Source organism: Flavobacterium flavipigmentatum (assembly GCF_020911905.1).
GTDB lineage: Bacteria > Bacteroidota > Bacteroidia > Flavobacteriales > Flavobacteriaceae > Flavobacterium > Flavobacterium flavipigmentatum.
In genome coordinates this window covers 2,595,217-2,652,887 of record NZ_CP087133.1, presented here as the reverse complement: position 1 = coordinate 2,652,887, position 57,671 = coordinate 2,595,217, and the positions used below count along the sequence as shown (strand labels likewise).

Here is a 57,671-nt window from a genome sequence, read left to right as displayed (position 1 = left end):
AGTTGGACTGAAAATCACTTCCATTTGTTGGATATTAAAACAGCGAACGAAATAATCATAAACACAGAAGGAATAAAGATCAAATTGTTTGAAAGAAATTCAAAGGACTATGAAAAACTCTCAAACTATTTGAATGATAATTTCCATACAAAATACGAAAACCGACTTTAACTACTACTACAGATTTAGACAAGTAGAATCGTAGTGAGTTGGTCAAGCATTTAGAATCATCAGACATAACTAAGGATATACAAAACGAAATTTAACCTAAAAAATATATTCCAGTCACCGCTGTCTCGCATAGCACAAAACGATTTACTTACCCATTATTAATTAATACAAAAGCAATGATAACAAGCAAATCTACAATTCTAATTAATGCAAGTAAAGATAAAGTCTGGGATGCTCTCACCAAACCAGAAATTGTAAAACAATGGCAGTACGGAAGTGATTTGATTACCGACTGGGAAGTTGGTAGTGAAATTAGATTCAGGAATGAGTGGGATAATAAAGTTTTTGAGCAGTGGGGAAAAATAATAGCAATTGTACCTCATAAGCTAATCAAATATAGCTTATTTTTCCCGAGACCTGACTTAGAAGACAAAGAAGAAAATTATTTCATCATGAGTTATATACTATCTGATGATGATGATAGGATTAAACTAGAAATTGTAAAAGAAGACAATCGTACCGGAGCCGTAATCGAGAAAGACAGTGGTGAAGAAAATCCTGTCTTAAAGGCATTAAAAGAAATTATTGAAAAATAAATATGAGCTAGAGCTAATAATATAATCCATTGCCAACCTTTCTAGCAAAACAAAAATATATTGAATAAAAACCTATATTTATTGTTTATCAATAAATAATTATTATATTCGTGATGTAATTTAAATTCAAATAATTATGTCAAAAACAAATAACATCGTATTTAAAGGATTAAGCATTGTAGCTTGGATGATTTTTGTTGGCTTATGCATTGAGGCCGGTGGGCTAATCGTCAATTTTATTTTTAGTCTCTATAAGCCTGAATTTGTCGCAAATCTTTATCAGAAACTTGATTTAAGTGAAATGTACGAACGTAATAAATTGGCTTTTTTCAGTATGTACAGTTTTATACTTGTCATCGCAATTTTGAAAGCTGTCCTTTTTTATGTAGTCATTATATTAGTAAGCAAAATTGATCTACTAAAGCCGTTCAACAACTTTGTTTCGAGACAAATTTCACTAATTAGTTACTTTACTCTCTCAATCGGACTTTTAAGTTATATCGCTCAACAGTCGGCTAAAAATCTACTTCATCGTGGCTTTGTTATTGACAACTTAAACCAGTTTTGGGAAGATAGTGAAGCTTTTATTTTGATGGCAGCTGTAATCTACGTTATTGCGACTATCTTTAAAAAAGGAATAGATATTCAAAACGAAAATGAACTAACTGTTTAAGCTATGCCAATAATTGTAAACTTAGACGTCATGATGGCAAAGCGAAAAATTTCTCTAAATGAACTTTCTGAAAGAGTCGATTTAACATTATCTAATCTTTCCATCTTAAAGACAGGAAAAGCAAGAGCAATTCGTTTTAGCACATTAGAATCAATTTGTAATGCATTGGATTGTCAGCCAGGTGATATTTTGGAATATACAAGTGACGAAAAAAAGAAACTTTAAAATTATACTTTAATATCCTCAAATTGAAAAAATTAGAAGCTAAAAAAGAATATTGTATTTAGGCAAATGACTTAATAGAAAGTCTTCTATTTAAAATGATTAGGCAAATCCGAAAATAGGGCTTAATTTAGTTTAAAATTCGCTACAGGCCAAAATGTTAGTGATCATAACGTCTCCCAAAAAGCAAGACTTAATTAATTTAAAATAATTTAAGGAAAATGAACCGAAAAAACAAACTCGCCTTTTTTAAGAGCATTCTAAGAACAAAAAAAATAGGCAAATATTCTCTCTTACTAGTATTGTTTTTTGTTACTTATTATGCATCAGCTATTCCCCCAAATTTTACTACTAAGGAGATAAAATTTGTTAGTGAAGGAGATGAACTCGCCGGAACTATTTTTATACCTAACATCATTGAGGCCGCCGTTGTCATTATTCATGGATCTGGACAAGAAAAAAGAATGATACAATTTGCCACTACCCTAGCCAACAAAGGAATTGCAGTTTTTACGTATGATAAACGTGGAGTTGGAGCATCTGCGGGTGTATATGCCGGACCTGAAGTAGGCACTAATAATGTTGATTTCTCTAACTTAAATCTTTTGTCTTTAGATGCAAGTGCTGCCGTCAATACTTTATCTGAATTTTTATCAAATGATCAAATACCAATAGGTTTAATAGGTGGTAGTCAGGCTGGATGGATAATTCCGTTGACTGCAGAGAAAAATAAAAAGGTCAAATTTATGACTATATTTAGCGGCGCACTTATAACGGTTAAAGAACAATTGAGATTCCAATTCTATACCAATGGAGATAAAAATTTTTGGGACACCCACACCGAAGAAGAGGCAAGAAAACATATATTCAACGACCCAGACAAATATGAGTTTATTGACACAAACCCAAATGATATTCTTTCTAGATTATCAATTCCAGGACTCTGGGTTTATGGTGGTAAAGACATTCAAGTTCCTGCAAATCTTTCAATAGAATATCTTGATAGATTAAAATCTAAAGGAAAACACTACGACTATAAATTGTATACAGACTTAGGACACAACACAGCATTTTCAGACTCTGAAGAGCCTATGAACAATGCAATCAATTGGATAAAAAATATAAATCATAAGTAAAAAACGAGATATACTATTGCTAACGACTACCACAGCTTATTTAAACTATTATCTTAATAAAAACCTATTCTTTGCATTTAGAATAATTTTGCAAATCCGAAAATAGAGCTTAATTTTAATCACAAACCCGCATACCAGAACGTTATAGAACATTTTAAAGACAGACCATAACTAACAAAATGATACAACGAGTATTTGCCGATAAAGCCAAGACAATTTTAAAGCCAGACGATAATGTCATTGGTTTAGCTGTGGCCGGCTCGTGGCTGACAAACGAGATAGATGAGTTTTCCGATCTTGATTTGATTATAGTAACTAAACAAAAAATTTCAGCTGACAAAAACCTAATGCTTGACTATGCAAAAAGATTAGGAAATTTTTTATCTGGGTTTACAGGCGAACACGTTGGCGAACCAAGAGTTCTAATTTGCCTTTATGACAACCCACTCTTACACGTTGACATAAAATTTGTAACACTTGACGAGTTTCACACTCGTATTGAAACTCCCGAAATACTGCTGGACAAAAACGCACAACTTCAAAAAGCAATTCATAATTCGCAAGCAAAGTTTCCATATCCCGACTATCAATGGATTGAAGACCGATTTTGGACATGGATACATTATGCTTTACTAAAAATTGGACGTGGAGAATATCTTGAAGCCTATGATTTTATGGGATTTTTACGAATGGTCGTTTTCGGACCTTTGCTTCACATCAAAAATGACAACTTACCTCGTGGCGTAAGGAAAGTAGAAAAAGATTTAGATACTGACGATTTAGCCCAACTAAAACTCACATTACCAACTTACGACAGACAATCATTATTAAAAAGTTTGAGAAACGCGGTATTGTTATACAGACAATTAAGGTCTGAACTATATGACGCCAAAGTACATTTGAAAAACGACACAGAAAAAAAAGTAATGGCATATTTTGACGATATTGAGAACCGAAAATAAAGAAAGGCTAGTTATAACAATCAACACAGCGTATTTAAGCAATTAACTTAATGCAAACTTGTTTTTGTAATTAGAATGCTTTACCAGATCCGAAAAAAGGGTTTAATTTAGTGCGACTAATACTTTAATAGTGTGACGGTAGTAGCAATTTTAACACATAACATATAATTGAATATTAAATTTAAAAAAAAGATGACAGAACCAAATAATAGTAATTTCAATTTTGAAATTGATAATTCAGTGTATTTAAATCATAAAGACGCGATAAAAATATTCGGACATGATGAAATGACAATCAAGAAATTAATTAAATACTTATTGATAATAGGTGGAATTCTCCTTTTACCATTTATACTTAAAACTATTATCAATTTAATTACTATTTTTTTTAATAATGACTTTTCTCTGCATCCAAATATTTTAAACTACATGGGTTTGGCACTTTTTTTATCAGGAATATATGTGAAAAGAAATTTTAGAAAAATCCCAATGGTAATAGTATATAAAGACAAAATAATGTTTAAAAATAAAAAAACATATACCAATTTTCCACTGCTAAGAATACTTGACTTATATGATTTGTATAGAATGGGAAATTATACAACTCTACAAAAAAATGAAATAAAATGTATTGTAAATCCTGAGAATAATTATTTAGATAATAAACCGTACTTTGAACTAAAAGCAAATAGTTTAAAATATTCAATATTATTAAATGCTAATAAAGATTATCAAAAATATATTTACACTTATTTAAGTAATTATCTTGAAACTGACAAAACACACTTAATTTAAAGAAAGAAATTCTACAACATATTTTTACAACTACCATAACGCAAACCCAGTCTTGCATTTAAAATAATTTAGCAAATCCGAGAAAAGGGTTTAATTTAGTTTAAAAAACCGCTTTATTATCAAAACGTATACACTATTAAGCCACCAAAAATTAATATAAGCGAGCATTAAAAAAACAATACGATGATAAAATACTCCTTTATTTTTCAATTACTGATCTATTCATTAAGTTCGTTGGGACAAAACTATGAATTTAAAGAGCCTAAAAACTTTAAAATTGAATTCGGGTTACTTGATTCATATTCTGGAGATCCTAAAAAACTTGGCGATACAATTTCTATATCATATTTTGATAATGCAGGAAATCGTATTAAAACAATTCATAAATCAGAAGGTAGAATGGAATCAATATCCAGTTTTAAATATGATGATTCTGGACATAAAATTGAATATAAGGATTACGGAAGACAAATATATTATACAATTACTGATCCCAAAACTGGAAAATATATTGAAAAATGCAAATGGGATAGTACAGAAGTTGTCATGCTTACAAAATATCAATACCAAAATGGATTACTTAAAAGATCTGATGATTATTCTTCTGACAAAAAACTCACATATTCAATTCTCTATGACTACGATTTGCAGAAAAGAGTTCTTAAAGAAATAAGTATGTCTTATCCTGAGGATAATATACTGGCTTATTTTAAACCTAATTCGACTGACATTGATTCGGATCACCAAAAGCAAACTAAAATTGAGACTTATACCAAATTATATTCTTATACGAAAAATTTAAGAATATGCACATATTCTGATTCATCTGGTATTAAAAGCAGAGATACAACAATATTTCGAAATGGACTAATTGCGAAATCAATTACATACAATTCTAAAGGTAAATTTCTCAAACAAGAATTATATAAATATAATACTGATAATCAATTGATCGAATATTCGGTAAATAATACTGGTATTGGATTCAATGGAGAGGAATTGGACATGATTACCGCAAACAGATTCAAATATGAATATGATAATGATGGATTCTTGATTTGCGTATACTGTTATGACAAAGAAGAACTATTACAGAAATATTATTATAAAAGAATTAAAAAATAAACATTCGATAAGAGCTACTAAAATTTATTTAGACAACTACATTAATACAGACCTAATAATTTTGGCAAACCCGAAAATAGTGCATAATGTAGTTCCAAACCCACTCTAACAACAGAACATTAATAACAATTTTAAAAATGAAAAAAATTCAAACAACAATTATTATTTTGACATTGTTTCCGTTTTTTTCAATTGCACAATCAATCATTGTATTGGAAAATAAAAATTTTCAAGGAGCAATATTTCCAAAAACATATACAAATTCCGCTTATAACTGGTTAGATAAAAGTGATCGATTTTCGCCAACTACTGCAGAAGTGGAAAAATTTGAAAATGCATTACGCTCTAAACTAAAAAAGATTAATACAAACCTCTGGGATCAACAAAACTCATGTCCTATCATTCACAGAAATCTAAAAAAATATATTCGACAATATTTGGGATTTATTGATGAATCAGGCAAAAAATATTTACTTGTTAATTTTCTTTGGAATAAATCATTTCAAGAGAATACAAATGATCCATTTTATAATGAATTAGGAGATTAGAAAAAACACTGGCAAGTTTTCTTTGATGGTTGCAGTCATTACTGGCAAATTAAGTATTATTTAGAATCAGATACATTGTTTAACCTGAAAATAAACGGTTCAGAATAAAAACATTGCATAACTCTCATTTCAAACAATTGCGGATTTTGTGGTAAGTTCATGTTTGCTTTTCGCAAGAAATTTTATCTTTAACCGAAAATAAAAAGTCGAGAATACTCGGTCGCACAGCAGAGACTGTTTCTGTCGCGCTACTTTAGCATTAATAAAAAACAATATCACACCTATGAAACCAGTTACACTACTTTTATCAATTTTCATATTTGCTAACTACAATTGCCAACAAAAAAAACCTGCAAATAATACAAAAGAATTTGAAGGAAAAATTACTTATGAAATTTCCGTTGTGTCGAAAACAAACGCTATATCTACAGAAAATCTCCAAAAATTATATGGTACTAAAATGACAAAATACTTTAAAAAAGGTAATTTTAAAATGTCATATAATGGTGAAGACATTAAAACGATATATTTTATTAAAGATGAGAATAAAGAATATGATTATAGAAATGGTATAGATACGCTTTTTGTAACATCTTATAGCGATGAAAATAGAAAATTGATTAATTCTACATTTGACAAGTCTGAAAAAATAATTCTTAACCGAAAGTGTAAATTGTTAATTCATGAATTGGAGAATACTAAAAATTACTACTGGTATGACTCATCGTTATATATAGACCCAGAAAACTACAAAGACAGTAAATTTAGTTTTACTGATATCTATTTTAGACAGGCAAAAGCACCTTGGTTAAAATATAAATATGACGGAAAAAATATTACAATAAATTATACAGCAATTCAAATAAGTGAAGAAAAGCTAGATGACAATATATTTTACCTACCTAATTTACTACAGAGTTACTACCTCTAACACCAGCCTCAGCGCTAGCAGCTCTGCTAAAAGCAATACTGAAAATAAGTTATGTATTAGGCAAAGCAATAAAAACCCCAAAAGCTACAAACCATAAATAACTATAAAAACCAACCTCGTTTACGAACCTGTAAGCCAGGTTTCTTTTTTGAAGAAAACACATGAATAGTAAATAAAAAAATGACAGAGCAAATTGGTAAGAAAAAATAAAATATATTTGATAACAATAAAAAACGAAACTAACTTTTGTGTTGGCATTCAAATAAAGTTGAATAACGAAACTTTGTTTTGGATACAAATAAGTTGGCAATCAGTAATAAGTTACAGAAAACGAATAACAGAAAAATAAAGTATAATGAAAATCAACATGAATCAAATAATCTACATTTCAATTTTTCTGTTGGGCATATTTGTTTGGGCATATTATCGTAACGCAAAATCTGAAAAAGAAAATGTTGAAAATGTAAATCCGAATAAACTCGTTCAAAATAATATTGTCCACGAACAATTATCTGAAAAGCAAATTGAGAAAATAAAAAAGATTCAGTCATCTTTTGCTGACGTATATAAAATTTCTTTGGAAGAAACAATCACAAATTTTAAACGGGATCAAAATCCTGATAATGAAATTGAAGTTTGGCTTAATATGCTAAAAGCTTATGAAAAGTTTGTTTACAAAAATGGAACTGAGATTGAATTGAATAAAAAAAACGAAGTTTTTAAATTAATATTAATGCGTTCAATGATGGATGAAAAAAAAGCTGAATTTGAAACTAAATGCACAATATTAAATAAAGATGAAATAAATGAAATATTTAGCTATTATAAATTGGCAGCAAAACCTCTTCTGATTGAAACCAAATAATAGAACCGCCAACAGCTAATACAACGGATATAAGATGCTTTATCAAATCCGAAAATAGGGATTAATGTAGTGCTAATAACATTGTAACACATACTATATAATCGAACATTAAATCTTAAAAATATGAGCAAAATACGCGTTTATTTTACATTTCTTTTAATTGGATTTTCGATCATTTCGTGCGACCGAAATGAGGACGGAAAAGCAGATGACGATATTAAACTATCAAAAAAAGACATCATTATGGAGTCTTCTCAAAGTTCTTATACCGTAGAAACTCGATCGACAGACTACTGGCTAAACGAAATATTTTTGGATGGAAAAGCTACTGATCTCAGTACAATTAATAACCTTGGCAAAAATTGGATTGTTGTACATCCAGAATATCAAGTAGAAAGAAAAGAAGATGGCAAAAAAATAGTGATTACTATGAACAAGAATAATTCTAATGCAGATAGAATATTAATGATCACTTTGCAACATGGCAATTACTTTGATGGTATTAGAGTAACGCAGAAAAAATAAAAATGAGCATAGCCCTTACCTAGCCTTCCTGTAAAAGCTACCAACCATAAATAACTATAAAAACCAACCTCGTTTACGAACCTGTAAGCGAGGTTTTTTTTTGAAGAAAAACAAAGCTTTCGTTAAAAAAACACTACTTCTTATACTATAAAACACAAATAATTAGTAAATAAAAAATGACAGAGACGATTGGTAAGAAAAAATAAAATATATTTGATAACACTAAAAAACGAAACTAACTTTTGTGTTTGCATCCAGATAAGTGTGTGTGAGAGAAACTTTATTTAGGGTATAAATAAGTTTATAGCTAATCTTAAAACATGCATGTAACCCGCTTACTTAACTAAAAAAATAGAGCATCATGAACACCCGAGAAATAAATAAATTCATGAAATCTGAAGTAGCCTCAGAAATCAGAGATTCACAATTCACTTTACATTTTCCAATTACAGATTTTAAAAATACCTTTGAGTTATCTACGTTATTTAGATATGTAATTGAACAAATTAAAAAATGGGACGATTATGGTGCACTACCTTCTGAATTATTAGATAGTAAAAATTATTTTTCAACTATCCAAGATAGAATTGAACAATTAGTCGAAAGCGTCAATAATGGAAATGGTTCTAATCCATATCTTCGAGAATTACAATCTTCAATTGCTCAACGTAGCAATCAAATAATTCCTGGCGATTCGAAAGAAGCGTCGTTTCTTATTTCAGTTTTCAAAGAATCCTCAAAAAAATTTGAAGCGGCTTACGCATTCTTAACAGAAAATATAAATTATTCTTCTTTTTCCAATAAAGAATATTTGCAAGGAATAATGATGGGCGTTTTACACAATATAGGTGAAAATCCTACAATTAATAAAACCTCACACGAACGAGCTTCTTTTAACTCTTTAAAAAGCAAAGTAGAAAAATACGTAATCGAATCTGACAAAGATTTAAAAGATTTATTCAAGGAAGGTCAAGAAAAGATAGAAACTTTTGTAGAAATCTTAGAAAACATGAAGAAAGAAAATCAGGAAAAACTTGATAAATGGTTTTTATTGAATCAAGCAACTGCAAGAAATTTAAGCTCAGAGGTTACTGAAGAAAGAAAAAATATCGAGCAAACTTATAAACAACTTTTACAATTGCAAGCACCGGCTCTACATTGGAAAGAATCAGGAGAAAAACTATTGAATGAAGGACATATGTTTATGAGAGCATTATTTGCCTTGATACTAGTTGGTGCAATTGCTTTATATTTACTACTTTGGAAGACACCTGAAGGCATGTTAGCAAGTTTTTTTAATGACGATAAAGCATCTGCAATTCGTTGGTCAATTGTTTTTGTGACATTCATTTCTTTAATATTTTTTGGTATTCAATCGTTAAGAAAAGCAATGTTTTCAAGTTTTCACTTGGCAAGAGATGCACAAGAAAGAGAAAAACTAACTATGTATTATTTATCCCTAATTAAGGAAGGAGCAGTAGGGAATGAAGATAGAAATCTAATTCTACAATCTCTATTTAGTAGAGCTGATTCAGGCCTACTAAAAGAAGATAGTAGTCCAGCAATGCCTGGAATTATTGATAAAATAAGAAACTAACCAAATTTATATGATGCCTAGTTATAAAAGCGGTTTCAAGCAATTATAATAGTATTGTTCTATTTTTATTAGCTGGAAATTACTCAAAAAGAAATTTACATATCTTTATAAAAAAGTAGTAAATTGCTGGCACTTTGCGAAATTTCAGACCGTTGGCAGATAGTGAAGTTCAATGGAAAGAAGATAATCTATAATTAAAAATGATTTAATAACAATAAGCTTTTTGGGGTCAGAAGGTCGGAATGATACGTTTAACTATAATATACCATTCTAAAAGATACGTTAGATGGGAAGGTAAATACCAATTTCCAAATGTTCTAATGAAAGAATTAATGAGGAAAGAGTTATTAACAGCATAATGACTGTTGAAGCCCTGAGGTTGGTTCTGCGTTTCAATTTTCTGAACATATTTGATGTGTTTATTAATTTAGTTACAAAGATAACAATTTCTATACCTGAAAAGAGTAGTGTCGCAATAGCCTTGCAAAAGGTAAAAGCTTCGACGGAGCCTGTACATTCTAAACCTACTACTATAAAATCTGACCCCTTTTTTTAAAATATGGAAATAGAAAACTGGTTTAAACTTAAAAAATATCCACATATTGGCTTACCAATTACGATTAAAGATTATAATTGGGCAAAAAAGTATGTTATGGATAAAGAAAAAATAAAAAAGCACAGCTTTCTTCCTCTCATTCATAAATGTATCTCACAAAGGAAATTTAGACCCGATAAAACTAGGACTGACAAAACAAAAACAAAAAAAAGATTTAGAATTAAAGATAAAAAAGATAGAAATATTTTTTTTGCTTCACATATTGATTCTTTAATTTTTTCGTACTACAATACTTTATTGGTTGATGCTTATGAAGCATATATTTCAAAGAAAGAATATAACAATTCGGTAGTTGCATATAGAAAAATTCCGCTTTTTGAAGGTGCAGAAAATAACAAATGTAATATTGAGTTTGCAAAAGAACCATTTGAATTTATTAAAAAAAATAATGACAAAAAACTTTCTGTAATTGTTGCTGACGTCACTTCTTTTTTTGACAATCTTGACCATAAAATATTAAAAAAACAGTGGACTAAAATATTAAGTGAGAAAACTTTACCTTCAGAGCATTATAATGTTTTCAAGGCTCTAACTAAGATTAAATATATTGAAGGCGAACAACTTTTTAATAGTTATCATAGAACTATGATAGTTGAAAGAGGATTGCCTAATTCCTCTAAAAAATCAATTTACAAAAGAAAAGAAATTAGTAAATCTCACTATTTCAAAGAAAAAAAAGCAGTTGCATACTGTGAAAAAGATGAGTTTATAAAGAATAATTTAAATTTAGTTATTTCAAAAAATAATAAAGTTGGAATTCCACAAGGAAGCCCAATAAGTGCGACATTGGCAAATGTTTATATGATAGATTTTGACAAAATTGTTTATGAAAAAGTTAATTCAATTAAGGGATATTATCAAAGATATAGTGATGATTTAATTATAATTTGCGAGCAAGAATATGAGGATGAGATTATCAAAATAATTAGAGAAAATATTTCGGCCAAAAATGTAGCAAATCTTGAAATTCAACCAAAAAAAACAAGTGTATATAGATTCGAAAATATAGAAAATACGTTTAAAGGTTTTGAAATTGATGAAATAACTAAAATGCCAAATTTCAATAAAACGCTTGAATACTTAGGCTTTTCTTATGATGGACAAAAAGTACTGATTAAAACTTCTGGCTTTTCTAAATTTTATCGCTCAATGATAAAATCATTTAAAAAATCAGCTTCACTCTCAAAATATAGTAAGAATCCGGATAAAAGAATTTTTAAATCTAAACTTTTTAAAAGATTTTCGTATAAGGGGTCTAAAAGAAAATTAATTTATAGATCATCCAAAGATGATAAAACAAAATACGTAAAAACTAAAGAATATAATTGGGGAAACTATTTGAGTTATGTTTATAAAGCTAATTGTACAATGAGAGAAATCAATCACGAAGATTCAATTAAAAAACAAACTCGTAAATTTTGGAAAAACTTTAATCACTTAATGAAAAAACATAGTACTTAAGAACTTTATCAATAATTGTAAAAATTAGTTTAAAAATAACATAGTAATCGTTGAATATAAAACAAAAAATACTTTCACAAAAAAGCACTACAAAAGCCTTCAAAAACAACTTGTTTTAGGAGGCTTTTTTTATTGGATGTAAAATAGTAGTTGGGTATAATGTGACGTTGAATATTTTGTAGTTAAAAAATTATATTTGTAAGAAAAAATACTTATATTTGAAATACAAATACCACCACAAAGATTTCCACTCTTCTACTACAGTACGAAAAAGGTATAACCCTCAGCCAATTACAAATAAATCATTCCGTTTTTTTACTATTAAGGATCAGATCTTTAGTACGCTAAAAACTGATTATCCCAACAAAAAAAAGCTTTTGTTAGGTATTTAGAACGCATCATAGAGTCCCAACTGGGCTTTGTATACTTAAAACACAAAGAAGACCACCCCAAACGATCTTTGTAGTTGCCTAAATAATTGGCAGCACAACAGCTATCACATAAAAGAACTGCCCCTATTGTTTGCCTATTTAAAATAGAAACCATTAAAAAACAGTACCATGAAAGCAGAAACAGGACACAACAAAAATGTCACCAATTTTGAAACCTTAATTATCGTTTGCCAAGGTTTTGGAGCCAACTACAATCCGTCTAATCCCAGCATTATGATTCCCTTTTTGATGAACCAGCACACAGACGCAAAAGCAGCCGTACAAGAAGTTAAGGTAACCGAAACACCTTTTAACAGTATAGAAGGAGAACGAAAAACCCTTTTTAAACCCTTAAAACCCACCGCTACAAAAGTCATCAACGCACTCAAAGCCGCTGGAGTTCCCGCCACAGTAATTGCAGATGCCGAAACCATTAACCGAAAAATACAGGGAAAAAGAGCCGACAACACCATCAAAGAAGTGCCCGAAGGAGAAGAAGCAAAAGATAAAATTTCGGTTTCGCAACAAGGTTTTGATATGCAAATTGACCACCTCGAGAAATTAATCGAATTGGTACATCATGAACCCAAGTACGCTCCTAACGAAGAGCACCTTAAAGTGACAACACTCACCGATTACAAAATAGCTTTGGAGACTATCAATACAGCTTTTAAAACAGCCTATGTTCCGTACAAAATAGCCCTGCAAGCGAGAGACGTAAAACTCTACAGCTCCAATACCGGATTAGTAGATAACGCCCAAACTGTCAAAAATTACGTCAAATCGGTATTTGGAGCAACCAGCCCGCAGTACAGGCAAATTAGTGCGCTTCTTTTTAGAAAAATATAACCCTATTCTAAATCTATCAAGTAGAATTTGACCGACTGAAAACTTGATTCGACCGACTGAAAACCTGATTTAAGCGACTGAAAACTTGATTGAAGCGACTGAAAACACGATTGAAGCTACTGAAAACTTGATTTGACCGACTGAAAACTTGATTAAAGCGACTGAAAACTTGATTCGACCGACTGAAAACCTGATTGAAGCGACTGAAAACACGATTGAAGCGACTGAAAACACGATTGAAGCGACTGAAAACACGATTTGACCGACTGAAAACACGATTTGACCGACTGAAAACACGATTGAAGCGACTGAAAACACGATTTGACCGACTGAAAACTTGATTCGACCGACTGAAAACCTGATTTGACCGTTGTAAAGTAGCATTCGTCCCAGCAACAACAAGGCAAAAAAAAACCACTTTGCATAGTACTGCAAAGTGGTTGTTTTTTTACCAATAATAATTTAAAATTTCATCGGCATCGACCAAGTATGACATTGGATTTTCCAAACGGCATGTTCTACCCTCCAGGTAACAGCATACTTGCCTTCGCCAATTACTTTTTGGCTTGATAATTCGATATCTTTAAAAATACCATATTCAAAAGCCAAGTTGTCACTAATCACTACATTTTCGGGTTCAAAAACAACATCTACTTTACCCAAACCGCCTTTCATAAAATCAAGAATGTTTTCGTTGCCTTGAATTGTTGGTTTATTGGGTGCGAAAATTAAAGCTTCTTTTGCATATACATTTTTAAAAGTTTCTGCTTCTGCATCGTGCCAAGCATTTGTCCAGACTTGCATAGTGGGTTTTGACATGGCTTAATTTTTACGGTGAAAATAAGTAAAACCAGCATCTGTTCCGTTGCCACCAGAGGCAAGAGCGATATTGAGATGTGCAATCGCTTCTAGATGGCGAGCGTTTTTGATGCTTCCTGCCAACACTCCGTCAAAACCTGCATCATTGGCCAATTGCTGTACAACAGCGGCAGCAGCGGTATCGTCAGACGCGATAAAAGCTGTCAATTTTTGTCCATTAAAGTGTTGTTTGTCGGTTTTCATAACATCAGCAAAAATGGTATTGAATGCTTTTACGACTTTGCTTTCTGGCAACAAACGAGCAGTTTGCTCTCCCCCACTATCTTCACCTAAAAACAAAGGCGACCAATCGGCACTATTGATAGCGTTGGTGATATCTACAACAATTTTGCCCTTTAAAGCTTCTTTATTGGCCGTTAAAACGCCACTCATTACCGAGTACGGAATGGCAAAACAAACTACTTCGCCAAACGCAATCGCTTCTAAGACAGACAACTGATTATCATTGGGGTTTTGAGTTCCGTATTGTACAGCATGACCGGCATGGGTAAATAAATTTCCTAAACTTGATGCTACATTTCCAGCACCTATAAAACTAATCTTCATCATATAAGTATTTAAATTGAGTTGCAAATTTCGGAGTATATCCTTACATTTACAAGTAGTTACCTAATTGTGTGGTAGTTACCAAAAAGTAAGTATATGATAAAGCGTAAAGAAAGTTCGGTTAATTTAGAAAATGAAAAGGCCCTTGCAGCAGAATGTCCTTTTATTTTTGCGCTCTCGCTAATGGGTAAGCGTTGGAAACCCGCCATTCTCTGGAAAATGACAGAAGGAATTTATCGCTTTGGCGAAATGAAAAGGGCGATTCCGCAAATAAGCGAAAAAATGTTGACACAACATTTGAGAGAATTAGAAACTGACGGACTCATCACTAGAACCGTCTATCATGAAATGCCTCTACGGGTAGAATATGCCTTGACAGAATTTGGCGCATCGTTGCAACCTATTCTAAAACAACTCAATAACTGGGGCGAAAAGGCTCAGAACATAAAAAATACAATGCCAAAATAACAAATGGTCATTGTTTTTAATCGCCCTAAGCCTTCAAAAAAAAGGATCTTTTTATTTTTGTTTCTGAAAGTAATACGTATAAATCCACGTCAGTGTAAATGACGGAATAATATCGGTAAACGGAATGATTTCTTCTAGAAATGTCAGTACACTCGCCACCTTACCTACTCTGCCTTTGTACATTTTGCTCATTAAAAGAGCCGCAATTGGCGCCCAGATGATATCTGCAAATTCACCAATTCCGGGAATGGTAAAAGACATCATTCCTATGGCATCAAAAAGCAAACCGAGAACAAGCATGAGCCCTTTATCGTTTTTTATTGTTTCTAGGTGTTGTGTTTTCATCTAATTGTTTTGTTTTCTTTGTGTTACTGCAAAAATTGCTCCAAAATTACCGTCAGTCTGCAGCCAGTTTTCTTTTGGTACATAAGCACGCGATACAAACCCATCGAGATACAAGGCATTTTTACAGCCTAGACCTTTAAAATAAAGGGCAAAATCGTAAAAATTAATTTCTTTTTTCGAAAGAACAAAAACCACTTTACCATCTGGCAAAATACCGACGCCGTTTCTGATATTGAGATTGGGAGAACCTTCTTTAAACGCCGAATGAATTTTACCATCAACTAATAGCATTGGCCCAGATTGTGTAGCATATTTTATGTTTTTGTGGTATCGAAAGTCTTCTGTTTTACAAATCATAGCAATGTTTTCATCCGATAAATAAAATACTCCATTTGGTTTTAAATAAAAATTACCCACTGAAGTCGCAGTATCCAAAGCGACCAAAATTTTATGATTTTCGATATAAAGTCCTTGTGGAGCATTGCTCTTATTGTACATTCCGGCATTCATCGCAAAATCTAATTTGGTGTTTTGTTTCTCAACCGAAAGCTTCAAATTTTTTATACTGCCATAGTGCTTTCCACTTTCATTTTTCCAGTATAATTTTAAATCCTGACTTTTAGGAGTAACTGTGTAGACAATAAATTCATTTTCTGAGAATAGTTTCGAACCAATCAAAAAGACTGCTAAAATACTCGGTAAAAGGAAGAATATAATTTTTGACTTCATTTTTGTTTTCTTTAAATACATTTTATATTTCCTTTAAAAACGCTTCCCAAACTGCTCCAATTTTCAACAAATAAAATCATTTGATTTATTCTTCTCTACAGAAATAAAACGCTGCTACTCTCAAAAATAACAATAAAATCTCGTAACCCTCTGATAAAATTCTTTTTTAAATACTTTTTAAAATTCTGTTACAACGCATTTTTATATCAAAAGAATCTTTGTTTCTTTGTAAAAACAGTTTCAAAATGATACAGGCAAAAAATATTCAGAAATACTATGACAAACTTCAGGTTTTAAAAGGAGTTGATTTGCATATTAAAAAAGGTGAAATTGTATCTATTGTTGGTGCTTCAGGTGCCGGAAAAACTACTTTGCTTCAAATTTTAGGCACTCTTGACAGACCCGAAAAATTGCCGGTTGCGAGCTCATTAATCATCAACGGAGAAAACATTTTGGCGCTGAATGACAAAGCATTATCAAAATTCAGAAATTTAAATCTGGGGTTTATTTTTCAGTTTCATCAGCTTTTACCCGAGTTTTCGGCTTTAGAAAATGTTTGCATTCCGGCTTACATTGCAGGAAAAAAACCTCCTGAAACAGAGGCAGAAGCCAAAAAACTTTTAGCATATCTAGGCTTATCGCATAGAATTAATCATAAACCTAACGAACTTTCGGGAGGAGAACAACAGCGTGTGGCGGTAGCGAGAGCCTTAATCAATAAGCCCGACGTGATTTTTGCCGATGAACCGTCGGGGAATTTAGATACACATTCTGCGGAGAATTTACATCAATTGTTTTTTAAACTTCGTGATGAGTTTGGGCAAACTTTTGTAATTGTAACGCACAATGAAGAACTGGCCAATATGGCCGACAGAAAATTGATCATGTCTGACGGGCAAATAATTTCTTAGAATGGTTGCGATTTTTATAAGTTGGATTTATATTCTTTTTACCACGGTAAATTTAGGTTTTCTGACTGATAAAATCCTGCTTCTGAAAAATAGAAATTTGGCCATTTATTCGCTGTTAGGACTCTTTCTAACGACAATTCTGGCTAGTATTTGGGCTATTTTCGGCCGCATCAATATCGAGTTTCACTTGTTTTTACTGCTTCTTAATATTGGTGTTTTTTGTACATTCAGAACTCCGATTATAGACTCTTATCGACTGTTTTTTTTAGCGTTTCGTCAATGGCAGAAAACATTAAAAGTTGTTTTTGTACTGCTCACTTTTCTTATCATTGCCCAATGCTCATCGGTTCCTTATGTAATTGACAATGAGTCGTATTACATCCAGACAATCAAGTGGCTTAACGAATATGGTTTTGTAAAAGGGCTGATCAACCTGCATCTTTTTTTTAGCCAGACAAGCGGTTGGCACATTGCTCAAAGCGTTTTTAACTTTTCTTTCCTGTACGCTAACTTTAATGATCTCAGCGGTTATTGTTTGTTTGTCGGTATCCTTTTTTCAGTTGAAAAATTAAACGAATTTTATAAAAACGGCAATAAAAACTACCTGATTATCGGGTTGTTTCCGCTGTTTTCTATTTTTTATTTCCAATTTATAAGTGCCCCATCACCTGATATTCCGGTGTATGTTTTGTCTTTTATACTCTTTTTTTACTTCATAGAAAATTTCAAAAACACTTCGCCAGCCGTTTTTAACCTCATGGTGATTTTGTCGCTTTTTACGCTTTACATCAAGAATACTGCTTTAATTTTGGCCTTGCTGCCTCTGGTTTTATTACTGAATAATGCCAAAACTCTTTCTAAGAATTTACTAAAACCTTTTTTAATTGCCGTACTTTTTTTAGCGCTGTTCCTCATAAAAAACATGATCATCTGCGGGACCCCAGTGTTTCCGTCTCAGATATTTGACAGCTTTGCTACTGATTATGCGATTCCGAATCATATTGAAAAATTTTATTACGAGCAATTTAAGGTATATGGCTTTTTTGTGTATCAAAATCAATACGATTCGATGTCGGCCCTTGATTTGTTTTTAAGATGGCTTTCGCTCCCGAAACTAAACGGATTGTTTAATAAAATAGCTGTTCTCTTGCTGATCATCACGCCTGTTTTTATCTATAAATTTCAGCATAAAAAAAGTGTTTGGATGCTGTATTTACTAATAGTGCTTCAAATGGTTTTTCTTTTTGTTACCTCGCCTCAGTATCGTTTTTTTATGAATTTTATATTGTTTTTTTCTGTGTTTTGTCTGGCTTCATTCATTCAAAAGAGAAAAACAATTCATACCTTTTTTATACTATCACTACTTCCCACAATAATAGTACTTTTTGTTCCGTTTAACCTCAATCGCTTTTCCAATCACAAATTTATGCTTGAAATAAGTACATTTTCGGCAGAGAATGCTTTATTTCCGCATGAGAACAGCAAATACAAACTACCGTTTACTTCTGTTCGTTTGGGAAACTTTAGTTATAATTCTCCTAAAAATTGTGACTTTTTTTGGGCAAACGGAAATGGCGAATTACCTTGCGTTAACAAAGACCAAGTGGAATATTTTAGAAAGTATTTCTATACGATTCCGCAAATGCGAACGAAGGATTTAAAAGATGGTTTTTACGCCAAAAAGTTACTATTAAATGAATAAAACAGAACTTAAAGAATTTCTGGAAGAAAAAGTAAATCAATACAATACCCTAGATTTTATAGACAGTGATCCTGTTCAGATTCCGCATTTATTTTCGCAAAAAGAAGATATAGAAATTGCCGGTTTTTTGAGCGCTACAATTGCGTGGGGAAATCGCAAAATGATCATCAAAAACGCTCATCACATGATGGATTTGATGGGTAACACACCCTATGATTTTGTGATGTCTCATACAAACGAAGACTTAATCCGACTTGAAAATTTTGTGCATCGAACGTTTAATGGAAACGATTTTGGAGGGTTTATAAAAGGTTTACAGTACATCTACCAAAATCATGACGGTTTAGAAGCTGTTTTTGCCAAGTATCAGGAGAAAAACAGTTTGCAAAAAAGCATTCATGAATTTAAAAAGCTATTTTTTGAAGTCGAACATTTGCCACGAACTCAAAAACACATTTCAGATCCGTTGAACAATTCTGCCGCAAAAAGGATCAACATGTACTTGCGATGGATGATTCGACAAGACACAAAAGGCGTTGATTTAGGCATTTGGAAAAGCATCTCCCCCGCTTCTTTGTCTTGCCCTTTGGATGTACATTCCGGAAATGTTGCCCGAAAACTAGGATTGCTTTCGCGAAAGCAAAATGACGGAAAAGCACTTGCAGAATTGGATGAAAAACTCAGAGAAATGGATGCAAATGACCCCGTAAAATATGATTTTGCATTATTTGGCTTAGGTGTTTTTGAAGGTTTTTAACCACAAAAAAACCAAAATTACATTTATTTTGCAATCTTTTTCGTATTTTTACTAGATAACGCCACGCTTATGGATCAATTTATATTTTTTCTGAAATATTACGTCATTCCATTTTTACTTTGCTCAACGATTTCATTTATTTTTTTACTGATTATAAAACGAATTCATTATCAATATCATAACGCTTATCAACTAGCCATTAATAAAAGAATTTATCCGTTTTTAATCGAAATTGTGCTTAACAGCCCCAATAAAGAAGCATTAAAAGAGATGTTATCAGGATTTAGAACTGAAATTTGGTTTCATCGTTCTTGGTGTAAAGACATGATTATCAATGATCTTATTTATCTTAAAAAAAATTTAAAAGGAAGACCATTAAAAAACATAACCCTTATTTACAAATCTTTAAAACTAAATAAATATTCGAACAAACTGATTAAAGACTTTAGAATGCATAAAAAATGTGAAGGTTTTTACCATTTTCAATCATTGGGTTACAAGTCTGGAATGCCTTTGATAAGTCAATATTTGAATCATCCGAACAAGATTATCCGTTCTAATGCAAACATAGCTTATCTGGCTATCAGCAAAGGAGATTGGGATGCCGTAAATACATTGCCTCCTAAAATTTCGATTTTGAATACGATAAAAATGATGGATGTGCTTTATCATCAGAAGCTACCAATGCCCGAAGAGGTAAATATCTGGATAACTTCAGAAAATAAAACCATCCTGAAACTAGCGATTATGACTATGGTTTTTTACAATTACAGAAACAAATCTGCAGCAATAATTAGTCTTCTTGACAATGACGACATCATGATTAAAACAGATGTAATTATTGCTATTCGCGAACTTTTTTTGAATGAAGCTGAAAATAAATTAATACATCATCTAGAGTTTGAAACCACCAATATTCAGTTAGAAATTCTGAACAGTCTGGCCATAATTGGAAGTGAAAAAACAACAGATTATTTACAAAATAAAATGATCACCGAACCTGATACAGATCTAAAATTGGCGATGGTATATTGCCTGAATAAATTAAATCCAAAACTACTGAATCAGTTAGGCCTGAGAGATTCAGATACTGAAAAAATGATTCGTCACACTAGAAAAATAGCATCATGACCTATGAAATCTTATCTTATTTTGTAGATGCCTACAGGATTTTTATTGCTGTGTTTTCGGGTACCTATATATTGTTTTATGTGGTGCTTTCTTTTTTGTCTTATTGGGCGATTGTAGATCATTTGCGTTTTCAAAAATATTTAGAAGAAGAAGTTTTAATTCGCTCTAATTATTTACTAGGCGTTTCTGTTGTTGCGCCTGCTTTTAATGAGGGTTTGAATATTGTTTATAATGTAAAATCATTGTTTTCGCTCACGTATCCAAAGTTCGAAATTATCATTGTAAATGATGGCAGCACAGATGATACTTTAGAAAAACTAATAACCGAATTTGATCTCGTTAAAATTGATTTTTATTATCAGGAAAAAATAAAAACACAGCCTATACGAGGTCATTACAAGTCAAAAAACCCAATTTATTCTAAATTATTAGTTGTTGATAAAGTAAACGGAAAAAGTAAAGCCGATGCCTCAAATGCGGGTATCAACTCGTCTAAATATCCTTTGTTTCTGTGTACCGATGTGGATTGCATTTTAAAACCCGACACTATTTTAAAACTTGCAAAACCATTTATGGAAAATGATACCCGGGTGATTGCCATTGGTGCAGGGATTAGAATTTCGAATTCCTGCGAAATAAAAGAAGGTTTTTTATATAAAATACATTTCCCAAAAGAATGGTATCCGAGATTTCAGGAACTGGAATATGTTCGCTCATTTTTGTTTGGAAGAATGGCGTGGAGCCAGATAAATGGACTGTTATTGGTTTCGGGAGGATTAGGAATGTTCGACAAAGAAATTGCCATAAAGGCCGGAGGATACTGGCATCAGTCGTTAGGTGAAGACATGGAACTCATTACCCGAATGCGAAAATACATGCACGATCGTAAAGAAGAGTTTTTGATAAAATACATTCCAGAATCGCTTTGCTGGACAGAAGTTCCCAGCACCAGAGAAATTTTATTGCGACAGCGTACACGTTGGGCTAGAGGATTGGTACAGACGCTTTTTTTGCATCGTAAAATGTTTTTTAACCCCAAGTACGGAAGAACTGGTTCTCTTGTTCTGCCTTTCTTTTTTCTATTTGAATTTTTGGTACCCATTATCGAATTTTTGGGTATTTTATCGCTAGTGATAAGTTACTGCTTAGGAATGATGAATCTAAATTTTCTGTTGGTAGTAAGTGCAACGGTCTATTTATTTTACTTAAGCATCACAACGATCTCTATTCTTATTGATGAAATTTTATATAAAAGTTATGCAAATTACAAAGAACTTCTTATTTTACTTGGAATGGCAATGATTGAGCCTCTAATTTACCATCCCTTGACAGTTTATGCATCACTAAAAGGCTATGCCCACTTTTTTATGAAAAAAGAACAAAAATGGGGCGTAATGATCCGAAAAGGTTTTGATACACCCAATAAATCATAATTAAAAAATGAATTTTTTAAAAATTATTTACAGTCCAACTTTTTTACTTTTTATTCTTTTGCTTTCTGGTCATAGTGCAAAATCACAAAAAGTAGATACAGACAGTCTTTTAACCGTCATTGTGAAAGACATGAAAAACAATCCTCCTAATTACAAACTTAATCTGGAGAGGAGTTTGTTAGGTAAAAAATTAGCGCCTGACTATCTGGATTATTATTTGCTTTTAGGACGCAATCACGAACTTTTACAACAAAAAGACAGCGCTCGTTATTATTACAATTACGTGATAGATAAAAATCCAAAATATGAGGATGCTTTTGCTTATCTCATCAATTTGGATTTAGAGGAAAAAAAATATGATGAAGGATTGATGATCGCCAATAAAGCGATTGATCTTTATCCCGAGAACAAAAACTTTCAATTGAAACGAATTGCTTATTATTCTTCACAAAAGTATACAAAAAATGAAGAGAAAAGTCTACAATCTATAAAGGAAAAATTTCCGAATGATCCCGAAATACAGCAACTTTTGGTCAATTTATATTCTGAAATAAACTCAGATATACTTGGTGTTTATTATAATTTTACTTCTATAAGTCGCGATGCTGTGGGCCCCTGGCATCTGGCAAGTGCCAATTATATCAGGCAAAGAAAGTGGGGAAGTTTAGTAGGTAGAATCAGTTATGCCAATCGATTTTCTCAGTCCCAAAGCATTGCCAATGGAATTCAATACGAAATTGAGTCTTACATTAACACTGGCAAAAAAAGCTACTCCTATTTTGATGTGGCATACAGTTCTGATTTGGCTTTTCCAAAACTAAGATTGGCTTATTCTTTTTTTTATAATTTTAAAAATGGCTGGGAAGCCGATTTAGGTGCACGATACATCAAAGGCAAAGATTCGGAATCAGCTAGTTTTAACGTTGGAGTGGGTAAATATATTGGTTCGGCATGGCTTAATTTTAGAACTTATATTCAAAAAGACAATCCAGCTTTTTTGATTAATTCACGCTATTATTTCAAATCTAAGTATGATTATGTATCTCTATTTGGAGGTTACGGTACTTCTCCAGACAATAGAACTACTCTAGGAGAATATGAACAAAGGTCTACATTAGAGTCATACCGAATAGGAATTGGCTACTCTGTCACTTTTTCTAAACATTATATTGGTGGCTTTTTGGCGTCATTCAATAAGCAAGAATATGTTCCCGGATTGAATCAAAATGAGTTAGAATTAGGTTTTTCGCTTCAATATAAACTTTAGTCGTATGAAAGCTAAAACACTAAATAGCTGTTCTTTATTATTAATTTTAATGTTTTACAACACTAAAACAATGGCGCAGTCACAAATTATAATCACCAATCAAAATGCGATCATTGCTGCTGCCGAAAACACACAATCAGCTGCCCTTATTCTAAAAAATAATTTAGACAAAGCGTTTAAAGCGTCTTTCAAAATAAACCCGACAACGGTAGCCGGCAACCCCGAAATTATTTTAGAAATTACTAATTCTGATAATGAAATTCAAAATCAAAATGAATTTATTATCAAAAGTGACACTAAATCAATTTATTTAAAAGCCAAAAACGAAAAGTATTTGCGATATGCTGTTTACACACTTTTAGAAATGTGGGGTTTTAGAAAATATACTGCAGCTGAAACATTTATACCAAGATTGGAACAAATTCTTTTTGATAAAAATTATACCAAAAAGATCAAACCCGATTTTGAATACCGCTCTTTACTGTATCCGGATGCGTATGATCCTGATTTTAGAGACTGGCACAAACTCGACTTGCAGATATACGATTTTAGCCTTTGGGGACATTCTTTTAACACACTTGTACCCGCAAAAGATTTTTTTAAAGACAATCCGAAGCTTTTTGCTCTTTACGAAGGGCAACGCAACACCGAATCACTTTGCATGACCAATGATACTGTGGTGGAATTGGTTACTGAAAAAATGAAGAAAATCATTGCTCAAAATCCTAATGCAGTGTTTTTTTCGGTAAGTCAGAATGATGATGTTGTCTATTGCGAATGTTCAGAATGTAAAGCGCTGAATGCAAAATATGGTGGTCCTCAAGGTTCTCTTTATTCTTTTTTGAATAAAATAGCAACACAGTTTCCTACCACAAAAATTACAACACTAGCCTATTTACACACTCAAAAACCACCCTTAAATCTCAAAATAGAACCCAATATTTATACTCTTTTTTGCCCAATAGAATTAGATCGCGGAAAACCATTGAACAGTCAAAATTCGGCCTCATTTATAAAAACACTTGAAAACTGGTCTGCTACTTCTCCTCATCTATATCTTTGGGATTACAGCGTACAATTTGCTAATTATTTTTCTCCTTTCCCTAACATTCATACTTTTTCTGAGAACTACAAAACCTTCAAAAAAAACAATGTAAAAGGATTATTTGTTCAGGGTTATGCAGATATTTTGGGAGATTTTTCAGAATTAAGACAATACCTGTTAGCAAAACTGCTTTGGGATACTTCTATAGATATTGAAGCAACAACGGCTGATTTTTTAAGGGGATTTTACGGAAAAACAACTCCTTTTATCAATCAATATTTAAATCTTTTGGCCGAAAACCAGACCAAAAGCAATACTTACCTCGATATTTATTCGGGTCCTGTGCAATCCCGAAATACTTTTTTAACTCCAGAAGCGATTACAGAATATGATCACTTGTTAGAAAAAGCTTCTGTTGCTACAGAGGAAGATCCTATACTGAATGCCAAAGTTTTAAAATTAAGATTGGCTTTAGAATATGTGTTTTTTGAGCAATCTAAATTTTATGGCAAAAACCAACACGGCATGTTTATCGTAAATGAAAAAGGAGAGAAAGAAGTTAAACAGGGATTAACAAACAGAGTTTTAAATTTTACAAAAGCGTGCAATGATTTGAAAATTTACGAACTAAGCGAAGCTGGTTTATCCCCGGACGATTATTATAAAGAATGGCTGGAGATTGCAAAAAATACCACTTCGCATTTGGGTGAAACTTTAAAAGTAAATTTTATAACCCATCCCTCAAATGATTTTGAAGGCAAAGGATCGGAAAGTTTAGTAGATGGAAACCGCGGCTACAGAGATTTTAACATCAACTGGATAGGCTGGTACGACGCAAATCCAGAGTTTGAGATTTTGACGCAAAACTTAGATTTTACGCGGCTTAAAATTAATTTTCTGGAAGATCAAAGGCACTGGATTTTTCTGCCAAAAGCAATAAAAATTTATGGTTATAAAAATCAAAATTGGGAACTTATCAAGCAATACGACTTTGAGAATTTTACAGAAAACTATGAAACTAAATCAAAGTCTTGGCAATTAACAGACGAAAGCTTTAAAAACTTTATAAAAATTAAGATATTGATTGAAAATCAAACACATTTACCGGACTGGAGGAAAAGAAAAAATAAAAAACCAATGGTAATGATAGATGAAATAGAACTTTATAAAAAGTAGAAGATGAATAATGACGAAGGAAAAAAAATAATGATCATTGAAAATGACGACATGACACTTGAAATTTTAAAATTTATTCTACAAAAAGAAGGTTATAAAATTAGTGTCGCAAAAGAAGGCATAACCGCCATTGAGACTATTGGCAGTATTATGCCGGATTTGGTTATTACAGATATCATGATTCCACTAAAATCTGGCCTAGAAGTGATTGATTATATCAAAAAAAATCACAAGCAAATACCTGTTATTGCATTATCTATTTTGGGCGAAGAAGAGCGAACAGTAGAGCAAGCCTTTTTGTTAGGAGTAGATGATTTTATTACAAAACCATTTAATCCAAAAGAGCTTTTATTGCGAATAAAACGTTTTTTGTAGGTTTTGAAACGTCCTTTTTGCGAAATAGTAATCGTATAAACGCCCCTAATTTGTAACAGTTACACATTTTTCAGCTATTTATAGCTATCTTTGCACAAAATTTAATGCAAATGAGCACTTTCGAAAAATTCAATCTCCCTAAATCTTTACAAAAAGCAATCGATGAATTGGGATTTGTTACCCCAACACCTATTCAGGAAAAATCATTTTCGGTGATTATGTCTGGGCGAGATATGATGGGAATTGCACAAACCGGTACCGGAAAAACATTTGCCTATTTGTTGCCTCTTTTAAAATTATACAAATTTACGCCTACCAATACTCCTAAAATTGTCATTTTAGTTCCTACGCGCGAACTTGTTGTTCAGGTAGTCGAAGAAGTAGAAAAACTGACAAAATACATGTCGGTGAGTACGCTTGGTATTTTTGGTGGTGTGAACATCAATACACAAAAAAAAGCCGTTTACGAAGGTGTTGATATTTTGGTTGGAACTCCGGGTAGAACGATGGATTTGGCTTTGGATGCTGTAATTCGCTTTGACGAAACTCAAAAATTAGTAATTGATGAGTTTGACGAAATGCTAAATCTTGGCTTCCGTACACAATTGACTGCTCTTTTGGCCATGATGAAAACCAAGCGTCAAAACATTTTATTTTCGGCGACCATGACAGATGAAGTAGATGCTGTGCTAAATGACTTTTTTGATTTTCCCGAAGAAGTTACACTTGCTGCCTCAGGAACTCCGCTGGAAAATATTACTCAAATTACTTATAATGTTCCTAACTTTAATACAAAAGTTAACCTTCTGAAACATTTGTTAGCCACAAACGAAAGCATGGAACGTGTTTTGGTTTTTGTTAATAATAAAAAGATTTCGGACATGCTTCACGATCGCATCGAAGAAGATTTTGAAGGTCAGTTCGGGGTAATTCACTCCAACAAATCTCAAAATTATCGTTTGAGCACAATGGCAGAATTCCAAGAAGGCAATCTTCGCGGTTTGATCACCACCGATATTATGGCGAGAGGTTTAGATATTTCGAATATTTCGCACGTTATCAATTTTGAGCTTCCTGAATTTCCGGAATTGTATATGCACAGAATTGGTCGTACAGGTCGTGCAGACGCGACAGGAACAGCCATTAGTTTCATCACACCCCGTGAAGAAGAATTTAAAATTGAGGTGGAAGTATTAATGAACAGAGAGCTTCCGATAGCTGATTTTCCTGAAGAAGTTGAGATTTCGTCTAAATTGATCGAGCCGGAAAAAGACAAACAGCCGATTAAGTTTTTAATGAAAAAAGTAAAACTTAGCGGTGATGGAGCCTTTCATGAAAAAGACAAAAAAAATAAAAAGATAAATCTTGGCGGTCCATCAAAAACCAAAAAGAAAACACATGGTTCTGTCAATAGAAACATGTTGAAAACCCGAGATAAAAAAAGAAAAGATAGTAATAAATAGTTTTTTTTTAAAGATTCAAAGGCTCAAAGTTACAGAGGTTCAAAGTCGTTTAAACTTTTATCTTTCTGTAATTTTGAGCCTTTTTTATGGGTTTTCTTAAAATCTTAGTCACTCAGAAGCTTTGTACCTTTGTCCCTTAAAAAATTATATTTTTGTAAAAACCAATCCAACTGGAGAACACAATTCGATTTTCTTGCCTGTGTCTTTTAACTTTCCTGTTGTTTTGTCTCTTTTAAAAATGGAGATATTATTTGTATATTGGTGCGCAACTAAAAGATAACTCCCAGTAGGATCGATCGAAAAATCTCTCGGCCCTTTTCCTAAACTACTCACCTGCTCTACCAATTCTACAGCACCATTTTTTTGTATTTTATAGACCGAAATAGCGTTCACATCTGCACGGTCTGACACGTATAAAAATTTTCCGTCAGGCGAAATTTTGATTGCAGCGCCACTTGTACCACCTTGAAAATCTTTTGGTAATATACTGGTTTCTGCTATTTTTTTCAGGCTGCCATTTTTATCATAACCAAAAGTGGTTAGAGTAGCGTCTAATTCCTGAATCAAGTACACAAACTTTCCATCTTTACTAAATGTCAAATGTCTTGGTCCGCTTCCGGGTTTTACCTCGATACTTTCTTTTAATGTTAGCACTTCATTTTTAGAATCCGCATTGTATTTGTATATAAAAACTTTATCCAGACCTAAATCATTCGATAAAACAAACTTTTTATCTGGCGAAAAAACAACCATGTGCACATGCGCCTTTTCCTGACGAGCAGTATTCGGGCCTTTACCATCATGCTGAAGAAGTTGTTGTACGGTAGAAATACTTCCATTTGGATTTTTCTTAAAAACAGCAATACTACCGCCAGAATAATTTGCAACGATAACATTTTTGTCATCATTTATCAAATGGCACGGATCATCTCCAAGAGTTTCATTTTTGTTTAATAAATCTACTTTTCCAGATTTCGAATTGTAACCAAAAGCACTTGCAGTACTTTGAGTTCCGTTTTCATTTACGGCATAAATAAATTTGTTGTCTGCCGAAACCGACAAATAACTTGGACTCACCACATTGTCTGAAGAATTTTTTAATTTAAAATCACCAGAAACAGCATTAAACTCGTAAACATAGATTCCGTTACTCTGGCATTTATTAGTATAAGTTCCGACCAATAAATTGAATTTGTTCTGTGCCTGCAAAGTCGTAATTGCAAAAGCTGAAAACAATACAATATATAATTTCTTCATAATTTATAATTTTGTTTTTGAAAGGCTAAAATAGGTAATAATATGTTTTGGAAAACTATTTTTTGTTACAAATGAACTTTGAAAAGTTACATTATTCGGGTATGATTTTACTATTTTGAAATACAATAGTGACCTAAAATTTTGTTTCTTTTCTGAATTCAATGTTTGTACATAATCTCTTCTAGAACTGATAAGGTTTGACTAAAAATTTGTATTTTTGGCCTGTATCTTCACAAAAATAAAACGTAGTGAAGTAAAATCGAAGCCAGAATGCATTTTAAACAACCCGAAATTCTATACTTTCTATTTTTATTGATTGTCCCAATTTTGGTGCATTTGTTCCAATTAAGACGTTTTAAAACTTCCTATTTTACTAATGTTCGTTTTCTAAAAGAACTTTCAATACAAACCAGAAAAAGTTCTAAAATCAAGAAAAGATTGTTACTCGCCACACGATTATTATTACTTGCGTGTGCTATTTTTGCTTTTGCACAACCCTATTTTGAAGCCAAAAACCATAAAGAAGCATCTAACGAAATGTACATTATTCTTGACAATTCGTTTAGTATGCAGGCCAAAGGCAAAAAAGGAGAATTGCTCAAACGCGCCGTTCAGGAATTACTAGAAAACACGCCCGAAAACAGTCAGTTTTCTTTGCTAACCAATACCGAAAATTATTGGAATACTGATATAAAATCAGTTAGAAACGATCTGCAAAACTTAAAATACAGTGCCACTCCATTTGAACTTTCTTCAATTTTAGCAAAAGTAAAAGCACATAAATCAGCTCATAAAAAAGATATTGTTATTATCACCGATGCCGTTGGTTTGGTAGAAAAAGACATCGTACTTACTGACGAAGAGGATAAACCATATTTTATAATTCCCGAAGCAGAACAAACAAACAATATCGCCATTGACAGCGTTTTTATTCATCAAACTTTAGAAAATTTCTACGAGATAACCGTCAATTTATCAGCCTACGGCCAAGAGTTTAAACCTGTTTCTACAGCTTTATACAATCAAAATAAACTGATTGCCAAAACGATTATCAATTTTGATACGAAGAAAAAGAAAATCAATTTTACAATTCCAAAAGAAGCTTTTCATGGCTATGTTGCCATCGAAGACAATGGTTTAAGTTATGATAACAAACTGTATTTCAGCATTTCAAAAACTAAAAAAACAAATGTAATTAGTATTGGAAATGCTGCAAAAAGCAATTTTTTATCTCGAATTTATACGCCAAGCGAATTCAATTACAACAATTATTCGCTTAGCGAACTGGATTACAATAATTTAGAAAAACAGAATACTATCATTTTAAATGAATTGGAAGAAGTTCCTCAAGCTCTGCAAACTACTTTGAAAGCTTTCGTGCTAAAAGCCGGAAATGTGATTGTAATTCCGTCTGAGAAAAGTTCGATTAGCAACTTAAATACTTTTTTAAGCAATTTTGGTAAAATTCAATTTAAAAACCGAGAAGATAAAAACAAGTTAATTACAAAAATAAACTTCGATCATCCTTTGTTTTCAGGTGTTTTCGAGAATAAAATCAGTAATTTTCAATATCCAAAAACAAACAGTTCATTTAGTATTTCATCTGCCTACCCAGCCGTTTTATCGTATGAAGACCAAAGCGTATTTATTACAATGATTCAGAATCCGGTTTCAGGTGTTTCTGTTTTTTCGGCACCAATTAACAGCGAAAATTCAAACTTTCAACAATCGCCTTTAATAGTTCCTTTGTTTTATAAAATGGCACAAAACAATCAAAAAACAGGTGTTAATGCGTTTGTAATTGGTCATAATCAACCTTATTTTGTAGATATTTCACTCAACAAAGATGCTATTTTGGAGGTAAAAGGAAGAGAAGCATCTTTTATTCCGATTCAACAAATTTTGAACAACAAAGTAAAATTAACTTTTAATGATTTTCCTGAAATAGCCGGCAATTATAGTGTTTTTGATAAAAATGAATGGGTTGAAAATCTGAGTTTCAATTACAGCCGAAGCGAAAGTGATTTAAGTCAGGTCAACAAAAATGCTGTATCAGATTTTAAAACAGCCGATACGATTTCGACCATTTTTAACACCTTACAAACTGAGCGAACAGACAGCCAAATTTGGAAATGGTTTGTTATCTTTGCACTGTTATTTTTGGCCATAGAAATGGCGATCATCAAATTCGTGAAGTAAAATATAAAGGTTTTTGTTTTTGCTTTTCGTTTGTCTTTTCGAGGAAGGAGAAATGTCAGGTAGTACTTAAGAATAACAATTTCAGCATAAAATAAAAATACTACAATATGAAAATAATCATCAGAAGCGCCAAAATTATCGACTCAAAAAGTCCGTTCCATAATCAGACCGTTGATGTTTTAATTGCAGATGGTTTTATAGAAAAAATAGGAACTTCACTTCCTGAAATTGCGGATGCCACCGAAGTTAAATTAGGTAATTTACATCTTTCGCAAGGTTGGTTCGACAGCAGTGTTTCTTTTGGTGAGCCGGGTTACGAAGACCGCGAAACCATAGCCAACGGATTACAAGTCGCTGCAAAAAGTGGTTTTACCGCTATTGCTTTACAGCCCAATTCCTACCCTGTTATTGATAATCAATCGCAGATAAATTTTGTAAAAAACAAAGCCAATGGTTTTGCAACAGAGCTCTTCCCTATTGGTGCTTTGACCAAAGGAAGCGAAGGCAAAGACATGGCGGAGCTTTATGACATGAAAAATTCCGGAGCTGTTGCTTTTGGAGATTATAATAAAAGCATTGACAACGCCAATTTGCTAAAAATAGCCTTGCAGTACGTACAAGATTTTGATGGTTTAGTGATTGCATATTCGCAAGACAGCAATATTAAAGGAAATGGAGTAGCGAATGAGGGAATCGTTTCTACACGTTTAGGACTCAAAGGAATCCCTAATCTTGCCGAAGAACTTCAAGTAGCCAGAAACTTGTTTTTATTAGAATATACCGGGGGAAAACTTCATATTCCGACAGTTTCTACAGCAAAATCTTTAGTATTGATAAAAGAAGCCAAATCAAAAGGCCTGCAAGTGAGTTGTAGCGTTGCAGTACACCACCTGAGATTTACAGATGTTGCATTAGAAGGTTTTGATACCCGTTTTAAAGTTACCCCGCCATTGCGAACAGAAGCCGATAGAGCTGCACTTGTCAATGGAGTTCTGGACGGAACTATTGATATGATCACTTCTGACCACAACCCAATTGATATCGAATTTAAAAAAATGGAATTTGATACCGCCAAAAACGGAACTATTGGTTTAGAAAGTGCTTTTGGAGCTTTATTAAACGTATTGCCTTTAGAAACTATAGTTGAAAAACTAACTTCTGGAAAGGCTGTTTTTGGTATCGAAAGTCAATCGATTAACGAAGGACAAAAAGCAAATCTTACACTTTTTACACCTGAAGGGAAATCGACTTTTACGAAAGAGCATATCCTTTCAAAATCTAAAAACTCTGCTTTTTTAGAAACTGAAATCAGAGGAACTGTTTATGGAATTTTAAATCAAAATCAACTTATTATCTCAAAATAATGACAATGAACAATTCAATAGAAGAAGGAAAACCCATCGCTATCACGAGTTATATACTAATCGTTGGAGTTCTGATTGCAATGTCAATGAACGCTGAAAACAAAAATAGTTTTGCTTCTTTTCATATTCGACAAGCGCTAGGAATATCGTTAACTTTTATTTCTTTTGCACTGATAGTCAGTAATTTTGATAGTTTTTTTATCACCTTCCCAATGTGGCTTTGTATTTCTGTTTTATGGTCTTATGGCATATTTAGCGCTATTCAGGGGCATACAAAACCAATGCCGCTGGTTGGTGAGTGGTACCAAAAATGGTTTAAATCTATCGGATAATTAAATTCAAAAATAACAAATTTCCAAAACTGAGTTTCACAACTCAAAACTCACAATTTAAAAAATGAATCTTTCTCTCGAATATAAAATACAAGCACCTAAAGTTATTTTGGACAAAAATCCTGTTTTGCTTTTATTGCACGGATACGGAAGTAACGAAGCCGATTTATTTTCGTTTGCAACTGAACTTCCTGATCATTATTACATCATTTCGGCAAGAGCACCTTATGATTTGCAGTATGGAGCTTATGCTTGGTATGCTATTAATTTTGATGCCGACCAAAACAAATTTTCAGATAATGAGCAAGCCAAAACTTCGCGCGATCTTATTGCTAAATTTGTAGACGAATTGGTTGCAAATTATCCAATTGATCCTAATAATGTCACTTTAATTGGCTTCAGCCAAGGTTCTATTTTGAGCTATTCAGTAGCACTTTCATATCCTGAAAAAATTCAGAAAGTGGTGGCGATGAGCGGCTATTTTAACGAAGAAATCATTAAAGAAGGTTTTGAAAAAAACAACTTTAAAAATCTAAAAATATTTGCTTCACACGGAACTGTAGATCAGGTTATCCCGATTGATTGGGCAAGAAAAACACCAGCGATTTTAGAAAAATTAAATATTCCTGTTACCTACAAAGAATATCCTGTTGGACATGGTGTGGCGCCTCAAAATTTCTTTGATTTTAAGAATTGGTTGGCGGAGTAATTTTTGGTTTTCGGTCGCAGTTTTCAGGTTCTACTGAAACTAAAAAACTGCGACTGAGAAACATTTATTTCTGATACAACAGAGATTGATTCACTTCAAAATCAATCGATTCATCATCGTTTACAAAATATTTCAATAACACTTCACCCCATAATTGTCCATTGCTGTAATCGGCAATGATCCATCTGTGGTTTAAAATTTTTACCTTATTGATGATAAATTTCTTATTGTCTATCTTGTCTTGTCCCGTGTAAGGATTGCCGTTTGGATTGGAATTTAAATCTAATAACTTTTCGGTTACCACCGGAATTAATTTTTCGTACAAAATTACTTTTCCTCCAGAAGCGCTGTTATCAAAATAATTTTGTGCGTTTTCGTTATGTACCAACGAAAAATAATCTGCCTCAGATAGTTGTGTTGACACCAAATTGATACTGTCTCTCAATTTCTTAGTTGTTTTTTCATATCGTTCCTGTCCAAATTTTACCTCTCTGCTGTAAAACATGTACGTAAAAATATTCATTAAAATGGCCAATAAAAAAAGGTAAAGCATTAAAGATTTTTTCATTTTTGTACTATAATTTAAATTGTAATTTCTAAGTTGTCATACGCCAGGAAAACATTTTTCGGCAAGTGCTTTTGCACTTCTTCATGAAATCCTAAAACGTGGCTAATATGTGTAAGATAGGCCTTTTCGGGCTGAATCAAATGTATAAAATCTAATGCTTCCTGCAAATTAAAATGTGTATCGTGCGGTTCTAACCTTAACGCATTCACAACCAAAACTTTTAGGCCTTTCAGTTTTTGAATTTCTTCTGTAGTAATTGTTTTTACATCTGTCAGATAAGCAAAATCGTCTATTCGATAACCAAAAACCTGCAAATCACCATGCATCACATTTACAGGAATGGCCATTTTATCGCCCACCGCAAAAGGTTCGTTATTGATGACTTCTATGGTTTTTACACTTGGAGCACCGGGATATTTATTGACGGTTTCAAACACATAATCAAAGCGACGCTTAAGGTTGTCAATCACGCGCTGATGCGCATAAACAGGTATCTCGCCCTGTCTGAAATTAAACGGGCGAATATCATCCAGACCAGCGGTATGATCTGCATGTTCGTGCGTAAACAAAATAGCATCCAAATGTTCGCATCCGCAAGAAAGCATTTGCTGTCTAAAATCGGGTCCGCAATCGATTACATAAGAATGATTACCCCATGTAATCCAGATGGATACACGAAGTCTTTTATCCTTAGCATCAGTGCTTTTACAAACGGGATGATCGACCCCAATAATAGGGATACCCTGAGAAGTTCCAGTACCTAAAAAATAGACTTTCAATTGAACATGTTTTTTTTACAAAAATAGGATTATTTCTCTTTCATTAGAAACCTAATTTGCTAACTTTGTAACAAATCTATTTAAAATAAAATGGGTACAGAAATAAAACTCAAAGGTGACAAGGTCATCGAACAGATTCCTTCTATAAAAGACAAAGCGTTACGCATTAATTTAAACGAGAACATCTACGGAACTTTTGCCGAAATTGGCGCTGGACAAGAAACAGTAAGGCATTTTTTCAGATCTGGAGGTTCATCGGGAACAATTGCAAAAGCAATGTCTGCCTATGATAAAGATTTTAGTGATGCCGTTTATGGTATCGAAGGCGATGGTCGCTATGTGACCGAAAACCGACTCAAGAAAATGTTAACCTTTGAAGGTGAACTTATTGAAGAACGTCTGAGCCGAGAAAAACACCCCAACAAACTTTTCTTTAGTTACGCCAACACCGTTGCAACCATCGATTTTGCCAAACAATTTAAAGGTCACGGCTGGGTAGGAATACGTTATCAAATAGAACCTGACGAAGCATACAACGAAATTATTCTACACATTCGTTTTAAAGAAACCGACGCCCGTTTGCAACAAGAAACGCTCGGAATTTTAGGAGTAAACCTTATTTACGGCGCCTTTTATAAATACAATGATCCAAAACGATTACTTCGTTATTTGTACGATCACTTAGATAAAGACCAACTCGAAATTGACACCATTAACTTCTCAGGACCTCGTTTTGCAGATGTTGATAACCGTTTGATGAGTTTACAATTGGTCAAAAACGGAATGACAGATGCCGTAATGTTTAATCCTGAAGGAAAAAATATTCTTCCTGCTGCCATTTTATACAAAAAAAATCTTCTCGCCTTGAGAGGAAGTTTTCGTCCCGTTACCAAAGTAAATATGGACATGTACGAGAAATCACTAAAGATGTTTCTCGAAGAAAATAAAGTAGAGAAAGACAATACATTGGTTATTTTTGAAATTACACTTTCTAATTTACGTTCAGATGGTGAAATTGACGAACGTGACTTTATGGACAGAGCCGAATTGCTTTGCTCATTGGGTCAAACCGTTATGATTTCGAACTTCCAGGAATACTATAAAGTCGTAGAATATTTTGCCAATTATACCAAAGCCAGAATGGGATTGGCGATGGGAGTCAACAACTTAGTTGATATTTTTGATGAGAAATATTACCGCCATTTAAGTGGTGGGATCCTTGAAGCTTTCGGAAAATTATTCTACCGTGACATGAAGGTTTTCTTGTATCCTATGTTGGATGAGAATGGCGTGTTAATGAATTCTGACAACCTGAAAGTACATCCTAGAATGAAGGAATTATACAAGTTCTTCAAATTTAACGGAAAAGTAGTTGATATTGCCGATTACGATCCAAACAATCTGGAAGTTTTCTCTCGCGAAGTCTTAAAAATGATCAACCAAGGTTTATCAGGCTGGGAACACATGCTTCCTGCAGGTATTCCGGAAATTATAAAAGAACACCACCTTTTTGGCTACCATCCGCAAAAAGAATTAGAACAAAAATAATTTTGGCGATGCACAGAATTAAAAAGTCCAAAGAAGCAGATTGCTTTTTTGGACTTTCTATTTTTTAGGAGCAATTTCCTTCTATCCGCTTGTATCTTTTGTTTTTTAAAGAAAAAAACAAAAGGATACCGCTTCTATCAGGGCTAGGGCTCTCGTTTTTATAAGAAACCTGAGGCATATTTGTTTGTAAAACTTCGGCTTCAGTCGAGTTGACATTTTACTGCTCACAAAAAACTTTTACAGAAGACCTATTTTAAGATTTGAGCAGCGTGTTCTTTGGTTTTTACGTTTTCGATTACCTCGTCTATGATGCCGTTTTCGTCAATAACAAAAGTCGTTCTATGAATACCGTCATATTCTTTTCCCATAAACTTTTTTGGTCCCCAAACGCCAAAAGCAGTAATAACCGATTTGTCTTCGTCTGCCAATAATGCAAAAGGAAATTCGTATTTGTCTTTAAACTTTGCTTGCGCTTTCTGACTGTCGGCACTTACGCCCAATAACTCGTAATTGTTGGCTTTAAAACGCTCAAAATTATCTCTTAAATCACATGCTTCTGCTGTACAGCCTGGCGTGCTGGCTTTTGGATAAAAGAAAACTACTAATTTTTTTCCTTTGTAATCTGCCAATTGATGTGTTTTACCATCTTGGTCAACTCCTGAAAAACTGGGTGCTTTATCGCCTTTTTTTAATGTTGTCATATTTGTATTTTTAGATTTTTTATGTACCTAAATTAAGCAAAATTTCTACCTAACTTGTAACTCCTACTGAAAACTTCTCCCCAGCCCCAGATTGCCGAGAAAACCCCGGAGTTGTGGTAGCTTACATTTTTTGCTTTTACAAAGCGACCAGCGGAAGCTCTTGTAAATGCTTAAAAATGTTGCTAACACAATGAGGAGTTGAAACAGAAAGCTGGATTAGGCACATCATGAAAATTATACTATTTTTACGAGACTAAAATTACGGAAATGAATAAAGAAGCTCGTGTAACATTTGTTATAAATACGTTAAAAGAACTCTATCCAACCATACCGATTCCGCTAGACCATAAAGATCCTTATACCTTGTTAATTGCCGTTTTGCTTTCGGCGCAATGTACCGACGTGCGCGTCAACCAAATTACACCTTTGCTTTTTGCAAAAGCGGACAATCCTTATGATATGATAAAAATGTCGGTAGAAGAAATTAAGGAAATTATTAGGCCTTGTGGTTTGTCTCCGATGAAATCGAAGGGAATTCATGGTTTATCACACATTTTGATAGACAAACATGATGGCAAAGTGCCACAGAGTTTTGAAGCTCTTGAAGAATTACCGGCGGTGGGTCATAAAACGGCAAGTGTGGTGATGTCGCAAGCATTTGGAGTTCCTGCCTTTCCTGTGGACACACACATTCACAGGCTGATGTACCGATGGAATCTTTCGAATGGGAAGAATGTAGCTCAGACCGAAAAAGATGCCAAAAGACTTTTTCCGAGAGAAATATGGAACGATTTGCACCTGCAAATCATTTGGTACGGACGCGAATATTCGCCCGCAAGAGGCTGGAATCTTGAGAAGGATATCATTACCCGAACAATTGGTAAAAAATCTGTTATAGAAGAAGCTACTAAAAAGAAAATTTAGTAGCTTCTTTATTCTTGGTTACATTCCGCTTTTTAAGGAATTGTATTCAGTGGTCATATTTAGTGATCTGTATATTCCTAAAAGAGATTTTGTTGCATCTTCATTTTTAGGTTCTAAAGTCAATGCTTTCTGGAGATACGGAATCGCACTTTTGACAATTTCGTCTTTCTGTGCATCTAATTTATCGTACTCTTTCATTTCTTTTGGAGTGTTGCCCAGCAAAGCCATTTGATCTACTAATGCTCTTTTTAATTGTATTTTTACATAAGCGAGATTAATGTAACAATTGATACAATTTGGATTTACCTGTAATCCTTCGAGATAATATTTTTCTGCGTTTGCGAAATCATTTCTCTCTAAATAACAAAAAGCTAAAGCGGTGATAATATCTTCTTTTTTTGAAGGTGGAAATACATTGCGAGGCTTCTCGTAAAGGCCTTCTTTTATGTTAGATTCTCTGGCACTCAAAGAGATAAAAGCTTCTTCTGTTTTTGTTTTTTTGTTTGTAGCATAATAAACTAATCCTTTTCCGGTATAATTTATTTTTTTAAGCTGCTCAAAATATTTTATGGCCGAAACATAATCCTTTCCCGTTAGAGAAGAAGATGCAGCATTGTAGAGGTTTAAGGTATCTCTTTTATCAAATAGGTAAACTTCGTAACTTTTATCGGCGCTTTCTTTGTATTTCGCGGCCTGATAATCATTGTATGCTCCATCTACAAGTGTAGATTTCATCTGTTTTAAAGCCAAATTTGCTTTTACTGCATATCGGTAAACTCTGGAATCATTTTCGTACAAAAGTACATCTTGGTAAGCAGCAGACGCCAAAGCAAAATTGTTAGCAGCATCTATATTTTTGGAAGCCAACTCTTTGTAAACATTTCCTTTTAAAAAAAAATAGTCTGTTTTTACATCATCTGGGGCATTTAATACCTGATACTCCATTTTTTTCAGAACATCCAGTGCCTCTTCTGCTTTTCCTTTATCGTAGAACGATTGCGCTTCTTTTATTTGATCTTTTTGAGCAAATATTCCAACATTTATCAATAGTAATAATGATAATGTTATTAGATTCTTTTTCATTTTCATTTTCGGTTAAGTTTGATTGTTAAATAGATTTTACGGTTAATCTTGACAAATCTTCTAGCAAGCAACTGTGCTGAAAATTTTATTTTAACCATATTTGGGGCAAATAGTACTTAAAATAAAGTACAAAATTGCGCTCTTACTTACTGTAAGGAGTACGCTAAATGCTCCATCAGTCTTAGATTCTTTCTGAAACATTAAGATGATGTACAACAAACAAAACGAAATAAAATAGTGTAATTTTTCTTCATGTAACAATTGATTTAGTTAAACATTTATTTAGTGACTTATAATAGTTATTCTTTTAAATTTAAAGGATTTTTACACAAAAACCTTTATAATCGCGTAATTTTGCTGAATAAAAAATTACTTTTTAACTAAAATAAAACTTATTATTGAATAAATAAACAAAAGTTAATTAAAATATGAAAATTTAACTAAACCGTAGCAAAAATACAGTTAAAACCTTACACATTATTATGTAAAAAACAAAAATAGTGGAAAAATATTCGTTTTTTCTAAGTTAAAGAAAAGCTTAGCTTGAAAATTATTCATAAAAAAAATTCACCGAATGTATCTGCATACAAAGAGTGAATTTTTAGACCAAACGACCAGTTGGTTTTTCTTTACTATCAACATCCGCCAGAAAAAGCGGAATGTTTTAATTAGCTATAATTTCGATTCTTTTATTATTAACTTTCACAACGGTTAAGGCTTGTGAATAGCTTAATAAAAAAGAAACTACTTCTTTTTTAGGCTTTAAGTCTTGAGCAACTAACGCCTTTTTAGAGTAAATTTTTGCCATACTATAATTTGTTTTATTATAGTATAACGACCTAATACTTAAAATAGTATTAGTTGGTTAAAACAATTTGATGTTTGTCTATAATTTTTCTCAAATTCATCAATGCATAACGCATTCTGCCCAGCGCTGTGTTAATGCTAACGCCCGTAAGTTCTGAAATTTCTTTGAAACTCATATCCTGATACATTCGCATAACCAAAACTTCTTTTTGATCCATCGGAAGTTCTTCTATAAGTCTTTTTAGGTCAACCTCAACCTGATCTACGATCATTTTATTCTCGATGGTCAGAGAATCATCAGACATGATAGAAAAAATCGAAAACTCTTCGGTCTCTCTATACATGGGCATTTTTTTTGTTTTGCGAAAGTGATCTACAATTAAATTATGAGAAATACGCATTACCCAAGGAAGGAATTTACCTTCTTCGTTATATGAATTGCTTTTTAAGGTTTTAATTACCTTAATAAAAGTATCCTGAAAAATATCATTTGAAATGTCTCTATCAGCAATCTTAGAATATATGAATCCATATATTTTAGATTCGTGCCTGTTTATCAATGTAGCAAGAGAATTTTCGTTGCCCTCGATATAGTTTTTTACTAATAGAGCGTCTGGAATATGCAGATCAGCCATAATACTAACTTTTTAGTTTCTGTTTAAAATTTAAAGATTTTTTCTAAAAAGTAATGTTATTGTATAGGCTTATCCGTTTATGAGTTATGTTAAATATTTGTTCAAATTTAACAAATAAATATTTTAAAAAGCAAATGAAATTAATAATAATTAATAATAAATTCTCAAAAAACAAAAAGAAACTCTAAAATATATCGCTTCGTTGCCTGATAATAGTAAAAAAGCGAACAATTTAACAATTTAGCAAGCACATCTAAACATCTAAAAATAAGAACTTTAACTTTTATTTTTTGTAGTATTAATTGTAATTATACAATGCTACTGATAAACTCTTATATAATCTATACTGTATTTTTGTGGCAAAACCTTGTCATCTACTTCCGGGCCACCAAAGTTTCCTCCGATTGCCAAATTAACGATGATATAAAAAGGCTTATCAAACGGCCATGTATCGTCATTTTTTACTTCCGGATTAAAGGTATAAACCAATGTAGCATCCACAAAAAACTCAATTTTATCTTTTGTCCACTCGATGGCATAAACGTGATACCCTTCTTCTATGTTATCAAATTTTGTTTTTTTGGTATTAATGCTGTTTCCGTGACTGTCTTGTGTGTGCAAGGTTGTATAAACCATGTGAGGCTCTTTGCCAATGTATTCTAAAATATCTATTTCGCCTGTTTTCGGCCATTTTACTTCATCAATATTTGCGCCTAACATCCAGAATGCTGGCCATAAACCCTGACCTATTGGCAATTTTGCCCTGGTCTCTATTCTACCATATAAAAACTCTTTTTTTCCTTTTGTCGTGATTTTGGTAGAGGTGTATTTATCTCCTTCTTTTCGGGCTTCGATAATTAGGTCTCCTTTTTTTATCTGATGATTGTTTTGGGTATAAATCTGTCTTTCATTGTTTCCCCAGCCGCAAAGATTAGGACATCCATCACCCAGCTCGTAATTCCAAACGGACTCATTTAATGTTTTTTTATTAAAATTCTCCTCCCATACGAGTTTTCTTTCTGCTTGTTGCGCCCAACAAAAATTACTCATTATGAGTAGCGCTATTATTTTTTTCATCTGCTAAATATTTCATTAAAAAAATAAGAAGGTAAGCCTTAAGCCGACCTTCTTATCCAAAATTATTACTAATCAAAACCTATTGATATACTCTAACATAATCGATCTCCATCGAAGATTGTGTAAAAGCAGGATCAATATTTCCACCAAAACTTCCTCCCATTGCAACGTTTAAAATCAAGAAAAAATCTTTATTGAATGGTAATGAAGCACTATTTGCAACCGAATGAATCAGTTCGTCGTCTACATAAATTTTTACAGAAGCTGGACTCCAAATGGTTTTATACACATGAAATTCTGTAGAAACATTGGCAATTGTTTTAGAGCCTGTATTTCCATTTCCTCCAGAATTTCCAGGATAATGAAGGGTTCCATGAATCACATTTTGATTGTTCCCCACATGCTCCATAATATCTATTTCGCCACAAGCAGGCCAAGTGTTTGTTGCATAATTTTCTCCCAACATCCAGATGGCTGGCCAGGTCCCTGCGCCTATTGGCAATTTGGCTCTCACTTCAACTTTACCATACGTAAACTCAAATTTATTTTCTGATTTTAATCTTGCTGAAGAATAATCTGCTCCACCTGAAGCTTCTTTTTTAGCAGTGATTTTTAAGTTTCCGCCTTGTACAATAACATTTGTATTGGCCGTGGTGTAGTTTTGTTTTTCGCCATTTCCCCAACCATTATCGCCTCTACCTGTATCAAATCCCCATTTGGTAGCATCGGGAGCTCCATCGGTATTAAACTCATCCGAAAAAACCAAATTTGTATAATCAACAGCTTGGTTTTGCGTTGGTTTTGTTGTGGTAAAAATATGATACCAAGCCAAAGCAGGATTTCCGCCCATAACGGCTCTAACTACCATTCTATTTGCCGTAATCGACAGGATCTCGTAAGAAGATTGACCGATATAATACCCCATAAAACCTCCGTCAGAGAAATTCATTGTAGTACCGCGAGTTTGCGTAGCGTTATTAGGATTGGCCATCACTACAGACTCTGAAGGGCTTAATGAAACTGTTTTTAATCCGCCTGTATTGTATGCCAAACAAGCATCATCAGGAGAACTTCCTCCTGCAACACTTGCAAAAGAAGCATTAAAGAATGTACTTCCTCCATTATCCAATTGATATTTTAATTGTTCTCCGTCAAGCGAAAAAGTCAATACATTCTCATACAAACAACTACTTGCCGGTGCTGCCGCTTTTTCCCAAGCTGCTGCCTGATAATAATTAGCATAATAATTTTTGGTAGCATCTCCATCATTTTGCCCTACGCCTAAATGTCCTGGCTCTGATGCCGACCAATACCATTTTTTAGACGATCCTCCTGTTAAGAACTGAACCGCTTCATCATCACTAAAATCACTTACAACTGTAACATCAATTGTGGTATTTGTAGCCACTCCTCCTCTTCCGTTAGCAATTGCTGTAACAGTATAGGTATTGACACCCGTTTTGGTAAAACGTTTGGTGAATATACCACTTGGAGAATTCTCTGAAGTTCCGTCGCTAAATACAAATTTATACGAGATAGCATTATCAGCAGTTGCCGTTAATTTTACCATTCCCGAACCGTCTCCGTTGGGAGCTGCTGTAGTACTACCTACAATTTCGGCCGTTATTTTTAGATTGTTTGGCGCAGATAAATCACCAAAAGCATAATCGTCTTTTTGGCAACCCGTCATCAAGAGAATCGTAAATAACGATATTATTTTTATAATTGTTTTTTTACTCATGATTTCTAATTTTAATTGGATTGTTTAATGTCATCAAAATAATAAATGGAACCTGTTCCCATTTGTCCAAAGTCTGGAAATAAAATTACCCTATCGTACTTATTAGCGGCACTAAAACCAGGTGCAGTTGTTAAGTCAAACGTCAGCTCTTGCCATGCATTTGCTGTTGTTGTAGTGGCATGTACTTCTATAAAAACTGTTGGATTTCCGTTTCCATCTTTTGGTGAGGTTGAAACTTCCATTTTATATAAGATATCAGCTCCTACTTTTGGAGACCATACCGTAACTTTGACTTTATTCCCTTTAGTATAATCAATTGCATTTTCTAAATCTAAACTAGCTCCTGCCCAAACTTGAGCACCCGACAGCTTTTCTATTTTAACGACTTTGTTCGATACATTGGCTCCTGTTTTATCTGGATTCGTTACAACACTAACCGGAATTGCTCCAAAACTTGCGTCTCCGAAACCAGACCAGGCGTATGTTAATGTCCCTGATTCAAAATCCAGAGGCAATTCAATAGCTTGAGAAGGCGTTTTATAAAAATAGATATTATCAATAAAAACACTTTTTCCAGCAGGATTTCCAACCAATTTCAGTTGAAAAATATCCGCTACTGTAAATCCGCTCTGACTTGTAAATGCTGAAATCGGAATATCAATACTGGTCCATTCGTTTGCAGTTAAATCCTTTATTACTGGTCTTTCTCCATTCGTTTTACTGATAAGAAAAATTTCAAGTTTTGGCAAATCTGCTGTCCAAACATCCATGTGGATGAAATCCATTCCAGAAACATCGATTGATGTATTGTCTGCCAATGCAATTCCTTCGTAATTCAAATTAATATAATTCAATATTTTATCTCCGTTCAAATCAAACTCTGAATAAGTAGTGGATTGTCCCCAATTTGGATAAAAGTTTGTTCCCGCAAGATTTGTATATTTTGCATTGTAAATCGAAATTACATCTCCAGCCTGTCTGGTTGGTTGTATTGGGGCAGAAGCTGTTGGGTTAAGAACCAATTTGGCTTCAAAATCCTGAATTTTCTCTGTAGTCTGTATCGCCGCACTTTTTGAAACTACACGAATACTGTAAACTCCAGGTTGCTGATAAATATAAGAAACTGATTCGCCATTATTTGCCGTAATCGGTTCCGGTTTTCCTGCTTCTCCAAAATAAACATCGTAGAACATAGCAAAGTCTGCTGTTGCTTTTACGGTTACTTTTTTAGAAACTGATAAATCATTGGTAATAACGACTACCAAATTTTGAGGTGCTTTAAAAGATACCATCACTTCTTGAGTAACTTCTGTCACTTTTCCGGTAATACCCATAGCCATAATTTTGGCTTGATAAATACCTTCCTTGTAAGTATGTGTTACCGTTCCGCCGGCAGCAAAATAATCAGATTGGGGACTTCCGTCTCCGAAATTTATTTTGTACTGCGTTACTCCTTCGCCTTTAGGCAAAAAAGTTACTTTACCAGAATTATCCTGAGTTACGGTGGTCAAAGCCGAAATATTGGCCGGTCCTTCAATTCCTTCTAAATCAATGTCACTGCTATCATTCGAACAAGCCATTAGCATTGCCAGAACGAAAAGACTTATAATAAAATGTATCTTTTTCATAATTATTTTTTTTAATAACCAGGGTTTTGTTGCCAGTTTCCGTTTGCAAATTGAATTTCCTCGATTGGAAGCGGAAACAATTCATTTTTGTTCGCCGTAAAACCTGGTATCTTTCCAACTGCTTTTCCTGTTCGTACCAAGTCAAAGAAACGATGTCCCTCTCCAAAAAGTTCTACTCTTCTTTCTGCTAAAATGAAATCAGTCAATGCGGCTCCGGAAGCTGCAATATCATGATTGTTGTCTCCAAAAGCACGTCTTCGCACTTGGTTCAGATATCCTCTTGCTTTTCCATCATCAATTCCTCCACGATTATACGCTTCGGCAGCCATAAGCAAAACATCGGCATAACGAATCGCTCTGTAATTGTTCGGATTGGTTAAGTTTAAGTCTCCTGCAGCCGTTGAACTTCGTTTTCTCGGTAAATATTTTCTATTAAAATATCCTGTGTCTTCATTTCCTTTTCCGTAAGTAACACCATTTCCGTTATCGAATGCAGTATTAGCAGCAGCAAAAGCAACAATATCTAAAATAGCCACATCTTTACGTCTGTCACCCACTTCAAAAGCATTTACGGCATCTACAGTTGGAATATTAAAGCTAAATCCTGATGAAAAGAGTGGTCCGGAAAAATTTCTAATACCGTTAAAACCAACAGCTACGTTTCCTTCACTACATTGCAAACAAGTAAAACCAGCTCCTTCTACATCTGTATATTGTACTTCAAAAACAGATTCTGCTCCATTTTCTCCATCCATTTCAAACATAGCGTTGTAATCTGTCACTAACGAATAATTGCCTGAACCAATAAGACTCTCTAAAGTAGTAGCCGCTTGCGTAAATTTATTTTGGTACAAATAGGCCTTTCCAAGTAATGCTTGTGCAGCACCTTTGGTAGCTCTGCCTTTTTGAGCAGCAGTTGGAGACAAATTCGCAATAGCATAAGTTAAATCGGACTCTATAGAAGCATACACTTCTGCTGCTGATGAACGTGGAATTGTTTTTTCATCACCAATTTTAAATCTGGCATCACCTTTCATCGGAATTCCTCCAAACCATTTTACTAACTCAAATTGGTAATAGGCTCTAAGAAAACGTGCTTCGGCAATCAGTTGCGTTTTTCCTTCAAAATCAGTTTTATTTTGAAATTCAAGTATGTAATTTGCTCTTTGTACACCTGCAAACATCCAGTTCCAGATATCTCTTACATTACTATTTACCTGAGTATGAATCATGTCATCTACTTGCTGAAAACCAATTACATCAGTAGGGCTTTCTCCTCCGGCAAAAGTGTTATCTGAAGCAATTTCGCCCAATAAAACATTCACATAAGAAGACTGAAGCAAATCGTAAGCCGCAATTATAGCAAGATCGTAATCTGCTTTCGAATTAAAATAATTCTCAGAATCTATCGAATACTCCGGAGTAGTGGCTACAAAATCATCTGAACAAGAAGTACTTAATGCAGAGAATAAAGTAATTGTTATAATGGTTGTTACTAAATATTTTTTCATTTTAATTCCAATTAAAAATTAATGTTTAATCCCAATAAATACGTTCTTGGTATTGGATAGAATCCGTAATCAATTCCTCCTCCAATTGGAGCTCCGTTTGAAGCACCTGGATCAAAACCTTTGTATTTGGTAAAAGTGTACAAATTGTTGACACCTGTGTATAATCTCAGTTTTGTCATACCTGCCTTTGCAGTAATATCAGGGTTTAAAGTATATCCTAATTGTATGTTTTGAATTCTGATGTAAGAAGCATCTTCTACAAAATAATTCGAAAAAACATTGTTGGCTGTAGCGCCCGTAGTCACTCTTGGTACCGTCGTACTTGTGCCCTCGCCTGTCCATCTGTCTAAAACATAATCTAAACGATTGGCATCTGATAATGTTCTTTCGTAGTTTCGAACCATATCATTTCCTACTGAAGCAAAAGTGTACATAGAAAAATCTACGTTTTTATAATTTAACTGTAAATTGAATCCCATGGTTGCATTTGGAATAGGATCACCAATATTCGTTCTGTCTTTTGTGTCTAAAACGCCATCTCCGTTTGTATCTACATAACGAATATCGCCAGGTGCAGCATTTGCGCCCAAAGCTACCTGAGAAGGATGTGCGTCAACCTCGGCCTGATTTTGAAAAATTCCATCTGTCTTATATCCATAAAAATACCCCATTGGTTTTCCAATTTCCATTCTTGATGGAGCCGGCTGACCTACTCCAAAAGAACCTCCTTCAATAAAACCAATTCCGTTATTTACTTCTAAGACTTCGTTTTTAAGAAATGTAACGTTATAGCCGATAGTCATCGAAAAGTTATCAGAGAATTTTTCTGAGTAATCAATTCCAAATTCAAAACCTGAATTTCTAACGCTACCCGCATTCAAAGTTGGCGAACTTGCACCAGGAGCCCCAATACCCGTGATTCCAGAAACTGGAATATTTGGTATTAATAAATCATTTCGGGTATCAATAAAATAATCTGCAACTACCGATACTTTATCATTGATTAGTTTTACATCCAAACCAACGTCAAACTTTCTTGCTTCTTCCCATTTCAAATTCGGATTTGGTACCTGACCAGTTGCGATTCCGTTTACCAAAGCGCCATCAAAAACATACGCTCCCTCACCGGTTAACAATCCTAAATAACCAAAATTTGGAATTTGATCATTTCCTAAAGTTCCGTAACTCGCTCTTAATTTTAAAAAGCTAATTGTTTTCGATTCTCCAAAAAATCCTTCGTCAGAGATCACCCATCCTCCAGTAAAAGAAGGAAAATAACCTACTTTGTTCCCTGGCCCAAATTTGGTAGAAGAATCGCGACGTAGCATGGCAGATAATAAATACTTTCCTTTGTAATCGTATTGCAGTCTTCCAAAATAAGAAAGCCTTCTTTGGTCGTAAACATAGCCACTATTACTCAAAGCTTCTGAAATACCTTTTGTCAAAGAAATATCAGCAAACTGCCAAGAATTATTCGGCACATCAAAACCAGTTGCCGACGTACTATTACCCCATTCTTTAAAAATGGTCGTTCCAACCGTACCTACTACATTATGATTCTCTCCAATTTTGTTCGTGTAAGTTCCAAAAAGATCAAAAGAATAATTATTATCATTTACTGTTTTTTGAGTTACAGAACTTCTCTGTACATCAAAAACTTTACCTCCATAACTAATTTGTTTTGCAAAATTCTTTTCTTCGCTATTAGAAGTATTAAAACCAATAGCACTCGATAATACAAATCCTTTGAAAATTTTATAATCCAAACCAAAATTTCCATTGATTTTTTTATAATTGTAATCATTATAAGTATTGTCTATTTGCGCTAATGGATTGATAATTTCTGTTCCTAATCCAGTGGTACTAGGCACTAATGAAAAATCACCATTAGCATTGTAAGGACTTAAAGTTGCAGGTACATTTAAAGCATTAAATAAAACAGAACCTAAGCCATTTTCATTTAATGTTTTTCTGTTAAAATAAGTATAAATAAGATTGGTTTTTAATTTAATTCTATCGCTTAAATCGGCTCCAAGAGCAATTCTGGCTGTATTTCTTAAAAACCCAGATTTATCTCCGCCAACGATTCCTTCCTGATCCAAATGCGAACCACTGATAGAATAAGTAATTTTTTCTGAACCTCCGGAAAAAGACAAATCATGATTAATAATCGGAACGCCTTTACCAAAAACTTCATCCTGCCACTCTGTACCTTTACCTAAATTGCTTATGTTTGGGTAAGGAATCGCTCTACCACCATTAGCATAGCTTTCGTTTAATAATAAACCGTATTCTGTTGCGTTTAGTGTTGGTAATTTTCTGGATGTTTCCTGAAATCCAGTATAAGCATTATAGGACACTTTTGTTTGAGAATTTTTTCTACCCATTTTAGTGGTAATCAAAATAACACCATTGGCACCAATTGTCCCATAAATAGCTGCTTGAGCATCCTTTAAGACAGTTATAGTCTCAATATCATTAGGGTTAAGTAAACTCAAATCGCCCACATAACCATCTATAATCGTTGTCGGACGATTTTCGCCGTTGGTTGCAATACCACGAATACGAATATCTAATCCTGCTCCGGGTGCTCCGGATTGAGTCGTTACATTTACCCCGGAAACGGTTCCTTGCAACGCTTGTTCTACTTTGATAGGTTTTAAAATCTCCAGCGTTTTACTGCTAACTGTTGATACAGCACCCGTAACTTCTCTCTTTTTTTGACTACCATATCCAATAACGACAACTTCATCAAGTGATCTGGCATCCTCAGCCAATTTGACGGTTATTTTGCTATCAGATACAATAACTTCCTGCGTTCTAAAACCAATGTAACTTACTGCAATGATAGAGCCCTTGGGAACTGCAGTTAGTTTAAAAGATCCATCAAAGTCTGTGGTTGTACTTTGCGAAGAACCTTTCACTTTTACATTCACACCAGGCAATGATAAACCTGAAGCATCAAGCACTGTTCCGTTTACCTCTAAGTTTTGCGAAAACGCAAAAGATGTAAACAGCATGAGTGCCATTAATAATAATTTAGATTTCATAATTAGTTAGTTTTTATTGAATATAAAATTATCGCATCTTATTAAGAATAAAATAAAATTCACCACAACAAAAAACATACATCTTAAAAAAAGACAATAAAATTCAAGATATCACAAAAAAACACACGACAAATCAACAAAATAGAAATGTTAATTTTTTTAACAGAAAAGCCGAAAATCATGGATAAAGGACAAATGTTGAGGTAATGTATAGTTTTTCAAACAAAATTTTAGCCCAACTATACAGCCAAGATATACTCTACTAAACCGATTTCGTGCTGTAAATCCATTTTTTTACGCAAACGATATCGCTTTATTTCTACACTTCTAACCGAAATATTAAACAAAGGTGCAATCTCTTTTGAGGAAAGATTCAAACGCAAATACGCACACAAACGCAAATCATTTGGAGTCAAAACAGGATGCAATTGTTTTATTCTTTTTAAGAAATCTTTATCTGCATTGTCAAAAGCTTCTTTAAAAACTTTCCAGGAATCTTCCTCTGTAATATTTTTATTGATGGTTCTAATTACCGATTTGATATTATTATCATCATCCTGATTGGTTTTCTTCAAATCTTCCTTGATAAAAGCTAGAAGCTCGTTTTTGCTGTTAAGACTCATCGTAGAAACCGCCAGTTCCCGATTTTTGTTGTCAACATCCTGAGACAATTGCTCATTTCGTAACTTCATCAATTGTTGCTCGTTTTCCAGTTCTTTAATTTCGAGCAAAAGATTATTCTCTTCAATGAGCTTCTCTTTTTGTTTTTGATAAAAATTTCGATAGGCTTTATTGATAAAATATCCAATTACAAATACAATTATTAAGTAAATAAAGCAAGCAAAATTGGTGAGATACCACGGTTTTAAAATTTCGAATGTATAAGTTGCCGTATTTTCTAAAACTATATTCGCATATTTTGCTCTTAACTTAAAAGTATATTCGCCAGGCGATAAATTCTTAAAATTTACGGATGATTTTGTGCTCCATTCGCTCCAATCGTTCTGAAAACCTTCTAGTAAATATTGGTATTCAGAATTGATATATTTGCTGTATTCCGGAACAGTATAATTTATAGTAATATTGTTTTCATTCGATTTGAAACTTCCTTTTTCATGCAAAACAACATTCGTAAGGGTCTGATTTTGCTTATTGATCGAAATTTCCGAAATAGCGACTGCGTAATTCCTAAAACTCAAATCATCGATATTCAAAGTATAATAACCGTCTGTGGTGCCGATAAGATAGGTTGATTTTGAAATTTGCGTGACATTTTCAAACCCCGACATCGAATTGGTTAGAGAAGATGGAATCGGAATCACATTTTGCTTCAGCTGATTACTTAGTTTACTGGCAGAAAAATAATGGATATAATTTTTAGAAAACAACCATATTTTATTCGCATTATCAACAATTAATTTTCCCGAAGTATACTCGTCTTTTTCAAAAATGGCACTTAATAATCTATCTTTTTCAAACTTTTTTGTAGAGGAATTAAGTTTAAAAATCCCTCCTTTATAAGCGTAATAAATCGAATTATTAAATTTTGTCAAACTTGCATTTTTTCCATTTTTTGGAGACGAATACGTATAAAATCCTTTTGTGCTTAAAAGATTATTATCTAATTTTAATCTAAAAATACCTTTGTATTCGTGACTTACGTAAAGATCCAAATTGGGCAAAATTTCGAAATAACGAGAAGAATAGTCAAATCCATTGATTTTATTTTTAAAAATCCATTGATTGCCTACTTTTTCTAAAACCGAAATCCCGTAATAATTTCCCTGAAGCAATTTATTTTTATTTTGAGGAACAGCTTCAAATTTCCATGTTCCCGATGCCGAAAATATATTTCTGGCAAGAGTGTTTTCTATTACAAATGTGCCTGAATCATGACCGCAAAACAATGTATTATCATATTTAAACAACGACCATACCTGCCCTTTTGTGCCGTGTACAAACTGAAAATCGGCATTGGTCTGGTATTTTTTACAAAACAACCCCTGATTTGTCCCTACATACAACAGACCGTTGTGTGTAATAGAGGCATATACGGTACCCAAAACACCCGTATCGTCTGTAAAACTATGCACCGGAGATTTGAGGTTAATACAATTGATCCCGTTATCAAGTCCCGTCCATAAATTGTGATCTTTATCCTCAAATAAGGACAACGCAGTATTATTGCTCAAACCTTTGCTCTGCGAGATATGATACTTTAATTTACCTGTACTCGACAAAATAAAAATACCATTCGAGACCGTTCCTAAAGCATAACTTCCATCCTGCAATCGCTGGCTACTGTACACGAAACTCGATTTTAGTTCCTGATCGACATCGGTAACAAAATGTGTTAAATTACTTCCTACTAATTTATAAAAACCATCTAATTGCGTCTGGATCATCAATCCTTCTTCAATAGCAAAAATATTAGCAATAGTAAATTTCTTTAAAACAGGATGGTCTGAAATCAATTTTTCTTTACCGCCTTCAATCTCAAAAAGCCCTTTTTTTAGGGTTTGAAAATAAATAGCATTTTTGCTCGAAAATGACTTTACCACGCCACTTTTGGGTGCGATAATTTTAAACTTCTTGGTTTTGGTATCGTAAATATAAATACGGTTCAGCGATTGAAACAAAATCCATTGATCGTATTTTAAAATGTTCCAAAACTGCTCATCATCCAGAATTTTGCTTTTAATGCGATCGCTCAGTGAGGTATATTGTAATTTTCCGTTTGCGTGACGGGTCCAATAGCCAAAATTCATGTAACAACCTGTGTAAATGGTGTTATCAATCACTTTTACAGACCGCATAATGGTTTCATTTGGAGTCGGATACAAATCCCAATTGGTACCATTATATTCTAAAAGTCCTTCATTATTAGCAAAATACAAATAATTTTGATCGTCCTGAGCAATCATCCAACTTTGATTTCCAGCACCATATATTGCAGGAGGAAATTTTATAATAGGCGGAAGCTCTTGCGAAAATAGGACAAAACCTATGCAAAAAAACAGTATCGATAGTTTTGTTTTCAAATTTATGAGATGGTTTATTTATTAGAAAAACAGTCCTAAAATAGCATATTTTATACAGAAAATACAAATTTCTACTAAAAAAATAGCATTACAAAAAAGAAATCGTCAACAAACGATTCTGTTAAGATTTGGAACAATGTCATTAACAAAACTCAATTCAAAATTGATTACTTTTGTAAAAATTGACATTTTTTATGCAAATCGATCTCTCAACACTCGACCCAAAACAGAATATCATCATCAAAGGCGCACAAGTACATAATTTAAAAAATGTAGATGTTGCGATTCCTCGAAACAAACTCGTAGTAATTACAGGACTTTCCGGATCAGGAAAATCGAGTTTGGCCTTTGATACTTTGTATGCAGAGGGACAGCGCCGTTATGTAGAGAGTTTATCGTCGTATGCACGTCAATTTTTGGGCCGTTTAGACAAACCAAAAGTAGAATACATAAAGGGTATTGCACCCGCAATTGCTATCGAGCAAAAAGTAAATACCACCAACGCTCGTTCTACCGTTGGAACTTCGACCGAGATTTACGATTACATCAAACTTTTGTTTGCCAGAATCGGACGCACTTATTCTCCTGTTTCTGGTGAGGAAGTTAAAAAAAACACGGTAACGGATGTCGTAACAGACGTAAAAAGCTTCGATTTAGACAGCAAATGGATGCTTCTTTCGCCTATACACCTCGAAGAAGGAAGGCAATTAGAAGACAAGTTAAAAGTGCTGTTACAACAAGGTTTTGCTCGTATTTTGGTTGATGACGAAATGGTTCGTCTGGATGATTTCACCCCAACCGACTTTCATAAATTAGATAATAAAGACATTCTTCTTATTATTGATAGAATTGTTGTCAAAGACGAAGAAGAATTTTATAATCGCTTGGCCGATGCGGTACAAACAGCTTTTTTTGAAGGAAAAGGAATTTGCTATCTGCAAGAGCTAAACTCAGACAAAAAATTTACTTATTCGAATAATTTCGAATTAGATGGCATCACATTTTTGGAGCCCAATGTACATTTGTTCAGTTTTAATAACCCTTACGGAGCCTGTCCTGTTTGCGAAGGTTACGGAAATATTATTGGTATTGATGCCGATTTGGTTGTACCAAACACATCATTATCCGTTTTCGAGAGTGCTATTTATCCCTGGAGAGGTGAAAGTATGAGCTGGTACAAAGATGAATTGGTCAAACATGCTTACAAATTTGATTTTCCTATACACAAACCATTTTTTGAACTTACCGATCAGCAAAAAGATTTAGTTTGGAAAGGAAATCAATATTTTCAAGGCTTGAATGATTTCTTTAAAGAACTCGAGGAAAAAAATTATAAGATTCAAAATCGCGTTATGTTATCGCGTTATCGCGGAAAAACAAAATGTCACGCTTGTCGCGGAAAACGTTTACGCGAGGAAGCTTCGTATGTAAAAATTAATGGAAAAACAGTTTCAGATTTGGTCGATTTGCCTATTAAACATTTGGTCACTTTCTTCAAAAACATCGATTTGAATGTTTATGAGCAACAAATTGCCAAACGTTTGATGGTCGAAATCAATAATCGTTTGTCATTTTTGACAGAAGTTGGTTTGGATTACCTTACTTTAAATAGAAATTCTGCTACTCTTTCTGGAGGAGAATCGCAACGCATCAATCTTGCGACTTCACTAGGAAGCAGTTTAGTGGGTTCGATGTACATTCTAGACGAGCCGAGTATAGGTTTGCACCCAAAAGATTCAGAAAGACTAATAAAAGTACTGCTTTCACTTCGTGATTTGGGTAATACTGTTATTGTTGTAGAACATGATGAAGATATCATGAAAGCTGCCGATATGATTATTGATATTGGTCCCGAGGCAGGAACTTTTGGAGGAAATTTAGTCGCTCAAGGAACATATTCTGAAATATTAAAATCAGATTCACTGACTGCGCAATATCTCAACGGAGATCTCGAAATTTCGGTTCCGAAAAAGAGACGAAAATTCAAAAATCACATTGATATTATTGGTGCCCGAGAAAACAACTTAAAAAATATCGATGTTACTTTTCCTTTGGATGTCTTAACTGTAATCACAGGCGTTTCCGGTAGTGGAAAAAGTACACTGATTAAGAAAATATTATTTCCAGCAGTACAGAAAAAGCTGGAAAATACAGCAGAAAAAGCTGGTCAGTTTTCAGAAATAAAAGGCTCTTTTTCGCAAATTAAACATATCGAGTACGTTGACCAAAACCCGATCGGAAGAAGTTCTCGTTCTAATCCAGTTACCTACATCAAAGCGTATGACGACATTCGTGAATTGTATGCCAAAGAAAAATTATCAAAAATAAGAGGATATCAGGCCAAACATTTTTCTTTTAATGTAGATGGAGGCCGATGCGAAACTTGTAAAGGAGAAGGCGCTATTAACGTCGAGATGGTGTTTATGGCAGATGTTCAGCTTCCGTGTGAAACTTGCGGAGGAAAAAGATTTAAAAAAGAAGTTTTAGAAATTACTTTCGATAATAAGAACATCAACGATATTCTAACCATGACTATTGACGATGCTATTGCTTTTTTCGAAAAAAACAAACAACACAAAATCACTCAAAAACTGCAGCCTCTACAAGATGTTGGTTTGGGATATGTACAGCTTGGACAGTCGTCTTCTACCCTTTCTGGTGGTGAGGCGCAACGTATCAAGCTTGCTTCATTTTTGGTAAAAGGCGCCACAAAAGACAAAGCTTTATTTGTATTTGATGAGCCTACAACGGGTTTACACTTTCATGACATCAAAAAATTACTAGCTTCATTTGATGCCTTGATCGAAAAAGGTCATTCAATAATAGTAATCGAACACAATCTGGACTTGATAAAATGTGCCGACTGGATTATTGATCTTGGTCCTGAAGGAGGAGAAAATGGAGGTAATTTACTGGCTGTGGGAACTCCTGAAGATATTATAAAAGCAAAAAACTCCGTTACGGGAGTTTACTTAAAGGATAAAATTTAATTTATTTTAGGCGACTAAACATCTTTCTACAAAAGGAACACCATCTTCATCTATCGCTACCAAGATTTTTTTCTGTCTTGATGCCTGAATGGTAAGGTACAGCCATGGAAACGCCCACAGTCCTAATGTTAAACAAAAGATGATAAAATTAAATGGATGATTGACCATTTTTTCACCTTTATACAAAACTGCAAATTGAAATTCGTCATTTCTTTCTTCCAGTATAAATCCTTTGCGGATTTTGCTGGATATCATTTTAGAGAATATTTGCAAATTTTTTTCTTTCTCGAGCTGGCTATTTTTCATACTTTTCCTTCTATTTCATCTAAAATTGATCCTGCTATTTACAAGATGTAAATATTTATTATCTTGCGAATGTAGTATAAGTTGACGGATATTACAATACCCACTTTTAGTGATTTTAGTTAAATATTTTTCATCGAAAACTAAAAAGCATTACTAATTTCGAACTCGAAAGCTAATTTTAAATGCAATATTTGCAGAATAAACATTTTTTCATCAAAGAAAAAAACAAATAATATAAAAAGAGTTTAAAAAAATATTTTTTATCTATTCTAATCTAATCCCAATTTTACCAAAAATCATTTTGATCACCTTATTAATATCCGGTGAGATAGCAAACCTGTAATTAAGATAAAGGTATAAAACAGTCACAATAGCCGATTTTAGAGCGATTCCGATTAAGGGATACACCGGAAATTCCCAAAAATAAAATAATAAAAACAAAACAGTCGTCACAATCAATGAATACAAGTTTTGTTTGGTAAAAGGATACAAATCCAAGCGTTTTACCACAAAAAGCAGTTTGGCCAAACTGTAACATGTTATAGAAACCAAAGTTGCAAATGCAGAACCAATAATACCATAAAGAGGTATAAAAATAACGTTTAGAATAAAAGTTAAACCTACCAAAGCCAATCCCAAAAACAAAACCATTCGGTAGTATTTTGTGTTAAAAATGATTGCGTTGTTGTTGCCTAAAATCAAATCAAAATACTTAGACAATCCTATCATAAAAACAACTGGAATCCCGCCTCTGTAATCCTCAGGAACAATTTGGTACAACTGATTGATGTTTACAAAGATGCACAACATGACAAAACCTCCGACAATTTGAAGATTTATTGAGGTCTTTTTATACAAATTATTCAATTCGTCGTGTTTGTTCTCATGCATCAATTTTGCTGTTATTGGATACACAATCTGGTGCATGGCGCGACTCGGAACCGAAATCACCAACGCAATATAAGTCGCTACCGAGTAATAAGCGATATTCTTGATTTCCATGTATTGATTGAGCATTATTTTATCTCCATCCAAAAGTAAATTGGCGACACTTCCCGAAAGGATGATGTAAAAAGTATATTCCATTACATGTTTAACATTCTCCGGAATATTAATCTGAAATTTTGGTTTTTTGACATAAAAAGCATAAAACATAGCTACTAAAAAAGCTACAAAATAGATTACTGCTGTAAGATAGACAAACTGAACCAAAGTGATCCATTTAAAGTACAAACCCAGCAAAGCAAAAGAAGAAAACAGGCGCAAACCTACTTCTTTTATAAAATTGCCAAAAACAGAGTGCATGTGTACGCGTGCCCAGGCATAAAAAATTTCAAAATATGCCATACAAATTCCGATAAACGGAATTAAAAGCATAAACTCCTTTACCACTTCATTTTTCTTTGATACAAATGCGGTAATATCATCAAAGAAAAACAAGCCTATAATTCCCAAAGGAATACACATTAACAATGGAAATAACGCTGTAAACGATAAAAATTGCTCCCGCTCTTCTTCAGTTTTATACTGCGAATAAAACTTAACCAACGTATTTTGCATTCCGATAGCAAATAATGGCATGATAACATTGGCCGCAGAAAGAATATAATTCGTTAATGCATAATACGTTGCGCCTAAAAAAACAGGGTATAAATAAAGTGTATTCAATGCTCCAATTCCGAAGCCTATAT

General features: G+C 33.4%; 50 protein-coding genes (1 of these 50 running past the window's edge). 31 read left to right on the top strand and 19 right to left on the bottom strand.

Annotation, left to right across the window (positions count from 1 at the left end; translation table 11 throughout):
- Positions 1-347 precede the first annotated feature (347 nt).
- The 14 genes from LNP22_RS11550 (at position 348) to LNP22_RS11485 (ending at position 13,503) form a co-directional block, all read left to right on the top strand.
- A complete protein-coding gene (locus LNP22_RS11550; RefSeq protein ID WP_229973590.1) occupies positions 348-767 on the top strand; it encodes an SRPBCC family protein in 420 nt (139 codons plus the stop codon).
- Positions 768-903: 136 nt separating this feature from the next.
- Positions 904-1,440, top strand: a complete 537-nt coding sequence (locus tag LNP22_RS11545; RefSeq protein WP_229973589.1) for a DUF2975 domain-containing protein — start codon at positions 904-906, stop codon at positions 1,438-1,440.
- 3 nt (positions 1,441-1,443) lie between these two features.
- On the top strand, positions 1,444-1,665 hold the full coding sequence (locus tag LNP22_RS11540) for a helix-turn-helix domain-containing protein (protein WP_229973588.1): 222 nt from the start codon (positions 1,444-1,446) through the stop codon (positions 1,663-1,665).
- A gap of 218 nt (positions 1,666-1,883) precedes the next feature.
- Positions 1,884-2,798, top strand: coding sequence for an alpha/beta hydrolase family protein (locus LNP22_RS11535; RefSeq protein WP_229973587.1), 915 nt, complete (start codon positions 1,884-1,886; stop codon positions 2,796-2,798).
- Positions 2,799-2,977: 179 nt separating this feature from the next.
- Positions 2,978-3,760, top strand: coding sequence for an aminoglycoside 6-adenylyltransferase (locus tag LNP22_RS11530; protein WP_229973586.1), 783 nt, complete (start codon positions 2,978-2,980; stop codon positions 3,758-3,760).
- 192 nt (positions 3,761-3,952) lie between these two features.
- On the top strand, positions 3,953-4,555 hold the full coding sequence (locus LNP22_RS11525) for a hypothetical protein (RefSeq protein ID WP_229973585.1): 603 nt from the start codon (positions 3,953-3,955) through the stop codon (positions 4,553-4,555).
- 183 nt (positions 4,556-4,738) lie between these two features.
- On the top strand, positions 4,739-5,680 hold the full coding sequence (locus LNP22_RS11520) for a hypothetical protein (protein WP_229973584.1): 942 nt from the start codon (positions 4,739-4,741) through the stop codon (positions 5,678-5,680).
- Positions 5,681-5,817: 137 nt separating this feature from the next.
- Complete coding sequence (locus LNP22_RS11515) at positions 5,818-6,228, top strand: hypothetical protein (protein ID WP_229973583.1); 411 nt, start codon at positions 5,818-5,820, stop codon at positions 6,226-6,228.
- 283 nt (positions 6,229-6,511) lie between these two features.
- Positions 6,512-7,159 (top strand): hypothetical protein, encoded by a 648-nt coding sequence (locus LNP22_RS11510; protein WP_229973582.1) that lies wholly within the window; start codon positions 6,512-6,514, stop codon positions 7,157-7,159.
- Positions 7,160-7,514: 355 nt separating this feature from the next.
- Positions 7,515-8,024, top strand: coding sequence for a hypothetical protein (locus LNP22_RS11505; protein WP_229973581.1), 510 nt, complete (start codon positions 7,515-7,517; stop codon positions 8,022-8,024).
- A 123-nt stretch (positions 8,025-8,147) separates the two neighbouring features.
- A complete protein-coding gene (locus LNP22_RS11500; RefSeq protein WP_229973580.1) occupies positions 8,148-8,549 on the top strand; it encodes a hypothetical protein in 402 nt (133 codons plus the stop codon).
- 388 nt (positions 8,550-8,937) lie between these two features.
- Entirely contained in the window at positions 8,938-10,146 is a 1,209-nt protein-coding gene (locus LNP22_RS11495) for a DUF6161 domain-containing protein (protein ID WP_229973579.1), read from the top strand.
- A 559-nt stretch (positions 10,147-10,705) separates the two neighbouring features.
- Positions 10,706-12,223 carry a reverse transcriptase domain-containing protein gene (locus LNP22_RS11490; RefSeq protein ID WP_229973578.1) on the top strand — a complete coding sequence of 506 codons (1,518 nt, stop codon included), beginning with the start codon at positions 10,706-10,708 and terminating at the stop codon, positions 12,221-12,223.
- A gap of 560 nt (positions 12,224-12,783) precedes the next feature.
- Positions 12,784-13,503 (top strand): hypothetical protein, encoded by a 720-nt coding sequence (locus tag LNP22_RS11485; protein WP_229973577.1) that lies wholly within the window; start codon positions 12,784-12,786, stop codon positions 13,501-13,503.
- 462 nt (positions 13,504-13,965) lie between these two features.
- On the opposite strand, the gene LNP22_RS11480 is transcribed toward LNP22_RS11485, so the two are convergent.
- Both LNP22_RS11480 and LNP22_RS11475 read right to left on the bottom strand, forming a co-directional pair.
- The gene (locus LNP22_RS11480; RefSeq protein WP_229973576.1) at positions 13,966-14,322 is read right to left on the bottom strand and encodes a YybH family protein; all 357 of its coding nucleotides are present in this window, start codon (positions 14,320-14,322) and stop codon (positions 13,966-13,968) included.
- Between the two features lie 3 nt (positions 14,323-14,325).
- On the bottom strand, positions 14,326-14,931 hold the full coding sequence (locus tag LNP22_RS11475) for an NADPH-dependent F420 reductase (RefSeq protein WP_229973575.1): 606 nt from the start codon (positions 14,929-14,931) through the stop codon (positions 14,326-14,328).
- Between the two features lie 93 nt (positions 14,932-15,024).
- On the opposite strand from LNP22_RS11475, the gene LNP22_RS11470 reads away from it, so the two are divergent.
- Positions 15,025-15,396, top strand: coding sequence for a winged helix-turn-helix transcriptional regulator (locus LNP22_RS11470; RefSeq protein ID WP_229973574.1), 372 nt, complete (start codon positions 15,025-15,027; stop codon positions 15,394-15,396).
- A gap of 51 nt (positions 15,397-15,447) precedes the next feature.
- On the opposite strand, the gene LNP22_RS11465 is transcribed toward LNP22_RS11470, so the two are convergent.
- Both LNP22_RS11465 and LNP22_RS11460 read right to left on the bottom strand, forming a co-directional pair.
- Positions 15,448-15,741 carry a hypothetical protein gene (locus tag LNP22_RS11465; protein WP_229973573.1) on the bottom strand — a complete coding sequence of 98 codons (294 nt, stop codon included), beginning with the start codon at positions 15,739-15,741 and terminating at the stop codon, positions 15,448-15,450.
- The gene (locus LNP22_RS11460) at positions 15,742-16,470 is read right to left on the bottom strand and encodes a phosphodiester glycosidase family protein (protein WP_229973572.1); all 729 of its coding nucleotides are present in this window, start codon (positions 16,468-16,470) and stop codon (positions 15,742-15,744) included. It lies immediately after the preceding gene.
- 245 nt (positions 16,471-16,715) lie between these two features.
- Here LNP22_RS11460 and LNP22_RS11455 point away from each other — a divergent pair, with 245 nt between their 5' ends.
- The 9 genes from LNP22_RS11455 to LNP22_RS11415 all read left to right on the top strand — a co-directional run bounded on the left by LNP22_RS11455 (position 16,716) and on the right by LNP22_RS11415 (position 27,730).
- Positions 16,716-17,381 (top strand): ABC transporter ATP-binding protein, encoded by a 666-nt coding sequence (locus LNP22_RS11455; protein WP_229973571.1) that lies wholly within the window; start codon positions 16,716-16,718, stop codon positions 17,379-17,381.
- A 1-nt stretch (position 17,382) separates the two neighbouring features.
- Positions 17,383-19,083 carry an LIC_10190 family membrane protein gene (locus LNP22_RS11450; RefSeq protein WP_229973570.1) on the top strand — a complete coding sequence of 567 codons (1,701 nt, stop codon included), beginning with the start codon at positions 17,383-17,385 and terminating at the stop codon, positions 19,081-19,083.
- On the top strand, positions 19,076-19,840 hold the full coding sequence (locus LNP22_RS11445) for a TIGR02757 family protein (RefSeq protein ID WP_229973569.1): 765 nt from the start codon (positions 19,076-19,078) through the stop codon (positions 19,838-19,840). Before LNP22_RS11450 ends, LNP22_RS11445 begins: the two co-directional genes overlap by 8 nt.
- Positions 19,841-19,909: 69 nt before the next feature.
- Positions 19,910-20,971: a HEAT repeat domain-containing protein gene (locus LNP22_RS11440; protein WP_229973568.1), complete on the top strand. Its 1,062-nt coding sequence runs from the start codon at positions 19,910-19,912 to the stop codon at positions 20,969-20,971.
- On the top strand, positions 20,968-22,404 hold the full coding sequence (locus LNP22_RS11435) for a glycosyltransferase family 2 protein (RefSeq protein WP_229973567.1): 1,437 nt from the start codon (positions 20,968-20,970) through the stop codon (positions 22,402-22,404). The genes LNP22_RS11440 and LNP22_RS11435 overlap by 4 nt, the downstream gene beginning before the upstream one ends.
- A gap of 7 nt (positions 22,405-22,411) precedes the next feature.
- Positions 22,412-23,671, top strand: coding sequence for a YaiO family outer membrane beta-barrel protein (locus tag LNP22_RS11430; RefSeq protein WP_229973566.1), 1,260 nt, complete (start codon positions 22,412-22,414; stop codon positions 23,669-23,671).
- A 4-nt stretch (positions 23,672-23,675) separates the two neighbouring features.
- Positions 23,676-25,892: a DUF4838 domain-containing protein gene (locus LNP22_RS11425; RefSeq protein WP_229973565.1), complete on the top strand. Its 2,217-nt coding sequence runs from the start codon at positions 23,676-23,678 to the stop codon at positions 25,890-25,892.
- Between the two features lie 3 nt (positions 25,893-25,895).
- Positions 25,896-26,267 carry a response regulator transcription factor gene (locus tag LNP22_RS11420; protein ID WP_229973564.1) on the top strand — a complete coding sequence of 124 codons (372 nt, stop codon included), beginning with the start codon at positions 25,896-25,898 and terminating at the stop codon, positions 26,265-26,267.
- 110 nt (positions 26,268-26,377) lie between these two features.
- A complete protein-coding gene (locus LNP22_RS11415; protein WP_229973563.1) occupies positions 26,378-27,730 on the top strand; it encodes a DEAD/DEAH box helicase in 1,353 nt (450 codons plus the stop codon).
- A gap of 144 nt (positions 27,731-27,874) precedes the next feature.
- On the opposite strand, the gene LNP22_RS11410 is transcribed toward LNP22_RS11415, so the two are convergent.
- The gene (locus tag LNP22_RS11410) at positions 27,875-28,987 is read right to left on the bottom strand and encodes a lactonase family protein (RefSeq protein WP_229973562.1); all 1,113 of its coding nucleotides are present in this window, start codon (positions 28,985-28,987) and stop codon (positions 27,875-27,877) included.
- A 270-nt stretch (positions 28,988-29,257) separates the two neighbouring features.
- Here LNP22_RS11410 and LNP22_RS11405 point away from each other — a divergent pair, with 270 nt between their 5' ends.
- From LNP22_RS11405 to LNP22_RS11390, 4 genes are all read left to right on the top strand, one after another.
- Positions 29,258-31,186 (top strand): vWA domain-containing protein, encoded by a 1,929-nt coding sequence (locus LNP22_RS11405; protein WP_229973561.1) that lies wholly within the window; start codon positions 29,258-29,260, stop codon positions 31,184-31,186.
- 107 nt (positions 31,187-31,293) lie between these two features.
- Positions 31,294-32,550, top strand: coding sequence for a dihydroorotase (locus LNP22_RS11400; protein ID WP_229973560.1), 1,257 nt, complete (start codon positions 31,294-31,296; stop codon positions 32,548-32,550).
- Between the two features lie 5 nt (positions 32,551-32,555).
- Positions 32,556-32,882 carry a hypothetical protein gene (locus LNP22_RS11395; protein WP_210665735.1) on the top strand — a complete coding sequence of 109 codons (327 nt, stop codon included), beginning with the start codon at positions 32,556-32,558 and terminating at the stop codon, positions 32,880-32,882.
- A 64-nt stretch (positions 32,883-32,946) separates the two neighbouring features.
- Positions 32,947-33,591 carry an alpha/beta hydrolase gene (locus tag LNP22_RS11390; protein WP_229973559.1) on the top strand — a complete coding sequence of 215 codons (645 nt, stop codon included), beginning with the start codon at positions 32,947-32,949 and terminating at the stop codon, positions 33,589-33,591.
- Positions 33,592-33,655: 64 nt separating this feature from the next.
- Here LNP22_RS11390 and LNP22_RS11385 read toward each other — a convergent pair whose 3' ends face one another.
- Positions 33,656-34,159 (bottom strand): hypothetical protein, encoded by a 504-nt coding sequence (locus tag LNP22_RS11385; protein WP_229973558.1) that lies wholly within the window; start codon positions 34,157-34,159, stop codon positions 33,656-33,658.
- Positions 34,160-34,173: 14 nt separating this feature from the next.
- Positions 34,174-34,938, bottom strand: coding sequence for an MBL fold metallo-hydrolase (locus tag LNP22_RS11380; protein WP_229973557.1), 765 nt, complete (start codon positions 34,936-34,938; stop codon positions 34,174-34,176).
- A 90-nt stretch (positions 34,939-35,028) separates the two neighbouring features.
- On the opposite strand from LNP22_RS11380, the gene LNP22_RS11375 reads away from it, so the two are divergent.
- Positions 35,029-36,486: a TonB-dependent receptor gene (locus LNP22_RS11375; protein ID WP_229973556.1), complete on the top strand. Its 1,458-nt coding sequence runs from the start codon at positions 35,029-35,031 to the stop codon at positions 36,484-36,486.
- 248 nt (positions 36,487-36,734) lie between these two features.
- Here the strand turns inward: LNP22_RS11375 and bcp are convergent, their stop codons facing one another.
- Positions 36,735-37,187: a thioredoxin-dependent thiol peroxidase gene (gene bcp / locus LNP22_RS11370; protein ID WP_229973555.1), complete on the bottom strand. Its 453-nt coding sequence runs from the start codon at positions 37,185-37,187 to the stop codon at positions 36,735-36,737.
- A 267-nt stretch (positions 37,188-37,454) separates the two neighbouring features.
- On the opposite strand from bcp, the gene LNP22_RS11365 reads away from it, so the two are divergent.
- Complete coding sequence (locus LNP22_RS11365; protein ID WP_210665741.1) at positions 37,455-38,111, top strand: endonuclease III domain-containing protein; 657 nt, start codon at positions 37,455-37,457, stop codon at positions 38,109-38,111.
- 18 nt (positions 38,112-38,129) lie between these two features.
- Here the strand turns inward: LNP22_RS11365 and LNP22_RS11360 are convergent, their stop codons facing one another.
- The 9 genes from LNP22_RS11360 to LNP22_RS11320 form a co-directional block, all read right to left on the bottom strand.
- The gene (locus tag LNP22_RS11360; RefSeq protein WP_229973554.1) at positions 38,130-39,194 is read right to left on the bottom strand and encodes a tetratricopeptide repeat protein; all 1,065 of its coding nucleotides are present in this window, start codon (positions 39,192-39,194) and stop codon (positions 38,130-38,132) included.
- Between the two features lie 664 nt (positions 39,195-39,858).
- Positions 39,859-40,002: a hypothetical protein gene (locus LNP22_RS11355; RefSeq protein WP_210665743.1), complete on the bottom strand. Its 144-nt coding sequence runs from the start codon at positions 40,000-40,002 to the stop codon at positions 39,859-39,861.
- Positions 40,003-40,051: 49 nt separating this feature from the next.
- Positions 40,052-40,636, bottom strand: a complete 585-nt coding sequence (locus LNP22_RS11350; protein ID WP_210665744.1) for an RNA polymerase sigma factor — start codon at positions 40,634-40,636, stop codon at positions 40,052-40,054.
- Positions 40,637-40,954: 318 nt separating this feature from the next.
- Positions 40,955-41,713 (bottom strand): glycoside hydrolase family 16 protein, encoded by a 759-nt coding sequence (locus LNP22_RS11345; RefSeq protein ID WP_229973553.1) that lies wholly within the window; start codon positions 41,711-41,713, stop codon positions 40,955-40,957.
- A gap of 79 nt (positions 41,714-41,792) precedes the next feature.
- Entirely contained in the window at positions 41,793-43,454 is a 1,662-nt protein-coding gene (locus tag LNP22_RS11340; RefSeq protein WP_229973552.1) for a family 16 glycosylhydrolase, read from the bottom strand.
- Positions 43,455-43,465: 11 nt separating this feature from the next.
- On the bottom strand, positions 43,466-45,082 hold the full coding sequence (locus LNP22_RS11335; protein WP_229973551.1) for a PKD domain-containing protein: 1,617 nt from the start codon (positions 45,080-45,082) through the stop codon (positions 43,466-43,468).
- A gap of 11 nt (positions 45,083-45,093) precedes the next feature.
- A complete protein-coding gene (locus LNP22_RS11330) occupies positions 45,094-46,593 on the bottom strand; it encodes a RagB/SusD family nutrient uptake outer membrane protein (RefSeq protein WP_229973550.1) in 1,500 nt (499 codons plus the stop codon).
- Between the two features lie 11 nt (positions 46,594-46,604).
- A complete protein-coding gene (locus tag LNP22_RS11325) occupies positions 46,605-49,643 on the bottom strand; it encodes a SusC/RagA family TonB-linked outer membrane protein (protein WP_229973549.1) in 3,039 nt (1,012 codons plus the stop codon).
- Positions 49,644-49,882: 239 nt separating this feature from the next.
- On the bottom strand, positions 49,883-52,684 hold the full coding sequence (locus tag LNP22_RS11320) for a helix-turn-helix and ligand-binding sensor domain-containing protein (protein ID WP_305070146.1): 2,802 nt from the start codon (positions 52,682-52,684) through the stop codon (positions 49,883-49,885).
- A 194-nt stretch (positions 52,685-52,878) separates the two neighbouring features.
- Between LNP22_RS11320 and uvrA the strand changes: the two genes are divergently transcribed.
- Entirely contained in the window at positions 52,879-55,674 is a 2,796-nt protein-coding gene (uvrA, locus tag LNP22_RS11315) for an excinuclease ABC subunit UvrA (RefSeq protein ID WP_229973548.1), read from the top strand.
- Positions 55,675-55,680: 6 nt separating this feature from the next.
- Here the strand turns inward: uvrA and LNP22_RS11310 are convergent, their stop codons facing one another.
- Entirely contained in the window at positions 55,681-55,929 is a 249-nt protein-coding gene (locus tag LNP22_RS11310) for a hypothetical protein (protein WP_229973547.1), read from the bottom strand.
- 315 nt (positions 55,930-56,244) lie between these two features.
- Positions 56,245-57,671: the 3' portion of a lipopolysaccharide biosynthesis protein gene (locus LNP22_RS11305; protein ID WP_229973546.1), read on the bottom strand. Its footprint extends 46 nt past the window's final position; only the last 1,427 of its 1,473 coding nucleotides appear in the window; its start codon lies off the right edge, out of view — the gene reads right to left on this strand; its stop codon occupies positions 56,245-56,247.

Coding starts and splice junctions, on each gene's coding strand:
- LNP22_RS11470 (WP_229973574.1), top strand. CDS start 15,025: ATGATAAAGCGTAAAGAAAGTTCGGTTAATTTAGAAAATGAAAAGGCC.
- LNP22_RS11475 (WP_229973575.1), bottom strand. CDS start 14,931: ATGATGAAGATTAGTTTTATAGGTGCTGGAAATGTAGCATCAAGTTTA.
- LNP22_RS11415 (WP_229973563.1), top strand. CDS start 26,378: ATGAGCACTTTCGAAAAATTCAATCTCCCTAAATCTTTACAAAAAGCA.
- LNP22_RS11495 (WP_229973579.1), top strand. CDS start 8,938: ATGAAATCTGAAGTAGCCTCAGAAATCAGAGATTCACAATTCACTTTA.
- LNP22_RS11330 (WP_229973550.1), bottom strand. CDS start 46,593: ATGAAAAAATATTTAGTAACAACCATTATAACAATTACTTTATTCTCT.
- LNP22_RS11480 (WP_229973576.1), bottom strand. CDS start 14,322: ATGTCAAAACCCACTATGCAAGTCTGGACAAATGCTTGGCACGATGCA.
- LNP22_RS11460 (WP_229973572.1), bottom strand. CDS start 16,470: ATGAAGTCAAAAATTATATTCTTCCTTTTACCGAGTATTTTAGCAGTC.
- uvrA (WP_229973548.1), top strand. CDS start 52,879: ATGCAAATCGATCTCTCAACACTCGACCCAAAACAGAATATCATCATC.
- LNP22_RS11395 (WP_210665735.1), top strand. CDS start 32,556: ATGAACAATTCAATAGAAGAAGGAAAACCCATCGCTATCACGAGTTAT.
- LNP22_RS11550 (WP_229973590.1), top strand. CDS start 348: ATGATAACAAGCAAATCTACAATTCTAATTAATGCAAGTAAAGATAAA.
- LNP22_RS11420 (WP_229973564.1), top strand. CDS start 25,896: ATGAATAATGACGAAGGAAAAAAAATAATGATCATTGAAAATGACGAC.
- LNP22_RS11535 (WP_229973587.1), top strand. CDS start 1,884: ATGAACCGAAAAAACAAACTCGCCTTTTTTAAGAGCATTCTAAGAACA.
- LNP22_RS11340 (WP_229973552.1), bottom strand. CDS start 43,454: ATGAGTAAAAAAACAATTATAAAAATAATATCGTTATTTACGATTCTC.
- LNP22_RS11510 (WP_229973582.1), top strand. CDS start 6,512: ATGAAACCAGTTACACTACTTTTATCAATTTTCATATTTGCTAACTAC.
- LNP22_RS11325 (WP_229973549.1), bottom strand. CDS start 49,643: ATGAAATCTAAATTATTATTAATGGCACTCATGCTGTTTACATCTTTT.
- LNP22_RS11365 (WP_210665741.1), top strand. CDS start 37,455: ATGAATAAAGAAGCTCGTGTAACATTTGTTATAAATACGTTAAAAGAA.
- LNP22_RS11445 (WP_229973569.1), top strand. CDS start 19,076: ATGAATAAAACAGAACTTAAAGAATTTCTGGAAGAAAAAGTAAATCAA.
- LNP22_RS11525 (WP_229973585.1), top strand. CDS start 3,953: ATGACAGAACCAAATAATAGTAATTTCAATTTTGAAATTGATAATTCA.
- LNP22_RS11455 (WP_229973571.1), top strand. CDS start 16,716: ATGATACAGGCAAAAAATATTCAGAAATACTATGACAAACTTCAGGTT.
- LNP22_RS11410 (WP_229973562.1), bottom strand. CDS start 28,987: ATGAAGAAATTATATATTGTATTGTTTTCAGCTTTTGCAATTACGACT.
- LNP22_RS11505 (WP_229973581.1), top strand. CDS start 7,515: ATGAAAATCAACATGAATCAAATAATCTACATTTCAATTTTTCTGTTG.
- LNP22_RS11385 (WP_229973558.1), bottom strand. CDS start 34,159: ATGAAAAAATCTTTAATGCTTTACCTTTTTTTATTGGCCATTTTAATG.
- LNP22_RS11375 (WP_229973556.1), top strand. CDS start 35,029: ATGGGTACAGAAATAAAACTCAAAGGTGACAAGGTCATCGAACAGATT.
- LNP22_RS11530 (WP_229973586.1), top strand. CDS start 2,978: ATGATACAACGAGTATTTGCCGATAAAGCCAAGACAATTTTAAAGCCA.
- LNP22_RS11515 (WP_229973583.1), top strand. CDS start 5,818: ATGAAAAAAATTCAAACAACAATTATTATTTTGACATTGTTTCCGTTT.
- LNP22_RS11405 (WP_229973561.1), top strand. CDS start 29,258: ATGCATTTTAAACAACCCGAAATTCTATACTTTCTATTTTTATTGATT.
- LNP22_RS11440 (WP_229973568.1), top strand. CDS start 19,910: ATGGATCAATTTATATTTTTTCTGAAATATTACGTCATTCCATTTTTA.
- LNP22_RS11355 (WP_210665743.1), bottom strand. CDS start 40,002: ATGGCAAAAATTTACTCTAAAAAGGCGTTAGTTGCTCAAGACTTAAAG.
- LNP22_RS11350 (WP_210665744.1), bottom strand. CDS start 40,636: ATGGCTGATCTGCATATTCCAGACGCTCTATTAGTAAAAAACTATATC.
- LNP22_RS11490 (WP_229973578.1), top strand. CDS start 10,706: ATGGAAATAGAAAACTGGTTTAAACTTAAAAAATATCCACATATTGGC.
- LNP22_RS11345 (WP_229973553.1), bottom strand. CDS start 41,713: ATGAAAAAAATAATAGCGCTACTCATAATGAGTAATTTTTGTTGGGCG.
- LNP22_RS11425 (WP_229973565.1), top strand. CDS start 23,676: ATGAAAGCTAAAACACTAAATAGCTGTTCTTTATTATTAATTTTAATG.
- LNP22_RS11335 (WP_229973551.1), bottom strand. CDS start 45,082: ATGAAAAAGATACATTTTATTATAAGTCTTTTCGTTCTGGCAATGCTA.
- LNP22_RS11310 (WP_229973547.1), bottom strand. CDS start 55,929: ATGATATCCAGCAAAATCCGCAAAGGATTTATACTGGAAGAAAGAAAT.
- LNP22_RS11430 (WP_229973566.1), top strand. CDS start 22,412: ATGAATTTTTTAAAAATTATTTACAGTCCAACTTTTTTACTTTTTATT.
- LNP22_RS11465 (WP_229973573.1), bottom strand. CDS start 15,741: ATGAAAACACAACACCTAGAAACAATAAAAAACGATAAAGGGCTCATG.
- bcp (WP_229973555.1), bottom strand. CDS start 37,187: ATGACAACATTAAAAAAAGGCGATAAAGCACCCAGTTTTTCAGGAGTT.
- LNP22_RS11450 (WP_229973570.1), top strand. CDS start 17,383: ATGGTTGCGATTTTTATAAGTTGGATTTATATTCTTTTTACCACGGTA.
- LNP22_RS11485 (WP_229973577.1), top strand. CDS start 12,784: ATGAAAGCAGAAACAGGACACAACAAAAATGTCACCAATTTTGAAACC.
- LNP22_RS11540 (WP_229973588.1), top strand. CDS start 1,444: ATGCCAATAATTGTAAACTTAGACGTCATGATGGCAAAGCGAAAAATT.
- LNP22_RS11520 (WP_229973584.1), top strand. CDS start 4,739: ATGATAAAATACTCCTTTATTTTTCAATTACTGATCTATTCATTAAGT.
- LNP22_RS11360 (WP_229973554.1), bottom strand. CDS start 39,194: ATGAAAAAGAATCTAATAACATTATCATTATTACTATTGATAAATGTT.
- LNP22_RS11435 (WP_229973567.1), top strand. CDS start 20,968: ATGACCTATGAAATCTTATCTTATTTTGTAGATGCCTACAGGATTTTT.
- LNP22_RS11545 (WP_229973589.1), top strand. CDS start 904: ATGTCAAAAACAAATAACATCGTATTTAAAGGATTAAGCATTGTAGCT.
- LNP22_RS11390 (WP_229973559.1), top strand. CDS start 32,947: ATGAATCTTTCTCTCGAATATAAAATACAAGCACCTAAAGTTATTTTG.
- LNP22_RS11500 (WP_229973580.1), top strand. CDS start 8,148: ATGAGCAAAATACGCGTTTATTTTACATTTCTTTTAATTGGATTTTCG.
- LNP22_RS11400 (WP_229973560.1), top strand. CDS start 31,294: ATGAAAATAATCATCAGAAGCGCCAAAATTATCGACTCAAAAAGTCCG.